Here is a 56,653-nt window from a genome sequence, read left to right on the forward strand (position 1 = left end):
TCCCCCACCCAAGCACATCCACCCACCCGGGCATTCTGGCGCCGGGCCGGCGGTATGGGGATCATCGGCGGCTGCGCCGGTGGGGTTTCTGGTGACCTGGGGGCGGGCTGGCGTTGCGAGCCGGCATTGCAGGGTGGCTGGCAAGTGGGGTGGCGGTGGCGAGTGCGCCGGTGGTGTTCAGCCTGGTCGGCTGGGGGTCTGCGGGGTTCGGGGCGGGTGGTTGCCGGGTCGGTGGGTTCGTGCTGGTCGGCGGGGCTCGTGGTTCAGGGGCTTGGCGCTGGTCAGGCGCGGAGGTCGCCGTGGGTGCGGTGCCAGGGGGTGACGGGGTCCAGGGATTGGGTGAGTTCTTCGGTGAAGATGGCCAGTTTGTGGGCGATGACCTCCTCGCCCAGCAGGGTGGGGGCGAGTTTGGAGGTGGCGAGGCGGTGTTGGGCCTCCCAGGGGGTTCGGGCGAGGTCGCCCTGGACGCGGCCCTCGGGTGGGGGGTCGAGGCGGTCGGTGATGCCGGAGAGGCCTGCGGCGAGGAGGGCGGCGACGACCTGGTGGGGTTGGGCGTCGGCGCCTGCGAAGCGGGCCTCCAGGCGGAGGTTGGGGCCCTGGCCGGCCAGGCGGACCGCCGTGGTGCGGTTGTCGGTGCCCCAGCCGACCTGGCGGGGGGAGAACGGTGCCGTGCGGAGCCTGACGTAGGAGTTCCAGGTGGGGGCCCAGAACGCCGTCAGGTCCGGGGCGGCTCGGAGGACACCCGCCAGGAAGTGGCCGAAGAGGGTGGACATTTCCGTGGGGCGGGCTCCCGCGCCCAGAGGGGCACCGCCGGGGTCGTTCAGGGAGACGTGCACGTGGCAGGAGCTGCCGGTGTTGGGGGCTTCGGCGGCGAGGTAGCCGGCTCGGACGCCCACTGCGGCTGCGGCGGCTCGGACGGCCAGTTGTTGGAGCATGGCGTCGTCGCAGGCGGCGAGGGGGTCTCGGTGGCGGAGGACGTACTCGTACTGGGCGGGGTGGACTTCGCCCCGGGCGGATTCCAGGCCGAGGTCCAGTTCGTCGAGTGCTGTGTCCACTGCGGACAGGACGGTGCGCAGCGGGGTCAGCGCGTGGACCGCGTAGTCGAGGCCGGTGGGGGTGAGCGGGGTTCCCTCGGGGGTGGTGAAGGTGACCTCGTGCTCGATGCCGACGGACGGGACGACACCGACCTGTTCCAGGGCGGCGAGTTGGTCGCGCAGGGTGGTGCGGGGGGCTTCCGGGACGGGGCGGCCGTCGGGCCACTCGACGTCGCAGACCACCAGCCAGGTGGCGGGGCGGCCGGGGGCGGGGGCGAGGGTGGCGAGGTCGGGGCGGAGGCGGAGGTCGCCGTAGCCGCCGAGGAACTGGTCGACGGCGGGGGCGTTGATGACCTCGCGCTCAGCGTTGGTGCCGAACAGGTAGGCGCACATGCCGTAGCCGCTGGGCAGGACGGAGTCGACGAAGAAGGGGGCGCCCAGTTCGACCGCGTCGAAGCGGGCGTGCGGGTCGGGGACGAGGCAGACGACGCGGCGGATGCTGCCGTCGGCGACCGCGTCGCGGAGTCGGCCCGCGAGGGCGGAGGCCTTGCGGGCGCGGTCGGCGAGTGGGCGGGGGCCGACCGGGCGGCGGTGGTCGAGCAGGGTCATCTGGCGGTCTCCGGGTGGGGCGGGCACGGGGGCCACGCGTCCACTGTGGTCGATGGGGGTCGGGTCACCAGGCGCCCTGGGGGTCCGGGGCGGCGAGGGGGTTGCGGGCGCGGCCGGAGCGGACGTCGAACTCGTCGTCCCGGTCGATCTTGTCGAAGCCCTGGCCCGCGAGGTGTTCGCGGTTGAGGCAGACGCGTTCGACGTCGGGGGCGAACAGGCCGCAGGCGTCGAACCGGGTGGTGGTGGCCGGGTGCGCGTCGCGGTAGGCGGCGACGATTTCGCGGACGTGGGACCACAGGCGGGGGCGGGGGTAGTCCAGGTCGTCGTAGAGGATTTCGGCGAGGAACCTGAGTTGGCCCGCGAAGACGGAGCTGAACAGCGATTGCACCAGGAGGTGGGCGGGCCAGCGGAGCATGTCCGCCGAGGCGGCGGTGCCGAGCAGTTCGTAGGCGGGGAGTTGTTCGTCGAGCAGGTCCACGCCCTGGGCGAAGTCCTTGATGGCCACGCGCAGGGGCACCCCATCCCCGTCCGTGATGAGGATGAGGTTCTGGCCGTGGGGGCAGAAGCCGACGCCGTGTTCCAGGAGCCAGTGCAGCAGTGGGGTCAGCGCGAGGTCGAGGGTGCGGCGCAGCCACTCGTCGGCGGTCAGGCCGGAGGAGGTGATCAGGTGCGCGATGACGGACTCGCCGTCGGGGCCCCGGTACGGCAGTGCGGCGAACGACAGGGCCCGCTCCCCCGGTGCCAGGCGGGTGCGGATCGGTTCCCGCCACAGCGCGCCCAGGGTCTCGTGGAACCGGTACGGCAGTTCCTCGACCGCGCCGAACAGCGGGTGCCGCACCGACACGCTGGCCACCTCGCCGAGCAGGTCGAAGCGGTACTCGTCGCGCAGCAGCGGGTCGGACTCGTGGACGGTGCGCAGCCAGGTGGTGACCTCCGGCGCGGCCAGGGTCGCCGCCGAGGCCAGGCCCCGGTAGACGAGGGTGTTGCGGACCGACACCGCCGTCTTGACGTCGCGGCGGGCGGGGTCGGTGGTGTTGGCCAGGGTCCGCACGGTCTGGTGCGGCCGGTACCGGTCGCGGCTCTCCCCCACCGGGACGACCACGCCGGTGGCCACCTCGGCTGCGTAGAGGGTGCCGATGATCTCGTCCGCCTGCCACGGGTGGACCGGGACCAGCACGTAGTCGTGCGGGGAGTCCAGCTTGGCGCGGAACTCGGCGAGCAGTTCGGCGCCGAGTTCGTCGGTGAGCAGGCTGTCGGCGGTGAGCCCGTCGACGCAGCGGAAGGCGGCGTGGTCGCGGTGCACGGCCAGCCACGGCAGGGCGAACGTGCGGCCCGACTCGGGGGCGTAGCGGTCGCGGTCGGTGGCGGAGAAGCCGACGCGGCCCTTGTTGAGCACGATGCGGGGGTGGCCGGTGAGGTGGCTGTCGGCGGTGTCGTAGTCGAGGGTGAGCAGTTCCGCGGCGGTGACCGCGCGGTCGAGGCGGGCGGCCTCGTTGGCGACGGTGGCGGTCAGCTCGGCCAGCACGTCGGCCAGCCGCAGCCCGGTGAGGCCCAGTTCGGCGCGGGCGTCGACGACGAGCGCGCGCGGGTCGTCGGCGGGGGCGCCGTCGCGGGTGGCGCTGCCCGCGCGGACCGACCAGGACTCGAAGGCGCCCGGTCGGGCGGCGAACCGGTAGACGGCGCCGCCCGCGAGGTCGAGCCGCCAGGGGCGGTGGCCGCGGTCGTCCGGTTCGCCGTCGGGCACCGGGCGCAGCAGGCCCTCGTAGCTGAGTTCGCCGAGCGCCTTGTGGGTCACCAGTGACCCGGCCTCGCGCCACGCCGTCACGTCGCACTCCCCTCGGTTGTCGAGTCCCCAGTGAACCCGAAAGTGGTGTAGGCCGTGCGCTCCGGGAGTCGGTGCACGACCCGCCCGCAGACCGAGTTCAGGATCGTCGCCGCCCGCCACGCGGCCAGTCCCAGGTCCGGTGCGCCCACCCCGTGCGTGTGGCGTTCGGCGTTCTGCGCGTAGAGGCGGCCAGCCACCCCCGGGCGCAGCGCGACCCGGTAGTCACCGTCCACGACGAGCTTGCCCTCGTCGTCGTGGGCGGGCAGGTCGCCGAGGAGCCCGCCCAGGTCGCGCTCCGCGTAACCCGTGGCGCACACGACCTCGGTGGTGCGCAGCGAGCTGGTCGTCCCCTGGTCGACGTGCCGCAGCCGCAGCCGCACCCCGTCCGGTGCCCCGGTCGCCGCCACGACCTCGACGCCGGGGGCGAGGGTGGCGTCGGGCCAGCCGCCGCCGACCGTGCGCCGGTACAGCTCGTCGTGGATCTCGGCGATGGTCTCGGCGCTGATCGCCTTGTGGAGCTGCCACTGCGCGGGCACCAGGGCGGCGCGGACCGGGCCTGCGAGACCGCGGAAGTAACGGGTGTAGTCGGGGGTGAACTGCTCCAGCCCCAGCTTGGAGTACTCCATCGGCGCGAAGGCCCTGGTCCTGGTCAGCCAGCGCACCGCGCCCCGGCGGCGGCGGAGCAGGTCGAGGAACACCTCGGCGCCCGACTGCCCGGAGCCGATGACGGTGACGTCGTCGGCCTCGACCAACCGGTCACGGGCGGCGAGGTACTGCGCGGAGTGGGTCACGCGGTCCAGTCCCCGTAGTAGTTCCGGTAGTACGGGACCGGTTCCCACACCCAGGACGACCGAGCGCGCGAGAACCCGCTCACCGCCCACATCGAGTACGAACGCCTCTTCGGTGTCGGACCACCGGACGGACTCCACCGGGCTGTCGAACCGGCAGGGCAACCGGCGCGCGGCCCACCGGCAGTAGTCGTCGTACTCCGCGCGCGGGATGTGGAACTTCTCGGCGAAGTAGAACGGGAACAGGCGGTCGTGCGCGCGCAGGTAGCTCAGGAACGACAACGGGTGCGCGGGCTCGACCAGGCTGACCAGGTCGGCCAGGAACGGCACCTGGAGCGTCGTCCCGTCGATCATCATCCCCGGGTGCCACCGGAACCCGGGTTCGCGCTCGAAGAAGGCGGTCGACAGCCCGTCGACGCCGTCGGCGAGCGCAGCCAGCGACAGGTTGAACGGGCCGACGCCGATGCCCGCGAGGTCGAGCGGGGTCATCCCGCCCGCCCGGCGACGAGGTCCAGCAGCGGCGCGTAGTCCTCGACCGCGGTGTGCGGGTGCAGCAGCGTCAGCTTGAGCCACAGCTCGCCGTCGACCTGGGCCCGGCCGAGCACGGCGGTGCCCGAGCTCAGCAGGTCGCGGCGGATCTCGGCGACCCGGGCGTCGGGGGCGTCGACCGGCCGGAACAGGACCGTCGACAGCGTCGGCTCCGCCCACAGCCGCAGCCGGGGGTGGGCGCGGACGGCACCGGCGACGGCGGTGGCGGTGTCGCAGCAGTGGTCGACCAGGGCGCCGACCCCGGAGCGGCCCAGCGCGCGCAGCGTGACGGCGATCTTGAACGCGTCCGGGCGGCGGGACGTGCGCAGCGAGCGGCCGAGCAGGTCGGGCAGGCCGGCCTCGGTGTCGTCGTCGGCGCTGAGGTAGTCGGCGCTGGTGCTCAGCGCGCGCAGGACCCCGGAGTCGGCGCAGACGAGCAGGCCCGCCGCGATCGGCTGCCAGCCGAACTTGTGCAGGTCGAGGGCGACGGAGTCGGCCTGGTCGAGCGCGGGCAGGGACCGGCGGTCGCTGAACAGCAGCGCGCCGGCGTAGGCGGCGTCGACGTGCAGCCACGCCCCGGCCGCGCGGGCGGTGGCGGCGATCTCGGGCAGCGGGTCGAGGGCGCCGGTGTTGGTGGTCCCCAGGGTGGCCACGACCACGGCCGGGCCCGCGACCCGCGCCAGTGCGGCGCCGAGCGCGGCCGGGTCCACCCGGTCGTCCACGCAGTCGACCGGCACCGGCTCGGCCAGCCCCAGCAGCCAGGCCGCGCGGGCGACGCTGTGGTGGGCGTTGCGCCCGCAGACGACCGTCACCCGCCCCAGGGTCTCCCTGGCGAGCAGCAGCGCGATCAGGTTCGACTCGGTGCCGCCGGTGGTGACCAGCGCGTCCGGCGCGGGGGCCGCCGGGTGGCAGAGCCGGGCCAGTCCCCTGGTCAGCTCGCCCTCCAGCTCGCTGGCCACCGGCGCCTGGTCCCAGGAGTCCATCGACGGGTTGAGCACGCTGGCCACCAGGTCTGCCGCGGCGGCCACGGCCAGCGGCGGGCAGTGCAGGTGCGCCGCGCACCACGGGTCCGCCGGGTCGGCCGACCCGGCGGCGAACCGCCTGGTCAGCGCGGCCAGCGCGGCGACCGCGCCGATCCCGGTGGCGGGCACCGGGTCGTCGGCGACGGCCAGCGCCGCGGGTCCGCCCGCGGGCACCGGCCCGCCGCGCTGGCGAGCCCCCTCGGCCAGGGCGTCCAGCGCCACCGACACCAGGGCGCGCACCGCGTCCGGCGCGGCCAGGGCCGCGGGCTCGTAGGTCATCTGACCCCTTCGACGTCGACAAGTGAGGCAACCCTTACCGACAATACGAGTGGATCAACCCCGGGGCGATGGTGACGTGCCCCGCACGCCGAAGACCACCCTCGGCGGGCTCAGAAGCCGCCCTCGGCCGCCGCCACCGCGTGCCGCAGCAGCAACGCCGTGGTCACCGGCCCGACGCCGCCCGGAACCGGGGACAGCACGCCCGCGACCCCGTCGACCGACGCCGCCTCGACGTCGCCGACGAGCGACCCGTCCGCCGCGGTGTTCGTGCCCACATCAATCACGACCGCGCCCGGCGCCACGTGCTCGGCGGTCACGAAGTCCGCCCGTCCGATGGCCACGACCAGCACCTCGGCCGTGCGCGCGACGGCGGGGAGGTCGACGGTCCGCGAGTGCGTCACGGTCACCGTGGCGTCGGCGCGCAGCAGCAGTTGCGCGACCGGCTTGCCGACCACGGCGCTGCGCCCGATGACGACCGCGCGCTTGCCGCTGAGCGGCACCCCGTGGTGGGCCAGCAGCTCCAGGCACGCCTCGGCGGTGGCCGGGGCGAACGCCGGGGTGCCGATGACCAGGTTGCCCGCGCTGACCGGGCTCGCCCCGTCGATGTCCTTGGCGGCCGGGATGAGGTGCGCCAGGTCGGTGAGGGACACGCCCTTGGGCAGCGGCGTCTGGAGGATGATGCCGTGCGTGCCGTCGTCGGCGGCCAGCTCGGTCAGCGTGGCCGCGATCGCCTCGACGGTGGGGTTCTCCACGGTGTGGATGACCGCGCGGACCCCGACCTTCTCGGCGGCCTTGACGATCGACCGCACGTACCAGAGCGTGCCGTCGTCGTCGGTGGCCACGACGATGGCCAGCGCCGGGGTGACCCCGGAGGCGGTGAGCTTCGCGGCGCGCTCGGCGACGTCCGCGCGGATGGCGGTGGCGAGTGCCTTGCCGCTCAGGTTCTCAGCCACGCAGACCCTCCCGGACGCGCTCGACGATCCCGCGGGCGCGCTCGATCGCCCCGGTCAGCTCGGTGACGGTGGCGCGCAGGCCGTCGGCGACCTCGGCGTCCTTGATCGAGGCCACGTTGATCTCGATGTTGACGATCGCGGACTCCAGCGCGGCGGCGGCGCTGGAGGCGGCCACGGCCACGTCGGAGACGACGTTCGGGTTGCCCCGCTCGACCAGGCCGTCGGCCAGCTCGACGATCCGGGTGGCGACCCGGCCGACCTCGGCGGGCGGCTGCGCCGCGCCGCGCAGCGCGGCCTGGATCGCGGTGCGGCGGGCGGCCTTGTCCTCGTCGGTGGCGCGGGGCAGGCCGTAGGCGGCGCCGACCGCGGCGAACGCCTCGGCGTCGGCGGCGGCCAGGGCGAGGGCCTGCTCGCGCAGCAGGTCGGACTCGGCCTTGACGGCCAGCATGTCGGCTTCGCGGTCGGCCCACTTGCCCCCGGTGGTGTACGAGCTCACCATGCCGACCAGCGAGGCGCCGGTCGCGGCCAGCAGCGCGGCCGCGCCGCCCCCGCCGGGCGTGGGGGTACGATCCCCGAGTTCGGCGAGCCACGAGCCGATAGTCGAATCCTTCATGGCCCGGATAGTAACCGGGCTCGCCGATCGGGAGACGCGTGCGGGAGCGGCGGGACTTCAGGTCCCTGGACGAGGCCGCGGCCGAGCTGTACCGGTTCGTCCCGGGCAGCGCCGCGCTGCGCGTCGGCTACTCCCTCGACCGGCTGCGGTCCTTCCTCGACGGCATCGGCGCACCGCAGGACCGCCTGCGGGTCGTGCACGTGGCGGGGACCTCCGGCAAGACCTCCACCGCCTACTTCGCCCGCGCCATGCTGCAGGAGGCCGGGCTGCGCACGGGGCTGACCGTGTCGCCGCACATCACCTCGGTCACCGAGCGGGTGCAGGTCGACGGGGAACCGTTGCCGGAACCGGTTTTCCTGGAGCTGCTGGGCCGGTTCCTGCCGAAGGTGACCGGGCCGCTGACCTACTTCGAGGTGCTGGTCGCCTTCGCCTACTGGGCGTTCGCCGAGCTGGGTGTGGACGTCGCGGTGGTCGAGACCGGACTGGGCGGCCTGCTCGACGGGACCAACACCGCCACCCGGGCCGACAAGGTGTGCGCGATCGGCGACATCGGCCTCGACCACACCGAGGTCCTGGGCGAGACCCTGCCAGAGATCGCCGCGCAGAAGGCCGGGATCATCCACCCCGGCAACACCGCGCTGCTGCTGGCGCAGGACCCGGTGGCCATGGCCGTCGTGCGCGAGCACGCCGACCGGGTGGGCGCGGCGCTGACCGTGGTGCACGACGAGGGCCCCGCCGACCTGCCGCTGTTCCAGCGCCGCAACTGGTCCCTGGCCAGGGCGGCGACGTCGGCGGTCCTGGGCCGGGCGGTGACGCCGTCGGCGCTGGTGTCCGCGCAGCCGCCGGGCAGGCTGGAACAGTACGGCGACCTGGTGCTCGACGGCGCGCACAACCCGCAGAAGCTCGACGCGCTGCGGGAGAGCCTGGCCGAGCGCGGGGTGACCTCGGCGGCGGTGCTGGCCAACCTGCTGGTGTCGCCCCCGGCGAAGCTGGACGCCGCCCTGCTGGCGCTGCTCCCGCTGGCGGCCCACCTGGTGGTCCCGGAGTTCACCGTGCTCGGCGACCTGCCGAAGCGCTCCGTGCCCGCCGTGGAACTGGCCGAGCGGGCCACCGCGCTGGGGTTCGCCTCGGTCGAGGTGTGCCCCGGGCTGGCGGAGGCGCTGGCCGCGCTGCGGGGCCGGCCGGAGCCGACGCACCTGGTCACCGGGTCGCTCTACCTGGTCAGCCAGGTGCGGGCGCTGCTGTCGGACCCAGGGCACAGGTGACCGACCGATTCGTGGGCGTGGCCCCGGGCGATGGTGGAGAACAGGTCCGCGCGGCGCGCTGAACGCCCCGGCCGGACATTCGTCCCATGTGGAGGGTAGAGCGCATCCGGTTCGTCCGAACGGGTTCGCTTGCCCACCCGGCCTACCATGGAAGCACAAGCCGTGGAAGGGGCGACTGATGCACACCGATCACAGCATTGGGCACCGGCTCAAGGAACTGCGCGAGTGGCGGGGCCTGACCCAGACCGTGCTGGCGGACCTCGCGGGCCTGTCCCGCTCACACGTGACCAACATCGAGAACGGCAGGCGCGCGGTCGACAAGCGGTCGGTGCTGGAAGCGCTGGCCGCCGCACTGCGCGTGGCGCCCTCGGAACTGGCGGGCCAACCGATCCCCCGATCGGACCAACTGTCCAGCGAGGCACATGCCGGAATCGTCGCGGTATCAGCCGCGCTGAGTGATTACGAACTCGGTCAGCCCTCTGACGTTGCCGTTCGACCATGGGATTCCGTACTGGCCGAAATCCGCAAGATGAACACGGAGATACTCCCCCGATGCGATTACATAGCCCTGGGGTTGATGGTTCCCAAGCTGATTGCGGACCTCCATGCGAGTTACAACGACGATCCGAAAAATCGCCGCCAAGCACTCGAAGGAATGATATACGCCTATCGCGCAGCGCGGAGCCTGACCTACTTCCAAGGGGTCCAGGGACTTCCCCAACTCGCGGCACACCACGCTCGCCGGGCAGCCGAGGAACTCGACGAGCCGCACTGGCTCGGCCTGGCCACGTGGATCAAGATCCTCAACACCGCAAACGGCAGCAGCAGGAAGCGCAACTACGATCTCACGCTCGCCACGCTCAACACCCTTGAGCCGCACATGGACTCACCCGAGGTCGCGCAAATCTACGGAATGCTGCACCTCCATGGCGCACTGACCAGGGCGACCCAAAAAAACCGACCCGAGACGGATGGCCACCTCGACGAGGCAGCCGCTGTCGCACATCGGCTCCCTGACGACGTGAACCCCTTCGCGGGTTTGCAGTTCGGTCGGACGAACGTCGGCATCTGGCGCATCGGCCTGGGGGTTGAAATGGGCGACGGGGCCAAGGTGGCCGAGACAGCCCGTCACGTGCACATCGAAAGCATGCCGTCACTGGAACGACAAGGGATGTTCTACGCCGACCTCGGCCGGGGGCTTGCCTGCGACAAGCGCACACGACCGCAGGCAGTCGCGGCATTGGCCAAGGCCGAGAAGATCGCTCCACAACGAATGCAGGGAAATCCTTTCTTCCGCGAGACTGTCATCGACCTGGTTCGCAAAGCGAAGCACGACAGCGTCGGCCGGGAGCTGCGGGGCATGGCCTACCGCATGGGGGTCACCGCCTGACCTTTCGGGTGAATTCGCCGGTGGATTCATCGCGAAACACCGCGGGCACGCCCACGGCATAGCGTGGTCTGCGACAGGCCGGGGGCGGCTGCCCCCGGCCACCGCCACTTCGAGCAGCACACGGACGCCACCCATGACAATCGGGACAGCCGACAACCCACTCCTGCCCGGAACGCCGACCATTCCGGTTTCCTTCGTCACCGCCCTCCAGACCCTCGTCACCACAGCCCACCAGATCTACTACTCCCTGGAAATGGGCCTGCTCAACCCGGCCGAGGTCGAACGGCTGGAAAGCCTGGAAACCAGCGTCCTGCACACCTGCCACCGCCTGCTCGCCGAGCAGATCACCCGGACCGGAGCAGCGTGAGCGCCACCACGCCACCCAGCCAGATCTGCTTCATCCACGGCAACCTCATCGACGTGCGCATCTACCCGGCCCAGATCCTGGCCGCCCTCAGCCGGGGCGAACTCACCCTCAACCAGCTGGCGGAATTCGGCACGGCCCTCAACGACTCGACGACCGCCCTGCGGTGGTTGCTCGACCACCCCGACGCGCAGGAGACCCGAGACCTCATGGAAGAACTGACCCTGCCGGATTTCCGGTAGGGCCTGCGCGGAGCCCCCCGCCCGTGCGCACGACCACCTCCGCCGATGCGCTACCACGCGGTAGGGTCGGCCGAACTCGGACGAGGAGGTCGCATGGCTCGGTGGGGTATCACGTTGCCGTTGACCGGGGTGCCGCTGGCGGCGCACCGCGAGCTGGTCAAGGAGCTGCCGGACCTCGGGTACACCGACGCCTGGACGGCCGAGACGGCGGGCACCGACGCGTTCACCCCGCTGGCGTTGGCCGCCGAGTGGGCGCCGGAGCTGCGGCTGGGCACCGCCATCGTCCCGGTCTACACCCGTGGTCCCGGGCTGCTGGCGATGAGCGCGGCCACCATCGCCGAGCTGGCCCCCGGCCGGTTCGCGCTGGGCATCGGCACCTCGTCGCCGACGATCGTGCGGGGGTGGAACGCCGCCGAGTTCACCGAGCCGTTCAAGCGGACCCGGGACACGCTGCGGTTCCTGCGCTCGGCCCTGGCCGGGGAGAAGGTCAGCGCCGAGTACGACACCTTCGCCGTGTCGAAGTTCCGGCTGGAGCGCCCGCCCGCCACCGCCCCGGAGATCCTGCTCGCCGCGCTGCGGCCGGGGATGCTGCGGTTGGCCGCGCGCGAGGCCGACGGGGCGATCACCAACTGGCTGGGCGCGGGCGACGTGCCGAAGGTGCGCGCCGAGCTGGGGTCGGACGCCGAGCTGGTGGCGCGGGTGTTCGTCTGCCCGACCGAGGACGCCGAGGCGGCGCGGGGGCTGGGCAGGCTGCTGATCAGCAGCTACCTGACCGTCCCGGCCTACGCCGCCTTCCACGACTGGCTCGGCCGCGGTGAGCTGCTGCGCCCGATGCACGAGGCGTGGGCGGCGGGCGACCGCAAGGCCGCCAACGCGGCCATCCCCGACGAGGTGGTCGACGACCTGGTCGTGCACGGGTCGCCGGAGAGCTGCCGGGAGCAGGTCCAGTCCTACGTGGACAACGGGCTGACCACCCCGGTCATCGCCGTGCTGCCCACCGCGGCCGACCCGGCCGAGATGGTGCGGGCGCTGGCGCCGAAGTAACCGGCTCTCGCGCTGGATTTCAAGTCCTGCAACCATTCCACCATCTGCGGCGGTTGCTTCGCGGCCCGGGAGTGCCCATTGTGGCCGCATGAGTGAACGACTGTCCGCGCGGATGCGGGCGCTCGCCACCGAGCTGACCACGCTGCGGGTCCGCTCCGGGCTGACCACCCGGGGCGCCGCCCGGCGGCTGGGCATCTCCTCGGCGAGCCTCAACCGCACCGAGAACGCCAAGCGCGAGGCCTCCACCGAGGAACTGGGCGGCATGCTGGCCGTCTACGGCGCCACCACCGACGACCGCAGGGCGGTGCTGGAACTGGCGGGCGAACTCCCCGTGCCCGGCTGGCTGGGGATGGCGCCGGACCCGGCCGCGCTGGCCCGGTTCGAGGCGCAGGCGACCACGATCGTCGACTTCGCCCCGACCTCGGTGCCCGGGCTGCTGCAGACCGCCCAGTACGCCCGGGCCGCGCAGGCGCAGAGCATGGCGTTCGGCACCGCGCTGGAGCAGCGGGTGAGCGCCAGGGTGGGGCGGCAGGCGGTGCTGTCGAAGCTGTCCGCGCCGGAGTACGTGGCGTTCCTGGACGAGGCGGTGCTGCGCAGGCCGGTGGGCGGCGGGGTGGCGATGGCCGCGCAGATCCGGTGGCTGATCAGCCGGGCGCGGCAGTCCAACGTGACCGTCCGGGTGGTGCCGTTCCGGCACGGCGGCTACCGCAACCCGGGGCGGTTCGCGGTGCTGCGCTTCCGCAAGTCGTCCCCGCTGGTCTACCTGGAACACGAGGGCTCCTCGGGCTTCTTGGACGCCCCCGAGCACGTCGAGCTGTTCACCGCGATCACCGCCACCATCGCCTCAGCGGCGCTTGATCATATCGATTCGGTGAACTTGATGACCCGGATCGCGGCCGATCACGACCGGAGCTGAAACGGCGGCGGCGGGGAACCCGTTCTGCCACCGGGGTTCCCCGCCGCCGCGGCGCTCAGACGCCGAGGGCGCCCTTGAGCCAGCGCAACTGCATCAGCATGAAGTTCTCCGCCACGTCGTCCTCCTGTGGGGCCATGTGCGTGACCCCGGGCAGCGGCAGCAGGGCGTGCGGGCGGCCCGCCGCCACCAGCGCGGTGGACAGCCGCAGCGAGTGCGCGACCACCACGTTGTCGTCGGCGAGGCCGTGGATCAGCAGCAGCGGCCGGTCCAGGTTGGGCGCGTCGTCGATGAGCGAGTTGCGGTCGTACACTTCGGGCCGCTCGTCGGGGTGGCCGAGGTAGCGCTCGGTGTAGTGGGTGTCGTACAGGCGCCAGTCGGTGACCGGGGCACCGGAGATGGCGGCGTGGAACACCTCGGGGGCGCGCAGCACGGCGAGCGCGGACAGGTAGCCGCCGTAGGACCAGCCGCGGATGCCGACCCGGTCCAGGTCGAGGTCGGGGTGCTCGGCGGCGACGGCGTGCAGCGCGTCGACCTGGTCGGCCAGGGTGACGCCCGCGAAGTCGCCTGCGATCGCCCGCTCCCACTCCGGGCCGCGCCCCGGCGTGCCGTGGCCGTCGGCGACGAGGACGGCGAAGCCCTGGTCGGCCAGCCACTGCGGGTTCACGAAGGCGTTGCGGGTGGAGAGCACCCGCTGCGCGTGCGGGCCGCCGTAGGGGTCCATCAGCACCGGGACCTTGGTGCCCGGGACGTGCCCGGTCGGGTACAGCAGGCCCACCCGCAGCCCGCGCTCGCCGACGGTGAGCAGCCGGACGTCGGGCACGATCGGCGGCTCGGTGGCCAGGCTCGTGACGGTGCCGATCTCCTCGCCGCCGCGCAGCACCCGCACCTTCGGCCCGGCCCACTCCAGCGACCAGGACACCAGCACGATGACGTCGCCCGCCCGGGTCGCGCTGTGCACTCCGTCCTCAGTGGACACCCGGTTCGGGCCGGACGTGTAGACGTGGACCTGGGTGGGGTCCTCGGCGGAGGCGGTGAACAGGACGTCGTCGCCGACGTGCAGCACCGAGCGCACCTGGAGGTCGCCGCTGACGCACTCCTCACCGACGAACAGCCGGTTCGCACCGTCGCGGGCGGCGATGCGGACCAGGTCACCGCCCGGGGTCCACGCGGGCACCCCGGGGGAGATCTCCACCCAGGTGTCGTCGGTCTCGGTGTGCAGCAGCTCGGTGGCGCCGGTGTCCGGGTCGACGGCGCGGACCTCGACCGTCTTCTGGTCGCGGGACTGCACGGCGATCAGCGGCTTGCCCGCGGCCGACCAGTGCACCGCCACCAGGTACGGGGTGGCCCGGTTGTCCCAGTCAACCGGGACGCGGGTGCCGTCGAGGCCGATGACCTCCAGGCGGACGGTCACGTTGTCGGTGCCCGCGGCCGGGTAGGACACCACGTGCGGGGTGGCGGCGGGATCGGCCGGGTCGGCGATGTGCCAGCGCCGCACCGCGCTCTTGTCGGCGTGCGCGACCAGCAGCCGGGTGCCGTCCGGGGACCACCAGAAGCCGCGCGAGCGCCCCATCTCCTCGGCGGCGATGAACTCGGCCAGCCCATAGGTCTCGTCCGGGCCGCCGGGCTCGGCCAGCGCCCGGTCGTCGGCGCCGTCGACGCCGACCACCCGCAGGGCACCCCCGGACACGTACGCGACGTGCGTGCCGCCGGGGTCGGGCCGCGGGTCGATGATCGGGGTGGCGGTGGCCACCTCGCCCGCCGCGCCGGTCAGCGCGTCGGCCACGAACAGCCGCCCGGACAGCGCGAACGCGCACACCCGGGCAGCGGCGTCGGTGGCGTTGCCCATCACGCCGCCGCCCTGCTCGCGGGAGCGCTCGCGCCGGGCCCGCTCCTCGGCCGACAGCTCCTCGGTGCCGCCCAGCAGCAGCTCGCCGGGGTCACCCAGCCGGGTCTCCTGCCCGGTGGACAGGTCCTGCACCCACAGGGCGTGCGTGCGGTCCTCCCCGGAGGACGACCGCAGGAACAGGACGTGGCTGCCGTCGGCGGCGATGCGGAACTCGCGGGGGGAACCGAGCGTGAAGCGCTGGGTGCGCGCCTGGAGCCGGAGGAAGGAGGTGTCACTGGTCACGGCCCCCAACCTAGTCGGGCGGACCGGTCGGGGGGACCCGACGATCCGCTGCCGCCGGGGGCGGGCCCGCTCTCTTGGGCAATCCCTCGCCTGCGCACAGGTTGTTCTCAAGATCCGGCGGGAGAGTCCATGCCATGACGAACCCCGGACCGCAGCAGCCGAACGAGACCCCCGAACCGCGCGCCGCGTGGCAGCCCCCCGCGAACCCCGGCGGTTCTTCCCAGCCGTGGCAGCAGCCCGCCGGTCGAGTCGAACCCGGCCACCCGCAGCAGCGCCCAGCCCCGCAGACGCCCCAGCAGGCAGCCCCCGGTCCGCAGTCCCCGCCCGCCCCCGGCGCCCAGCCGCAGGCCGGACAGCACGCCCCCACCTCGGCGCAGCACCCCGGCGTGCACCAGGCCGGGCAGCAGGCGCAGCACCCCGGCGCCCACATGCCGCAGGCACCGCATTCCGGTGGCCACCAGCCCCTGGTCGGGCAGCACAACCCGGCCGCCGCGCAAGCGGCCCACCCGCAGGCAGCGGCCGAGCAGGGGCGGGGCGAACAGGCCGGGTACGGGCACCGGCCCAACGGCCACCAGCCACCGCCATCGGCGCAGCACCCCGACGGCAGGCCCCTGGTCGGGCAGCACGACCCGGCCGCCGCGCAGGCGGGTCATGCGCGGGGCGGGCCTGCTCAGGCCGCTCACCCGCAGGCGGCGGGTTCCGAGCAGGGCCGGGGTGGGCAGGCCGGGTACGGGCAGCAGATCCCCGCCTTCTACCAGCGGCAGGTGCTGCCGCAGCCGAGGCAGGGCAGGCTCCGGCGGGGCGCGGTGGCGCTGGTGGCGGCGTCGGTGCTCGGCGCGGGTCTGCTCGGCGGGGCGGCGGGGGCGGTCATCGGCTCCGACGGCGCGTCCACCGCGACCTCGACCACCGCCACCTCGAACGCGGCGCCGCTGTCGGCGACCACGGCCACCGACGTGTCCGCCATCGCCGCGAAGGTAATGCCGAGCGTCGTGCAGATCACCGTGCGGCTGGGCAACGCCGAGGGCATCGGCTCCGGTGTGGTGCTCAGCGCCGACGGCCGCATCCTGACCAACAACCACGTGGTCGAGGGCGCCCGCGACATCACGGTCACCTTCTCCGACGGCAAGACCGCCCCGGCCACCGTCGTCGGCTCCGACGCTGGCGCGGACCTCGCGGTCATCCAGGTCCAGGGCGTCAGCGGGCTGACCGCCGCCACCCTGGGCGACTCGTCGGCGGTCAGGGTCGGTGACCAGGTGATCGCCATCGGCTCCCCCGCCGGTTTGCAGGGGACGGTGACCACGGGCATCGTCAGCGCCCTCGACCGCGACGTGAACATCGGCTCGGAGGGCCCCACCAGCCGCGTGTCCGGCGGTTCGACCGTGTCCTACAAGGCGATCCAGACCGACGCCTCGATCAACCAGGGCAACTCCGGCGGACCGCTGTTCGACACCGCGGGCCGGGTCATCGGCATCAACTCCGCCATCTACTCCCCCGTGTCCACCTCGGACGGCGCGGCGGGCAGCGTCGGCATCGGCTTCTCGATCCCGATCGACACCGCCGAGCAGGTGATCTCCAGGATCGGCTGAACCCACCCGTGCCCGAGCCCGCCTCCCCGGACGGACTCGGGCACCGGCTCGCCTAGGTGTTGCGGGGGAAGCCCAGGTTGACGCCGCCGTGGGAGGGGTCGGGCCAGCGGCTGGTGACGACCTTGGCCCGGGTGAAGAAGTGGATGCCGTCGGGGCCGTAGGCGTGGGTGTCGCCGAAGAGGGAGTCCTTCCAGCCGCCGAAGGAGTAGTACCCGACCGGGACCGGGATGGGGACGTTCACGCCGACCATGCCCACCTCGACCTCGTTCTGGAAGCGCCGGGCGGCGCCGCCGTCCTTGGTGAAGATCGCGGTCCCGTTGCCGTAGGGGTTGGCGTTGACCAGGTCCAGCGCCTCCGAGTACGACTGGGCACGGACCACGCAGAGCACGGGGCCGAAGATCTCGTCCCGGTAGAGGGCCGTGTCGGGGCGGACGTGGTCGAAGAGGGTGGGACCGAGCCAGAAGCCGCCCGCGTCCCCGTCGACCTCGTGGTCGCGGCCGTCGACGGCGAGGGTGGCGCCCTCGGGGTTCTCGACGTAGGAGACGACCCGGTCGCGGTGCGCGGCGGTCACCAGCGGCCCCATCTCGCAGCCGGAGCGCCTGCCGTCACCCACCTTGAGCCCACCGATGCGGTCGGTGATCCGGGCCACCAGGTCGTCGCCGACCGGGTCGACGGCGACGACCACCGACACCGCCATGCAGCGCTCGCCCGCGGAGCCGAACCCGGCCGAGACCGCCGCGTCCGCCGCCAGGTCCAGGTCGGCGTCGGGGAGCACGACCATGTGGTTCTTCGCGCCGCCGAGGGCCTGCACGCGCTTGCCGTTGCGGGTGCCGGTCTCGTAGACGTACCGGGCGATGGGGGTGGAGCCGACGAAGGAGATGGAGCGCACGTCGGGGTGCTCCAGCAGGCCGTCGACCGCGGCCTTGTCGCCGTGCAGGACGTTGAGCACACCGGCGGGCAGCCCGGCCTCGGCGAACAGCTCGGCGATGAACACCGCCGCCGACGGGTCCTTCTCCGATGGTTTGAGCACCACCGCGTTCCCGCACGCCACCGCGTTCGGCACGAACCACAGCGGCACCATCGCCGGGAAGTTGAACGGCGAGATCACCCCGACCACGCCGAGCGGCTGCCGGATCGAGTACACGTCCACGTTGCCCGACACGTTCTCGCTGTACCCGCCCTTGAGCAGCGTCGGCACCCCGCACGCGAACTCGACGGCCTCCAACGCCCGCTGCACCTCGCCCGCCGCGTCGTCGAGGACCTTGCCGTGCTCGGCGGTGACGATCTCGACCAGCTCGGCGCGGCGCGCGTTGAGCAGCTCGCGGAATCCGAAGAGGACGCTCGACCGGCGGGCCAGCGACGCGTCCCGCCACCCCGGGAAGGCGGCGCGGGCCGCGGCCACCGCCGCCTCGACCTCCGCAGGCCCGGCGAAGTCGACGTGCCCGGCCACCCGACCGGTCGCCGGGTCGAACACCTCGCCCGTCCGCTCGGCGGTGCCCGACCAGGCCCTGCCGTCGATCCAGTGCGTGATCAGCCTGCTCACTCGCCCTCCCCGACCGCCGCGACGGCGTGGCCGAGCGCGTCGAGCGCCTCGTCCACCTCGTCCTCGGTGAGCGTCATCGGCGGCGCCAGCCGGATGACGTTGTTGTGCAGACCGCCCTTGCCGACCAGCAGACCGTGGGCCCTGGTCTGCTCCAGCACGGTCACCGCCGCGGCCGGGTCGGGTTCGCGGGTGCCCGGCTCGACCAGCTCGACGGCGAGCATCAGGCCCTTGCCGCGCACGTCCCCCACCACCGGGTTGCCCGCGGCGATGTCGTGCAGGCCCGCGCTCAAGCGGGCTCCCATCTTGGCGGCGTTGCCCTGGAGGTCGTTGTCCAGCAGGTAGTCCAAGGCCGCTTTGGCGCCCGCGGTGGCGAGCGGGTTGCCGCCGAAGGTGGAGATGGAGTTGGCGGTGAAGCAGTCCATGACGTCGCCGCGCGCGACCACGCCGCCGATGGCCAGGCCGTTGCCCAGGCCCTTGGCGAAGGTCATCACGTCGGGGGTCACCCCGTGGGCGGAGATGCCCCAGAAGTGGTCACCGGTGCGGCCCCAGCCGGTCTGCACTTCGTCGGAGATCAGCAGGATGCCGGTCTCGTCGAGCACCTCCTTGAACGCCCCGAACAACCCGTCGGGCGGGGAGCTGAACCCGCCGACGCCCTGGATCGGCTCGACGATCATGCAGGCCACGTCGCCGGAGGTGGTGGTCAGCAGGACCTCGCGCAGGTCCTCGACGCAGGCGGCGACGTAGTCGGCGTCGGGCAGGTGGCCGAACGGGCTGCGGTAGCGGTAGCCGCCGTGCACGTGGCTGACCTTCACCGGGGAGAGTGAACTCGTGGACCACCCGCGGTTGCCGGTGATGCCGACCGTGCCGAAAGCGCGACCGTGGTAGGAGTTGCGCAGCGCCAGGACCTGGTTGCTGCGGCGGAACTGGGTGGCCAGCATCAGGGCGGTCTCGTTGGCCTCGGTTCCGGAGTTGGTGAAAAACACCTTCGCGTCCGGGATGCCGGACAGTTCCGCGATCTTCTCCGCCAGCTCCACCTGCTGCCGGATCAGGTACAGCGTCGAGGTGTGCAGCACCCCGGTGTCGAGCTGGCGGCGGATCGCGCCGCTGATCTCGGGCACGTCGTAGCCGATGGCGTTGGTCAGGATGCCCGCGAAGAAGTCGAGGTAGGTGGCGCCGGTCGAGTCGGTCACCCGCCTGCCCCCGGCGCGGGTGATCTCGATCGGGTCCCGGTAGTAGAGGGCCAGCCAGGACGGCAGCACGGCCCGGTGGCGGTCGATCAGCGGAGTCTGCTCGGTGTCGGCCATGGTCGCGAGTGTGACCGCCCGCCGACCCCGGCGCCATGGACACAGTGTGCCGGTCGAACCACCCCGACCGCACAACCTGTTCCCTACACTGTGCCGGTGTACCCCACGGTCTCGGAAGTCCTCGCCCTGCCCGTGTTCCGCCACGGCGCCCCGACCGTGGTGGCCGGGGCGGCGGGCCTGTCGTCGCGGGTGCGCTGGGTGCACGCGGCCGAGGTCGCCGACATCGCGGGCCTGCTGCGCGGCGGCGAACTCGTCCTCACCACCGGCATCGCCCTCCCCGACGACCCAACCGGCCTGACCCGCTACGTCGACGACCTGGCCGACGTCGGCGCCGCGGGCCTGGTGGTCGAACTGGTCCGCCACTGGAGCGACGCCCTGCCCCCCGCCCTCGCCTCGGCCGCCGAGCGGCGCGGGCTGCCCCTGGTCACGCTGGGCCGGGAAACCCGGTTCGTCGCGGTGACCGAGGCCGTCGCCGAGCTCATCGTGGACGCCCAGGTCGCGGAACTGCGGGCGGCCGGGCAGGTGCACGAGACGTTCACCGCCCTGACGGTCGCCGGGGCGGAACCCGCGGAGGTGCTGCGGGAGGTGACCCGGTCGGCGGGACTCCCGGTCGTCCTGGAAACCCTGGGCCACGACGTGCTGGCCTACGACACGGCGGGCGGCGCACCGGGGGAACTCCTGGCGGACTGGGCGCAGCGGTCCAGGAACGTGATGCTGTCGGAACGAACGGGCTACCACGCGCAGGCGGGCTGGCTGGTCACGGTGGTCGGCGCCCGCGGCAACGACTGGGGTCGACTGGTCCTGCTGTGCCCGTCGGAACCCGCGCACCGGCACGTGGTCATCGCCGAACGGGCGGCGTCAGCGCTGGCGGTGCACCGGTTGGCGGCCCGGGACCGGGAGGGGCTGGAACGGCACGCGCACCGGACGCTGCTGGCGGAACTGCTGGCCTCCCCGACACCGCCGGGGGACCTCGTGGCCCGCTCGGAGGCCCTGGGAATCCCGCTGCGGGGCAGGCGACTGATCGGCGTGTGCGTGCGCCCATCGACAACGGTGGGGACAGCGCACGCCATGGCCGTGGCGGAAACCCTGCGCGACCTCGCCGAGGCAACAGCGCTGGCAGCGCGCCGCGCCCGGGTCGCAGCCCTGGTCGGCATCGTGGACGACGTCAGCGTCCGCACCCTGCTGTCGCTGACCACGGCGGCCGATGTGGACGGTGTGCTCAACCGCCTGTCGCGCGAACTGCACCAGCCGGTGGTCCTGGCCGCGGGCACCACGGTCACCGAGGTGGGCCAAGCCCGCCGCAGCCTCACCGAAGCCGCCCACGTCGCCCAAGCCGCCCTGAGCACCCCCTCACCGAAACCCTTCCACCGCCTCCAGGACGTCCGCCTCCGAGGCCTCCTGCACCTCCTGGCCGACGACGACCGCCTGCTCGCCTTCGCCGACCGCGAACTTGGCGCCCTCGCCGCCAGGGACAAGGCGCACGGCAGCCGCCTGATGGACACCCTCCGCCACTACTGCGCCCACGGCGGCAACAAGTCCGCCGCTGCTGCGGCGGCGCACATGTCCAGGACGGCTTACTACCAGCAGTTGGCGCGGATCGAACAGGTCCTGGGTGTATCCCTGGAATCGCCGGAATCGGTGCTGTCCCTGCACGTCGCCCTGCTGGTCACCGAAATCCGCACGAACCGACGCCCGGCGACCGAGTGAGAGGGCCGCTTGGGATTGCCACCTGGCACGGCACTGCCGTATGGAACAGCCCCGCTCGCGCGGGGAAGACCTCGGGTGAATCCGGTCGTCCGCGTCGCGCCCGGGAACAGCCCCGCTCGCGCGGGGAAGACTACCGGGCAACCCGCACCGCGACCGGCCGCCTCGGAACAGCCCCGCTCGCGCGGGGAAGACACCGACCCGGGGGCGCCCCAGTTGTTGTTGCTGGGAACAGCCCCACTCGCGCGGGGAAGACAGCCTGAATCTCCTGGCGCAGTCGCTCCCGTTCGGAACAGCCCCGCTCGCGCGGGGAAGACGACCACCTGCTGGGGCGAGAGGCTATAACGCCGGGAACAGCCCCGCTCGCGCGGGGAAGACCGCTCGCTGTCCGCCGACGAAGCCAACTGGGGCGGAACAGCCCCGCTCGCGCGGGGAAGACCTGTGGGGGTGAGCGTGGAACCCATGGACGAACGGAACAGCCCCGCTCGCGCGGGGAAGACGAGATCGAGGTTGCCCGCCGGTACGTCGCCGCCGGAACAGCCCCGCTCGCGCGGGGAAGACCTTGGCGGTCGCCCGCTTCCGGGTCTCCTCCAGGGAACAGCCCCGCTCGCGCGGGGAAGACCAGGGCAAGCCGAGTCCCATCACCCCGGTGGAGGGAACAGCCCCGCTCGCGCGGGGAAGACTTCACCGCCCAGGATGTGGCTGTGGCCATGGTGGGAACAGCCCCGCTCGCGCGGGGAAGACCCACCCAAGACCGCCCAGCAGGTGGGGGCCCCGGGAACAGCCCCGCTCGCGCGGGGAAGACGACCGGCCGCGCCACAGGATGCCGACCACGTCGGGAACAGCCCCGCTCGCGCGGGGAAGACCCTCACCGCGATCATCGCCAGCCGCACGGCACGGGAACAGCCCCGCTCGCGCGGGGAAGACCTCGGGGAGCACCTGCTGGGGCTGTACGACCGGGGAACAGCCCCGCTCGCGCGGGGAAGACCTTCGGGGGCAGACGGGCCTCAGTCGGCAGGAGGGAACAGCCCCGCTCGCGCGGGGAAGACGGCGCGGTCCATCCGCCTGTGCGGGGGCATGTTGGAACAGCCCCGCTCGCGCGGGGAAGACGTGGGCTTGGTGGACCGGGGCGGTATGTGGGCGGGAACAGCCCCGCTCGCGCGGGGAAGACCCGCTGTCCGACGCCCACACGTGGCCCGCCGGGGGAACAGCCCCGCTCGCGCGGGGAAGACACTTGTTGACCTGGAGGTTTACGAACAGTAACAGCGTTTCTCATTCACTTTTGTCGGCTCAGCGCTGGCCGTAGCGGCGGCGTCTGCCTGCGGTGCTCCAGCCTTTCTTCTCACCGGTGCCTGCTCCCTCACCCACCGCTGACGGGCGCAACATCAGCGTCACGCCCTCGAAATCGACCGGCACCCATTCGCTGGCGTGGACGGTGAAGGCGAGGCCCTGTTCGTTGTCGGCTTGGTGGACCATGATGGCGCGGCCGGTCTTGACCATCTCGACCACCCGTTCCCACATCAGGCCCCGCACGCGCGCACTGATGCGGCCGACGAACACGCCCGGGGAGATTTCCAGGAGCCAGCGGGTGAGGTGGCCGCGCAGGCCGATGGGGCAGGCCGCCACGACGATGACCGTCATCCCTCCTCCTCGTCGTAGGCGACGCCTCCGGCGACGTTGCGACCGTTGTAGTCCCACAGCATCACGACGTCCGGGTCCTCGAATGATTCTGGCCCGTATTCGACCACCTCATCTTCGTCCGCCAGCAGGGTCTTGATGTCGCGGACGCAGGTTTCGAGGAACCTGCCGTCCTTCATCCGGTCGCGAATGGCGCGGCGGGTTTCCGCGCCGATGTCGCCGACCTCGCGGGCGGCGATGTCGAAGGCGGTCGGGATCGTGATCTCTGTCTTGTAGAGGTCTGCGATGTCGAAGACGAATGACCTGACGTGTCCCGTGTGGACGAAACCGAGGCCGGGCGCGCAGCCCAGGGCGACCGTGACGGCGTGCACGACCCCGTAGAGGCTGGTGTTGGCGGCGGACAGGGCCTGGTTGATCGGTGTGCCGCTGTCGAAATCCGAGGTGTCGTAATCCCGGCGTTCCCACTGCACCCCGGTCCGCTTGGCATGGTCGCGGTAGATGCGCCGGACACGCGATCCTTCCCGGCCCCTCAGTTGCTGCATGGTGAGGCCCGAGGTGTCCTCGTCGGGGAAGCGCATGGCGTACATCGCCCGGGCGACCCGCAGGCGCGAGGTGCGGTTGGAGACCAGTTCGGCCTGCCGCTCCAGCAGCCGTGACGACCGGGCCAGGGTGCGCCCGTGGGCGTAGTACCGCACCCCGTGCTCCCCCACCCACACCGCCGTGGAACCGCTTTCCGCGAGCAGCACCATGGCCTGCTGGCTGACGTTCGTCCCCGGGCCGAGGAGCAGTGCCCCCACGGTGGCGGCGGGGATGTGCACGATCCCGCGCGCGTCCCTGGCGGTGATGGCGTTGGCGTCGCGGTGGACCACGCAGTGTTCGAGGTAGACGAAGGTCAGCCGGTCCTGTGCTCGGCTGAGCTGAGAGATCGGGACCGGTCGGGCGCCCGGGATGTCCATCAGCGGACCGCGGCCAAGGTGAGCAGGCCGCAGCCGTAGCCCTTGGCCGGGCCGATCCCGTGCACCAGGGCGGTCCGCAGCGCTTGGGGGTCGGTCACTTCGAGCAGGCCCTCGAAGGTGGCGGTCGACAGGGTCACCGTGCGGGTTTCGCGGGCGAAGCGCCAGGTGTGCCGGGCGCGCACGGCGACGTCCGGTTCCTTCTCCACCCCGGCGGGAACGGTGAAGCCGTGGTTGTCCACCCGGTCGAGCAGCCACTGGGTCTGCTGGGCGACCGTCACGTGCGCGTACCGCTGCGACCGGATCGCGGTGGCCTTGCGGCGCTGGCTCCTGACCGGGTTCGCGGTGAGCCGGAAGGCATAGCGGTCGGCGATGGCGACCCGGTCCAGGAGCGGGGTGTAGTCACGGGTGACCCAGCCCTGGGTGGTGGGCCACCCCGCTTGCTCGACGAGGTGGGTCAGGTCCGGTTCGTGGGGGCTGAGGACGTAGAGCAGGGTGCTGTGCTCGTCCTGGTCCAGCCGCCACAGGACCCGGCCCTCATCGGTCGGGGTGCGGTGCGCGGCGGGGAAGGCGTTGAGGACGGCGGCGTGCAGGCGGTGCGGTGAGGAGAGCAGGTCCCGCGCGCCCCGCCGGGCCTTGTTGATCTCGAACCGGGTGAGGAAGGCGCTCATCGTCGGGGCTCCAACAGGTCCATCGGGTCGTGGGCGGCCTGCGCCGGGGGCGGGGTCCACGCCGGGTTCGGCACGGTCACCCGGCGGTGGGCCACTGACCGCCAGGCGTAGGAGCGGTTGGCCGGGTCGAAGCTGACGGGTTGGTCGCGGACCAAGTCCGCGCCGACGGTGTCGGGGGCGCAGTCGACGACGAGGTCGAGGGTGACCGACTGCGCGCGGTTGTCGGCGACCGTCCGCTTGGACGCCATCCACGGCGTCTCGGTGAGCACCCGTTCGGCGCCTCCGGGGTGGAGACCGTGTTCGAGCTTGCCGACCGGGGGGCAGGACCGCCTGCCCAGGGCCAATGGGAACGCGGGCCGCCGCAGGGCGTCGCGCAGGCCGGTGAGCAGGCTTTCCTCCCCCTCCACCGCCACCAGGAACACCGCGTCGGACAGGTAGAACCGGTAGGACAGCGGCATGGACTCGGAGCCGTCGCGCGTCCGGGCGGTCTGGAAGTCGCGCTCGATCCGGCCCGGCTGTTCCACCCGCACCCCGACCCGCAGGTCGACCAGGTCCGCGATCGAGTCGACCCGGCGGCGGCCGTCCGCGGCAGCGAGCAGGCCGATCACCCCGCTCTTGGTCGGCACGCGACCGGTCTCCCGGCGGGCGAACCGGCTGCCGGTGCCCCAGGACTGCAACGGGCCCGCGAGCCGCAGCAGTAGGGCGGTCACGGCTGCCCCACGCGCTGCTCGACCAGGTCGGCCACGGCGCGCACGGTGGTGTCGAAGGTCGACCGGGTGCCCAGCTCGTCGAGTGGTTCCATCCGCTCCCCCACGCCGAAGGACCAGCAGCCGACCGGGGTCTCGTCGAAGGCGCGGTGCAGTTCGGTGGCCTGGTCCGCCAGGCGGGCGATGGACGCGGCGACCCGACCGCCCTTCTCCCCATCGACCACGGCTTCCTCGAACGCGCCCGCCAGGTTGATCGGCTGGGTCTCGCGCACCACGACCAGCACGGCGTCGGGGAGGGTGCGGTTGGCGAAGGTGTTCTGCTTGCCGGTGGGCATGCTCGCCACGAACGCGCGCACGAACGCGGCCACCGCGCGCTTGGTGGCCTCGGGGTCGCCGAGGTTGCGGTGCAGCGCGTCGACGTCGACGTTGGCGTAGCGGTAGAGGGTGGAGGAGTTGAACTCCACCGTGCCGATCATCCCGGCGCCCGCGTCCTCGTCCTCGTCCTTCCTCTTGTGGTCGTCGACGGCGGTGAAGTAGTCGTACTCGTTCGCCACGGCGTGCACGCTGATGGCGTGCGCGACCTGGGCGGCTGCTTCGACGTTGAGGGCAGTGTCGTCGGCGACCATGCGACCGAACAGCGACACGTCGACCGAGTGGGTCCGGTCGGCGCGCGCCCTGGCCGCCGACTTCTCGATGGTGGCCTTCCCGCCGTCGGCGGCGTGGGCGGCCTCGACCGCCAGCGCCGCCAGGTTCTCGACCTGCCGGTTGCTGAGGAACAACAGGTAGCCGGACTCGTCGGGCTCGTCCTTCTTCTTCGCCGCCACGATCTTGATGCCCGCGGCGGTCAGCACGTCCTTGGCCAGCGCGGGCGCCGAGTCGGCGAGGGCCGCGTCCTGGCGGGTGATCTCGTCGGTGAGCAGTTCGACCACGCGCTTGGTGCGGACACCGAGGTCGGAGCGGTCGAGCAGGCCGTCGAAGGCGTCGCGGGTCGCGCGCTTCCACGCCTGGCTGGAGACCCTGGAGCGGCGGACACCGCCGTAGACGGCGCTCTTGGGGCTGCCGGTGTCGTCGCGGTTGAGGTTGCTCGGCGGGACGGTCTGGAGGACGTGGATGTCGACGATGGTGCGCGGCACGGTGCCGTTCCTCTCGGTGGTCAGGCTTGGTCGGTTGCGGTGACGAAGTGGAATTCCCGGCCCCAGGCCAGGACGACCCTGGTCCGCCGGTCGCCACCACGCTGCCAGTCGGACAGGTCCTGGGCGAGCTGCCCGTAGTCGAGGGGAATCCGCCTGGCGCGCAACAACTGCGCCACCCCTCGCAGGTGGTGGAACAGTTCCTGCGGGGAGTCCGCGGTGCTGAGCATGGCGAAGCGGCGCAGGACCGGGTTGTCCGGCGGGCTGTCGGGGCTGAAGAGTTGGCGCATCGCGGCGCCCAGGCGCACGCCGCGTTTGTGCATCCACTTGGCCTGGGACTGCTGGTGCAGCGCGAACAGCGTCAGGCAGTGGTGGGCGGCGATTTCGTCATGGGTCGGCTCGTCCGAGCGCGCACCGCGGGCGAAGACCGGGTGCAGCGTGTGGACGAGGATTTCCGGGACGCTGCCGGGTTCCTTGCCCACTGCCCGCCGCAACTGGGCCAGTGCCGCCACACTGGAGGACACCTTGCGCAGGTAGCCGCTCTGCAACGCGGTTGCCCGGGCGCCGACGATCCCGCTCAGGGTCGAGTTGTCCCGGGCGGGGAGTTCCTCGGTGCGCTCGGGAGTCCCCGGTGTGCCGGTCGTCTCGGTGGTCATGTTCTCTCCCAGGGTGTTCAGGCGGTCGGCTCGGGGACGCGCCGACCGGCCATCGGGAAGGCGTCGCGCAGGGCTTTGCCGAACCAGCGGTCGGCGTGGAAGGCGGTGAGGAGGCGTCCGCCGCGGGACCGGCCCGCCATCGCCACCGCGGGCGCCTGGGCCAGCAGGTCGACGCCGAGGGCGCGAACGGCGCGCTTGCCCGTTTCGTGCCATTCCTGCTGGCAGGTGGTGGGATCGGTGTCCGAATCCAATCCCGCCACCCAGGACCGGAACAGGGGGTCCAGCGCGTCGTAGGCGGATTCCAGTGCGCGACTGCGCGGTCCGGCGTGCTCACCACCGGAGGCTTCGGCCAGGTTGGCGGCGAGCGATCCCAGTGCCTTGGCCGCCGCCTCGGCCGCGGCCACGCACGCGAGGACCACCCCGGTGAGGGCGACGGCGTCCTCGGTGAGCAGCATCGCGGCGACCGACATGCGGTCCTCGACGATCTCGTCCACCACCGAGTTGTTGCTGCCGTAGACCACGCCCAGGGTGTGCAGGTGGACCTGGTGGTCGGCGGGCAACGCCTTCTGCACCCTGAGGTGCCCCACCCAGCGGATCACCTTCGGTGAGAGCCGGGGGGCGGGCTCGGCGCCGCCCGGGGAGACGGTCGCGGCGGGGAGCATGGCCTGGAGTCCACGCCAGATGGCCCGTGAGGGGTCGTGCTCCAGCGGCATGTAGACGGTCGCCAGTTTGAGCTTGGTCGCTTGGGCCTTGCTGAGCCGCCACGCGGTGTGCGACTCGAAGCGGTTCAGGTTCTGCGGGGTGAGCCGGTCGCCGTTGCAGATCAACACACCGGTGACCTCGTTCCCGGTGACGGCGAGGCGGATGCGCCTGCTCGGCCAGGTGAACAGCTCCAACGGACCCGCGGGAGCCCGACCGCCCGGCACCTCCTCGGCGGCACCGAGCACCGGCCGCTCCCACACCGGGAGGTCCTCCCGATCGGATTCGGCCCGCTCGAAGTCGGCGGTGATGAGGTTGAGCAGGAGCGTCTCGCGGAGGTTGCGGCCCTCGACCAGCACCCCGCCGAGGTGACCCGACCAAGCCTGGCCGATCGGGTACCCCTTGCCGCCCTTGACGCGCTCGTCGCCGACCGCGCCGGACTTGATGCCGGAGGGGTCGAACGCCTGGCAGTGCACGACCCACCTGGCCGCCTCGGCGAACGAGAGGCTGAGCCTGCCGCCGATGCGGGTGGTGAAGAAGGGGCGACCGTTGGGCACGTCGACGATCAGCTTGCTCAGTTCGGAGAACTCGCCCTTGGTGGTGTGCAGGTCCGCCACCTGGAGGAACGGGGTGGTCGGGTGCAGCAGGTCGAAGCGCTCCCGGTGCTCGTCGAGGTAGCTCCGCACGGCGTCGACCGAGAGCCCGCCGGACCACATCCGCTCCCACCCGTCGAGGTCTGCGGGTCCGCGCACCGCGCGGTGCAGGATCGCCAGGAGCAGGCGCGTCACGGCGAAGACCTGGGTGGGCACGTCCCCGAGCAGGCACACGATTTCCCCCGCGCGCCGCACGGTGTCCACCAGGGACAGCTCGACCACGTCGCCGCTGTCCAGCCTGGCCAGCACCCACGGCTGCCCGATGAGGTCGAAGGAGCATTCAGAGTCGCTCATGCAGCAGCCCCCGGCGCGGGTCGTAGGTGAGGCGGAAGCCGTGCAGGTCAGCCCGGCGGTCGTGGTCGAGCACGAGGACGAGTTGTCCGGAGAGCAGGGGGGCGAGGTCGAAAGCGGTGACGCGGGTCCGCTCCAGTTCGGCGATGACGGCGTCGATGACCCCACCGTGGCTCAACGCGACCGGCAGGCGCACCGAGCACGCCGACACCACCTTCGCCTGCGCCCGGGGCACCTGTTCGAACAGCGGCAGTTGCTCGCCGCCACCCTTGACCCAGTCGGGCACCAGCAGCCCACCGTCCGCGTCGCGTTGCACGACCAGGACCTCCAGCGATTCCGCGCCGTCGCGCACCTGGGCCGCGCCCCGCACCTCGTCCTTGGCCTCGCCCGCCCCAGCGACCAACCAGCCCTCCAGCGAACCGGGGTCGACCGCACGTCCGACGAGGAAGGCGTTCGCGGCCTCGGTCCGCTGCCGCTGCGCGACCAGGGCTGCCGACGCGGCGGCGGCCATCGCGGGCTGCCAGGCCCCGGGACCGAGCACGTCCTCGCCGTAGCCGCGCTGCACGAGCGCAGCGATGTCGTCGGGCAGGACGATCCTGTCGCGCTCGACCAGCAACGCGGCCGACCGCAGCAGTGTGTGATCGCCGTAGACGCGACGCGACCCCGACACCGGCACCACCGGACCGGCGGCCCAGTCCTCGACACCGACCAGCGCGCACCGCGGCGTCCGCAACCGCTCGGGGCGGACGCGGTCGTGCCGGTGCAACCTGCCCAGGCGCTGGAGCACCAGGTCGACGGGCGCCAGGTCGGTGACCATCAGGTCGAAGTCGACGTCGAGGGACTGCTCGACCACCTGCGAGGCCACCACGACGTGCAGGTCGGGCCGATCGGTGCCGCCGGGGCCGAACCGGCGCACCAGGGACCGGTCGATCTCGGCGCGGTCACAGGCCAGGAAGCGGGAATGGGCGATGGTCACAGCGTCGGCACCGAACTCGTCGGCGAGCCGTTCGGCGGTTTCCTGGACGCGGGTGACGGTGTTGCGCACGACCACCGCGCACCCGCCGCCGACGAGGTTCTCCCTGAGGTGGGCGACGAGCGTGTCGAGGTCGTCGGCCAGCCGGTCGAGGTGGACCTCGGTGGCCTCGGCGGTGTCGTCAACCGGCGTCGAGCCCGCGGTCGTGGTGATCACCGGGTAGCCCGGATGACCGTCGGCGATCGTCGGAACAGCGCCCTGCCCCTCGGCGTAGGCACGCACCAGCTCCGCGCGTCGACCATCGGGCAGGGTGGCCGACAGCAGGACGACCGGGACACCGTAGGCGCCGAGCCAGTGCAGCACCCGGTGCAGGTAACGGGACATGTAGACGTCGTAGGCGTGCACCTCGTCGACCACCACGACCTTGCCCGCGAGCGCGAGGTGGCGCAGCATCAGGTGCCTGCTCTTGAGCCCGGCGAAGAGGACCTGGTCGATGGTGCCGACCACGAAGGACGCAAGCCCGGCCTTCTTCCGCCCGCTGAGCCACTGGTGCGCGATCGCGCCGCAGTCGTCGGCCCGCTCGCCGATCCCGACGTACCGGCCACGGCGGACCAGCCCGGAGTACTCGTCGTTGAGGTGCGCCTTGCCGTGGGCGAGGGTGACCGACACCGCCGAGTCAGCGGGCAATCGGTCGATCCAGTGCCGAACCCGGCTGAACATCGCGTCCGTGGTCGCCTGCGTCGGCAGCGCGAGGAAGCACCCGTCGGCCCCGGTCCGGTGGGCGAGCACCTCGGCGGCCAACAGCGCCGCCTCGGTCTTGCCCGACCCCATCGGCGCCTCGATCACCACGATCCCCGGCTCGACCCCCTCGGACACGGCGACGGCCGCGCGCTGCACCGGCCTGGCCGAGGACTTGTCGAACCGCGCCCGGAAGACCCCATCGAGGTCCCCACCCAAGGCTGCTGCCCGCCACCCACGTGGCAGAGCCAAATCTGCCCAGCCGTCGGCCACCCGCCGAGCGGTGACCTCGTCGTCGGGAAGGGAGGGAGGCCGGTGTGCGGACCACAACGGAAACAGCTCCGAGTTGGACGCTATCCAGTCGGCGACGATGACGACCCCGGTCAAGATGACCTGTGTCGGCACCCCCAGGTCCGACGTCGAGAACTCGTCGAGCCCGGGAAACCGTTCAGCCGCTCGGGAGAGCAACGTGGCCCGCACCGCCTCCCACACCCCGGCGCCCGCCAGCTCCGCGCGGTCCCGAGCGGTGTCGAGTCGGCCGCTGTCCGGGGTCATGCCGTGGTGACTGCCCACCACCGATGCGAGCTGCCCCGCGATCCGCCGGTCGAACCCGCGACCCCGAAGCCAGTCCTGCACGGCCAAGTGACCGACGAGGGTGTGGTTCACCGCGCCCCGCAGGGGATCGTGCTGGAGCCGCAGGTCGACCGCGAGACCGGAACGTCGCATGTGGTCGAGAAGGACGTCCGCCCGCGCAGCGGTCGCCTGCACGGCAAACGCCGGGCTGGCCTTCCCCACGTCGTGCACGGCCGCGAGCCACTGTGCGAGGTGGACAACGCCCTCCCGACCACCGGGCAGGTCCCGCGCCATTCGCGCAACCACCAAGGGGGACAACCACTCCCGAACGAGCAGAGCAGCAACACCGGCGGTGTCATCGAGGTGCTGCCACAACGGCAACCACCCGAAGGTCACCTCGTCGGGATCGAATTCGGTCTTCGCCCAGACCGTCGCCCAAGCGTCCACAGGCGTTGTCACGATCCCTCCCACTGTCCAGCGTACTGCCGTCTCAAATCTCCACAGCTTCCGGTTCTGTTTCTGATCCAGCCCAGATTCACCCGAACGGACCTGGCGGGCCGGGCGAACAGCCCAGCATGGACAACCTGCGAACAACCGACAGTCCATGTCGAACGCAGAAGTACCCTTGCCCAGTCTGGCCAGGCGCAGAGTCTGAACGCGGTAGCCTCTTCATCTGGCCAGAGGAGGAGAAACGCCGTGTGTCAATTTGACATCGTGGAGCGCGTCGTCCAAGATCATCTTGTGCACGTAACCGGCTGGCCAGCCAGGTCCTGACTTCGTCTCGCTGACGGCGAGCTGATCCTGCGGTCGCCTCATCGTGCGGCCATAGGCCACACATCATCCCTGCTCGCGCGGGGTTGCCAGCAGATACCGAGTAACGGTTCAGCCGTGACCACGGTGACCCCCCGGCTGCAACGGGGGGTCACCGACTTGGTGTCATCCATTTCTCTCAGCATGGAGAACAAGTGCCAACCGTACACGACAGACCTTCACCAAACACGCCCAGCCCTGGAGACGGGCCGACCATTCGAGAGGCTGTCATCTGGACCATCGCCGTGATAGTTGCAGTGATCGCTGGAAGCATCGCGGGACTGGGGATATGGCTACACCCTCTCACAGACGGCAAATTGCGAGAAATCGCAGCTTTCACCTCTTGCGCCTTGGTGACGTTGGCGACCTACTGGCAGGTTGACCGGAAACTCACGTTCACCATCCGACCGTAGTCATATCTTTACGCAAGCCGGGCCAGCCCCAAAAAGAGGCACAAGGCTGACCATTTTTGCCGCTTCTCCGACAAGCGGGACTGGCCCGGCGCCACGGTCGACTAAATAACCAACCCGGCCTCCGAAATTCAATTGGGCACGATGGAGGAGATCCTAGACACAACTTCAAAGTCCCGGAATCGGCTCTACCCCTGCACGTCGTCCTCCTCACCACCGATCAGCAAGCAGTCTCAGGTAGGCGGCCGGGCCGCCGTTCGCGTGGTCTTGGGCGCCCGTGCGGGTCAAGGTCAGCTCGCCCTCCGGGGTGAGCTTGAGGGTCGTGGTGGCGCGACGGTCGTCCGAGGTGTCCTCAGCACTCAGGATGGGCACAGTGGCGGGGAACATCCGGGCGGCGGCTTCCGGAGTCGGCGCCGGGGCGTGGCCGGTGCGGTTGGCGCTGCTGACGTAAACCGGCCCCAGACCCTCGAACAGCTCCGCCATGGTGTGCGCGCCGAACAGGAGCGCGTAGCCGTCGCGGGTGGAGGGGGCCAGCGCCGGGCGCGGCCGGACGGGCACCAGGAGGGTGACCAGTTCACGGGTCAGGAGGTGGTGGGCGGTCTCGACCAGACGAGCGGGCAGGGCGAGGTCGGGCACGAGGTCGGCCCAGCGTTGCGGGGATGCCGTCCAGGTGGCGACCGGTTGGTCGGCGGGGCGGGTCTTGGCCAGGTTGACCGCGGCCGGGTCCGTGGCCGCGACGACGCAGGTGAGGGGGACCGGGTTGGGGAGGACGACCGCTGCACCAGATTCCAGGGCGGCGCGAACAGCAGGGCGGTCGGTGATCATCGGGTGGCCGCCGGGGTGTTCCGGGAGTTGAGGAAGCCGGCGAGGTCCGCATCGGGGATGTGGGCGTGGTTGCGGCGGTAGGCCTCGGACTTGACCCAGTCCAGCGCCGCCGCGGTCTCCTCCCCCGTCAGGTCGTGGCCGAGGCGGTGGGCGACCGCGCGGAGGACCCGGGCGCTGGCGAGGTGGGTGAGCAGGACGGTGGGTTCGATGCCCAGGACCTCGTGCGGGTCGTACGGCTCGAAGGTGCGGGGGTGGGCGAAGGGGGTGCCGGTGGAGATGGTTCCCACGCCGGTGCCGACGATCGGGGTGGTGACGGTGAGGGGGATGCCCGTCTCCTCGGCGACCATTCGGGCGATCGGGGGGACGCCGGTCAGGTCCGGGGGCGTGTGCCAGAGGGCGGTGCCCGGGCCGAGCAGGTCCTCCGCGCGCTGGGACAGGAGGAACAGCAGTTGCTCCGTTGCGACCATGCCGCTGCGTTCGGCGATGCCGAGCCAGGAGCAGGCTGCCACGCGGGTGCCCGCGGTGATGGCGGCGAGGGTGTTGGGCAGGCCCAGGCCGAGGTCGTTGTGCAGGTGGGAGGCCAGGACGACCTCGTCGGTGACTCGGGAGTGGAGGTCGGTGAACAGCGACGTCGCCTCGTGGGTGAGCAGTCGGCCCACCGTGTCGGCCAGGACCACCGTGCCCGCGCCCGCGGCGGTGAGGGAGGTGGCGTGGTCGGCCATCAGGCCCACGTCGGCGCGGGTGGCGTCGGCGAAGCAGATGTCGACGTGGGTGCCCTCGGCCCTGGCCGCGTCGACGAAGTCGGCCGCGGCCGTGAGGGCCTGTGCCGCGGGGCGGTGCACCATGACGTCGGCCATGACCTCCGACGCGGGGACGACGACCATCACCCGGGCGCCCGGGGCGCCCGCGACGGACGCGCAGGCCTGGCGGACGTCGGCGGTGGTCCCCCGGCAGACGGCGGCGGGGGTGACCGCGTCGCCCGCTTCGAGGGCGACCCGCCGGGTGGCGTCGAACTCCTCGCGGCACACGGCGGGGAAACCCGCGGCGAACACCACGTGCCGGGGGCCGTCCGCGCCGAACAGCGCGCCCTGCGCCCGGGCCAGCCGCACCCGGAAGTCGGCCGACATCAGGGTCTTGCCCTGCGCCCCGTCCCGCGCGGACTCCTCCCACAGCACCATCCGACCGGCCTGCGCCGACTCCCGGACCAGGTCCACGAACGCCTCCTCGTACCCGCTTCTCGTCCTGCCCATGAACACACACGACCACCGATCCGTCACCAGTGTTGTCGATCACCCGGCACCCGCGCTGAGGAGTCCTCACCCGGCTGTGGAACACTGCCACCGGACGGGTGAGTGACAGTCCAGTTGCCACGGTGTAACCCTTGTGCCCGCTGCACATCCGGTCATCGGCGCGCAATCGGCAGTGTGTTCGCCGAGTGGTCGAAGGCTGAACACAGTGACACTGCCGGGTGACCTCGACCTGCCCGAAGGATGCCGGGGTGGAACTCTGATCCCGAGCATCGGAGCGGATGATGGCCACTGCGGAAACCGGCGGCACCCAGCGCACCCTCCCGGACGGCCGGGTCGAACTCACCGACCGGTCCGGCATCGAGGGCAGCCGGTTCCACAACGCCGAGTTGGCGCCGGTCCCGGTGGCGCAGCGGACCTGGACGACCTACAACTACTTCGCGCTGTGGATGGGGATGGCGCACAACATCCCCAGCTACACCCTCGCCGCCTCGTTGATCGCGTTGGGGATGAGCTGGGTGCAGGCGTTGATGACGATCGTGGTCGGCAACCTGATCGTGTTGGTGCCGATGTTGCTCAACAGCCACGCGGGCACCAAGTACGGCATCCCGTTCCCGGTGTTCGCCCGGGCGTTCTTCGGGGTGCGCGGGGCGAACCTGGCGGCGCTGCTGCGGGGGTTCATCGCCTGCGGGTGGTTCGGCATCCAGACCTGGGTGGGCGGGCAGGCGGTGTACGTGATCGTGGGCAAGCTCGCCGGGGCCGGGTGGGTGGACGCGGCGCGGGTGGCCGACCAGCCGTGGACGCTGTGGGTGAGCTTCCTGCTGTTCTGGGTGGTGCAGATGGCGATCATCTGGCGGGGGATGGAGGCGATCCGGCGGTTCGAGAACTGGACCGCCCCGCTGGTGTCGGTGGGGTTCCTGATCCTGCTGGGGTACGTGCTGGTCAAGGCCGGTGGGCTGGGGCCGATCCTGGCGGCGCCGTCGAGGCTGGGGTGGGGGTCGGGGTTCTGGGCGGTGTTCGCGCCCTCGCTGATGGCGATGATCGCGTTCTGGGCGACGCTGTCGCTGAACATGCCGGACTTCACCCGGTTCGGCGGCGGGCAGAAGACCCAGGTGCGCGGGCAGGTCCTGGGGCTGCCGACGACCATGACGTTCATCGCGGTGGTGGCGATCCTGACGACCTCCGGTGGGCAGTTGCTCTACGGGGAGGACCCGGACCTGTGGGACCCGGCGCTGCTGGCGGCGAAGTTCGACAACCCGGTGCTGGTGGTGATCGCCCTGGTGGCGCTGGTGCTGGCGACCGTCTCGTGCAACCTCGCGGCGAACGTGGTCAGCCCGTCCTACGACTTCTCCAACGCGTTCCCGAAGCGGATCACCTTCGCCGCGGGTGGGCTGATCACCGGGGTGATCGGGGTCGTGATCATGCCGTGGCGGCTGATCTCCGACCCGGGCATCTACATCTTCGCCTGGCTGGGCTTCTACGGCGGGGTGCTCGCGGCGATCGCGGGGGTGCTGGTCGCGGGGTACTGGTTCGTCCTCAAGACCCGGCTCGACGTGGCCGACCTCTACGCCGAGGGGGGCCGCTACTGGTTCACCGGCGGGTGGAACCCCAAGGCCGTGCTGGCGACGGTGGTCGGTGCCGTGCTGGCCGTGGGCGGCGCGTACGGCGGGCCGTTCCCCGACGACGGGCTGATCCCGTTCCTCAAGCCGCTCTACGACTACAACTGGGCGGTCGGGTTCGTCTCCGCCCTCCTCGTCCACACCGTCGTGTCACTGCCCAACCGGGACAACTCCCGCCCACAGGAAGGGGAAGTCCGTGTCTGACGTCGTCAGGGCCGGTCTCATCCAGCAGAAGTGGACCGGCGACAAGGATTCGATGATCAGGGCCGCGGTGGACCACATCGCGACCGCGGCGTCGCAGGGCGCCCAGGTGGTGTGCCTGCAAGAGCTGTTCTACGGCCCGTACTTCTGCCAGGTGCAGGACGCGGACTACTACTCCTACACCGAGGGCATCCCCGACGGCCCGACGACCGAGCTGCTGTGCGAGGTCGCGGCCCGGCACGGGATCGTCATCGTCGCACCGATGTACGAGCAGGAGCAGGTGGGCGTCTACTACAACACCGCCGCGGTGATCGACGCCGACGGCACCTACCTGGGCAAGTACCGCAAGAACCACATCCCGCAGGTGAAGGGGTTCTGGGAGAAGTTCTACTTCCGCCCCGGCAACATGGACTACCCGATCTTCGACACCGCGGTGGGCCGCATCGGCGTCTACATCTGCTACGACCGGCACTTCCCGGAGGGTTGGCGGGCGCTGGGCCTGGCCGGGGCGAAGATCGTGTTCAACCCGTCGGCGACGAGCCGGGGGCTGTCGCAGTACCTGTGGCGGTTGGAGCAGCCCGCGGCGGCGGTGGCGAACGAGTACTTCGTCGGCGCGATCAACCGGGTGGGTGTGGAACCGCTGGGCGACAACGACTTCTACGGGCAGACCTACTTCGCCGACCCGCGCGGGCAGCTCGTCGGGGAGGCGGCGTCGGACACGGAGGAGGAGGTCGTGGTGCGCGACCTGGACATGGGGTTGCTCGCCGAGGTGCGGGACCTGTGGCAGTTCTACCGGGACCGCCGCCCCGACAGCTACGACTCGCTCACCAAGCCCTGAAAGGCCCACGGATGCGCACCATCATCACGGGAGGGACCGTCGTCAACGCCACCGGCCGCGCGCACGCGGACGTGGTCGTGGACGGCGAGGTCATCACCGCGGTCACCGCCCCGGGGTTGATCACCGAGGCGGACCGGACGATCGACGCCACCGGCAAGTACGTGATCCCCGGCGGCATCGACGCGCACACGCACATGGAGATGCCCTTCGGCGGGACGTTCTCGCACGACACCTTCGCCACCGGCACCGAGGCGGCGGCGTGGGGCGGGACCACCACGATCATCGACTTCGCGGTGCAGGCGCGCGGCACGTCGCTGCTGGCCACCCTGGACAAGTGGCACGCGAAGGCGGACGGCGACTGCGCCGTCGACTACGGCTTCCACATGATCATCTCCGAGGTGGACGACGGTTCGCTCAAGGAGATGCGGCCGTGCATCGACGCGGGCGTGAACAGCTTCAAGATGTTCATGGCCTACCCCGGCGTCTTCTACTCCACCGACGGCGACATCCTGCGCGCCATGCGGCGGGCCACCGAGACCGGCTCGATGATCATGATGCACGCGGAGAACGGCATCGCCATCGACCAGCTCGTGGCGCAGGCGCTGGCCGAGGGCCGGACCGCCCCGGTGGAGCACGGGCTGACCCGGCCGCCGGAGCTGGAGGGCGAGGCGACGTCGCGGGCGATCGCGCTGGCGGGGGTCACCGGGGCGCCGCTCTACATCGTGCACCTGTCGGCCCGGCACGCGCTGGAGGCGGTGGCGGCGGCCAGGAACACCGGGCAGAACGTGTTCGCCGAGACCTGCCCGCAGTACCTGTACCTGTCGATCGAGGACATGGCGAAACCCGGTTTCGAGGGCGCCAAGTACGTGGCCTCGCCGCCGCTGCGGACCAGGGACCACCAGGCGGACCTGTGGCGGGGGCTGCGGACCAACGACCTGTCGGTGGTCTCCACCGACCACTGCCCGTTCTGCTTCGAGGACCAGAAGGTGCTCGGCAGGGACGACTTCTCCAAGATCCCGAACGGGATGCCCGGCGTGGAGCACCGGATGGACCTGCTGCACCAGGGCGTGGTGGCCGGGGAGATCACCCTGGAGCGCTGGGTGGAGATCAGCTCCACCACCCCGGCTCGGATGTTCGGCCTGGCCGGCCGCAAGGGGACCATTTCCCCCGGCGCCGACGCCGACGTGGTGGTCTACGACCCGGCGGCGACGCAGACCATCTCCGCGCTGACCCACCACATGAACGTGGACTACTCCGCCTACGAGGGCATGGAGATCACCGGCAGGGTGGACGTGGTGCTCTCCCGGGGTTCGGTGGTCATCGCCGACGGCGCTTTCCACGGCAAGCCCGGACACGGACGATTTCTGAAGCGCGACCTCTCCCAGTACCTGCTTTAGGAGGATCGGCATGGACTTCGGTGTGGTGTTGCAGACCGACCCGCCCGCGAGCGACGTGGTGCGGCTGATGGTGGAGGCCGAGCAGCGCGGGTTCAGCCACGGCTGGACGTTCGACTCGTGCGTGCTGTGGCAGGAACCGTTCGTCGTCTACTCGCAGATCCTGGCCCAGACCCGGTCGCTGGTGGTCGGGCCGATGGTGACCAACCCGAGCACCCGCGACTGGTCGGTGACGGCGTCGCTGTTCGCCACCCTCAACGACATGTTCGGCAACCGCACCGTCTGCGGCATCGGCCGGGGCGACTCGGCCCGCCGGGTGATCGGGCAGCGGCCCGCGTCGCTGGCGGTGCTGCGCGAGTCGATGCACGTCATCCGGGAACTGGCCGAGGGCCGCGAGGTCGAGCACCACGGCGGACCGGTCCGCATCCCGTGGGTGCGCGACGGGCGGCTGGAGGTGTGGATGGCCGCGTACGGGCCGAAGGCGTTGAAGCTGGTCGGCGAGCACGCCGACGGGTTCATCCTGCAAACCGCCGACCCGGCGATCGCCGAGTGGACCATCGGCGCGGTGCGCGAGGCGGCGGGCGCGGCGGGACGCGACCCGGGCGGGATCACCGTGTGCGTCGCCGCCCCGGCCTACGTCGGCGACGACCTCGCCCACCAGCGCGACCAGCTCCGCTGGTTCGGCGGCATGGTCGGCAACCACGTGGCCGACCTGGTCGCCCGCTACGGCGAGTCCGGGCCGGTCCCGAAGGAGCTGACCGAGTACATCCGGGGCCGCGAGTCCTACGACTACGCCCACCACGGCAGGGCGGGCAACCCGTCGACGGACTTCGTGCCCGACGACATCGTGGACCGCTTCTGCCTGGTGGGTCCCGCCTCGGCGCACGTGCGGCGGCTCCAGCAGCTCAAGGAGCTGGGGGTGGACCAGTTCGCGGTCTACCTGATGCACGACGAGCGGGAGAAGACGCTGGCGGCCTACGGGGACGAGGTGATCCCGGCACTGCGCTGACCGGGCCGCCCCGCACCGGTGGCGGCCGGTGCGGGGCGGTTCCCGCCTACAGCTCGCGCAGGTCGTAGCCGTCCTTGACCTTCGTGGCCAGGCTGGCGATCGTGGCGCCCGCGCCCTTGCCGTTGCCGGTGTTGTCCTGCGGCTTGGCCCAGTGGTGCGTGCCGTCCTCCGCCGCGAAGAGCAGGTGGGAGCGCTCGGGGAAGGGCTTGTGCCACCGGCCCTTCACCAGCTTGCCCGCCTGCATGTAGCCGTCCGGCTTGATCTCGCGGTCGCTCCAGTCGGCGAACCCGGTCGGGTCGACGTCCATCGGCCAGAAGGCGTTCGGGGCCGCGGAGTCGATGAAGCCCCAGTAGCCCGCGACGCGCACCCGCAGCGGGCGCCCCTTGAAGTCCGCCCCCTCAGTGCCGGGCGCGCCCGGTGCGAAGTCGGTGTCGAGGTCGACCTCCGCGACCGGCCTGCCCTTGGCGTCGCTGCCGGGCAGCACGGCCATCAGCGCCTCGCTGACCACGTCCATCGGCCCCGGCACGAACTCCCCGTTGTCCGCGTACAGCGCGCCGGTCCGCCCACCGATCTTGACGTTGCGGTACTCGCGGTTCTGGTCGTCGGTCTTGACCCCGCTGAGGATCGACTGCACGGGGTTGCCCGCGTTGTCGGCCGTGGGCCTGCTCGCCGCCGCGGTGGCGGCGGGCGTGGGCGGTTGGACCACCGCGACCTTGGGCATCCCGGCGATCATCGCCTCGGCGAGGGAGTCGACGCCCGCCTGCATGGCCGAGCCGTTCACCGGCTGCGCCGGGTCGATCGGCAACCGTTCCACGATCATCTCGGCGATGCGGGTGCCGAGCTGGTCGAGCACCGCGCCCTTGAGCGCGTCCAGCGGGTTGAGGATGGTGAAGATGTTGCCCCGGAACTCCTCGAACAGGCTCGTGCCGAACGACACGATGACCGACTCGGTGTCCTGCGTCTTGCCCAGCAGTTCCTGGAGCAGGGCCAGGCGCTGGCCGAGGTAGCCCTGCATCGCGCTGGTGATGCCCTTGCGGGCGACGTCCCAGACCAGGCCCAGCGGTGAGAAGAAGCTGGTGCCCACGCCGATCAGCCCGTCGGCGCACACCAGGGTGATCTCCAGGTTCGCCATGTGCTTCTCGGTCAGCATCCGGTGCATCTTGGTGGGGTCGGCGTTGTGCTCGGCGAACTGCGCGCCCTTCTGGTGGTTCGCCTGGTAGTCCTTCACCGCCGCGGCGGCCTGCGCGGACAGCGCGGCCTTGCCCGCGAAGGCCATCAGCACCTTGATGCCGGTCGCGGCGTTGCTCAACCCCACCGCCACCGGTGTGGTGAACGGCGAGGGCACCACCCCGAACAGGCCACCGCTGAACTGCATCGCGTTGGCGCACTGGTCGATGATCCACAGCCCGGCCTGCAGGGCCTTGCGCTGCTTGCCGGGGTCCAGGACCACGAGCGCCTTGATGGACTCGAACTCGACGGCCCCGGCGAAGTCCGCCCCCGCCTTGGTCATGACCTGCTTCGTCTGCTCGATCAGCGGGACCAGTTCCTCGCGGACGAACACGTCGAACTTCGCGAAGTCCGCGTCGGTGCGCGCCAGGGGGATCGACTGGGCGTGCCTGCGCAGCGCGTTCTCCGCCGCCAGGCCGCGCACCACGCAGTCCTGCAACGCGGCCCGCGCGGCGAGGGCGGCCTTGCCGTGCCCGGTGGCGTGCATGAACTCGAAGTCGGCCAGCCTGTCACAGGCGGCCATGACGTCCCCGCACTGGGCGAGCATCCCGTTCGAGAAGGCCATGTGGTTGTCGAAGAGCAGCCGGTACTCGTCCACCCGCTGCCGCAGCGCCGGGTCGACGCCGCCCTGGAGCAGGGCGGCGACCGGGGCGTGCGTGGTCAGGGTCTGCACGACCGGGCCGAAGGTGAGCGCGGCGACGGCCGCGGGGGCGGGGGCGGTGACGTCGGCGTTCTGGCGACCGATCCGGGCAAGCGCCGGGCGGGCGTGCTGCTGGATGGCGGTCTTGGCCGCGGCCAGCACCGCGGCCGGGTCCGCGGCGGGGGTGGGGTCGGTCATCGCTTCGCGCTCCTCTGGTGACCGTGGGCGGGTCCTGGGTGGGTGGTGCGGGGGTTCAGCTCGCTTCGCCCGCCATCGCTTTCACGATGACCTCGGCCAGGGCGGTGGACAGGATCTCGCCGAGCTGCTCCGGCGGCAGCGCGGCGGCGCCGGGCACCTCCGCCAGCACCTGTTCGACGGCGGGGTTGAGGGCGCTCTCCTGCAACTCGGCGATCAGCAGCGCCAGGTCGGCCTCGGTGATCGCCGCGCCGTCCTCGCCCCGCGCGGTCTTGACGGCGCGGTACTTGGCGAGCAGCGGCTCTAGGAACGCCGTCAGGTCGACCGCTTCCTGGCTGGTCACGGCTGGTGGTCCTCTCGTTCGGCGTGGGTGCGGGTGTTCACAGCCGGTCGGCCGGGATGCTCGCCAGCAGTTGCGCCATCTGCTCCCGCGACAGCGCGGCCGCTTCCGGCATCTCGGCGACGAGCTGGGCGAAGGCCTCGTTCAGGTCGTCCACGGCCGCGTCCGGGATCGCGTCGGACTCCTGGGCGATCTCGCCGAACCGGTCCTGCGCCTCGGCGATCTCCTCGGGGCTGAACAGGTTCTCCAGCGCTTCGAGCACGTCGTCCTCATCGGACTGGGCCGCTGGCACCGGGGTGGCGATCACGATGCCGTAGTCGGCGAAGTACTCGACCCGCTCGGGTGTGGTGGCCGGGGCGTGCTCCAGGAACGCCTCGGCGAAGGACCGCACACCGCGTTCGTCGGCGTAGAAGAGGAAGTACGGGGTGAAGGTCTCCCACGCCTCCTCGGTGCCGTCCCAGGACGGTCCGAACTCGGCCAGGAACGCCGCCCACACCTCGGGGTCGGGTTCGGCCTCCGGTTCCGCGGCGGTCGCGATCGCGATGCCGTAGCCCGCGAAGAAGCCCACCCGGTCCCCGGAGTCCGCGGCGTACTCGACGAAGGACCTGGCGGGCGCGGCGACGCCGCGCTCCGCGGCGTAGAAAAGGAAGTAGTCCACGAACCCGGACCAGTTCTCCTCCTGCCCGTCCCAGGAGGGCCCGTACTCCTGCAGGAACGCGGCCCACTCCCCCTCGTCGTACGCCGTGTCGTCCACCTCGGGCTCCGCTTCGGTGGCGGCGGCCATGCCCCGCAATTCCGCCGCCAGCGTCGCGACCCCGGCGTCCTGGGCCGCGCGGAACAGCTCCACCCCGCCGTTGCCCTCCGCGTACCGCGCCAATTCCTCGCCCGCGGCGGGGAACCCCTCCACCGCGGCGCGGTCGAGGAGGGCGGCGCGCAGGGCGTCGAAGTCGGAGCTGCCCGCGGAGTCCAGGTCCTGGTAGACCTCGACCACCACGGTGAACAGCAGCTCGGGGTCGCGCACGTCGTGGTCAAGCAGGACACGCAGCGCGCCGTCGAGGGCCTGGTCCATCTGCGCCTCTTCCCTTCACCTGGTCGCGGCACCGGCCGGGAGCGGCAGGTCTCGGTGTTGCCCCGCCAACGGTAGGGGCGCGACCGCGGTCGCCGTTGCCCTCGGAGGCAGCCGCGCGGGCACTCCGGGCGCACCGACCGAACGGGACCGGCCTGCCCGCGACGGGCGTCGCGGGCAGGCCGGGGTGCGGGTGGGCGGGAACGGGGTCAGGCGATGACCTGCGCCAGGGTGTCGATGCCGTGGTCGATCTCGGCTTCGGTGACGACCAGGGGCGGGGCCATGCGCAGCGTGGTGCCGTGGGTCTCCTTGCACAGCACCCCGCGCGCCATCAGGGCCTCCGACGCGGCGCGGCCGGTCCGGTCGGTGAGTTCGACGCCCGCCCACAGGCCGCGGCCGTGGACCCGGGTCACGCCGTGGCCGACGAGGTCGCCGAGCCTGCCGTGCAGGTGGGCGCCGAGGGTGGTGGAGCGCTCCTGGAACTCGCCGGTGGCCAGCAGGCGCACCACGGCCCGGCCGACGGCGCAGGCCAGCGGGTTGCCGCCGAAGGTGGAGCCGTGTTCGCCGGGGCGCAGCACGCCGAGCACGTCGCGGCGGCCGACGACCGCGGAGACGGGGAGGATGCCGCCGCCGAGGGCCTTGCCCAGGGTGTAGAGGTCGGCGCGGACGCCCTCGTGGTCGAGGGCGAACAGGGTGCCGGTGCGGGCCAGGCCGGATTGGATCTCGTCGGCGATGAGCAGCACGTCGTTGGCGTCGCAGAGGCGGCGGACGGCGGGGAGGTAGTCCGGCGGCGGGACGACCACGCCCGCCTCGCCCTGGATGGGTTCGACCAGGACGGCGGCGGTGCGGTCGGTGATGGCCGCCTGCAACGCTGCGGTGTCGCCGTAGGGGACCACGCGGAAACCGGGGGTGAACGGGCCGAAGCCGTCGCGGGCGGTGGGGTCGGTGGAGAAGGAGACGATGGTGGTGGTGCGGCCGTGGAAGTTGCCGCCCACCACGATGACCTCGGCGGTGTCGGCCGGGACGCCCTTGACCTCGTACGCCCACTTCCGGGCGACCTTGATCGCGGACTCGACCGCCTCGGCGCCGGTGTTCATCGTCAGCACGAGGTCGGTGCCGGTCAGCTCCGCCAGCTCCCGGCAGAACAGCCCGAACTGGTCGTGGTGGAACGCGCGGCTGGTCAGGGTCAGCTTCCCGAGCTGGTCGACGGCGGCGGCGACCAGCGCCGGGTGGCGGTGCCCGAAGTTGAGCGCCGAGTAGCCTGCCAGGAAATCCAGGTACCGCCGACCGCGCACATCGGTCACCCAGGCCCCCTGCGCCTCGGCGACCACCACCGGCAGCGGGTGGTAGTTGTGCGTGCTCCACTGCTCGGCCAGCGCGATGTGGTCGGGCAGGGTGGTGGCGGGGGGCACGGTCGCGGTCATGCGACCAGGCTAGGCGCACGTGGACGTCGGTTTCAGCCGTCGGGTGTTGCTTGTGGCGTGCATTCGTTGCGCGCTGACCGACTCTGGCGCGGGTTCGTTGCATCCGCCCGGCTACGCTCTCGGGCATGGCGAAGAAGACGGTCCCGTCCGTTCGGGACGCGCTGCGGGTGCGCCCCGGTTCGGGCCTGCACCTGGGTCCGCGCGACACCCCGGTGGGCCCGGCGACCAAGGCCGAGGCGGCCGACCTCCTCGCCGCGACGGGCGAGCGGCTCGCCGTGCTGCAGGAGGCGCTGTACGCGGAGTCCCGCCGCTCGGTGCTGCTGGTGCTGCAGGGCATGGACACCTCGGGCAAGGGCGGCACGGTCTCCCACGTCTGCGGGCTGGTCAACCCGCAGGGCCTGCGGGTCACCTCGTTCAAGGCGCCGACCCGGCAGGAGCTGCGGCACGACTTCCTGTGGCGGGTCCGCAAGCAGGTGCCCCCACCGGGGTACATCGGCGTGTTCGACCGCTCGCACTACGAGGACGTGCTGATCGCGCGGGTGCAGGAGCTGGTGCCGCGCGAGGTGTGGGACGCGCGGTACTTCGCGATCAACGAGTTCGAGGCCGAGCTGGCCGAGGCGGGGACGACCGTGGTGAAGGTGTTCCTGCACATCTCCCCGGAGGAGCAGCGGGAGCGGCTGATCGCCCGGCTGGAGACCCCGGCCAAGCAGTGGAAGTACGACCCGGCCGACCTGGTGGCCCGGTCGCGGTGGACGGAGTACGAGGAGGCCTACCGGGCGGCGCTGGAGCGGTGCGGGACCGCGGCGGCCCCCTGGTACATCGTCCCCGCCGACCGCAAGTGGTACCGGAACTGGGCCGTGGCGAGCGTGCTGCTGGAGACGCTGGAGGAGCTGGCGCCGACGCCGCCCGAGCCGACCTACGACGTGGCGGCGGAGCTGGCCAGGATCACCTACGCCGACCCCTGGGGCTGATCCCGGGTACCGAGGCGCCGCTCGACTCAGGACGGCGACGGACCCCCGCGTCGTACTCGACGTGGGGTCCGTCGCCGCGCGCGTTCGGTGCCGTCGAGCATCGCGGAGGGCTCCGGGTGGACTCATCCGACGGTGCCCGTCCGTGCCGCGAGATCGGTCAGTGTCCGTCGGGTGTGTTCCGCGGTGGCCGCGGCCGTCGTGGCGGCGCGCAGCAGTGTCGTGTGCGCGGCGGTGGAGTCGGGGCTTTCCAGGATGACGTGGGTGCCGTGGTGGTCGATGTGGACCACGGGTGGGAAGTGGTCGATGTGCAGGACCCGGAAACCCGGGTGTGGCGGGAAGGTGGCGGGCAGCAGGCGGATGGTGTTCGGGGCGGTGTGGCACAGGTGCAGCAACTGCTCGCCCATGACGTCCGCGGGTATCGCGGGGTGGGTGAGGGCACGGGGGTGCAGGAGGAACCGGTCGGTCGGCGGGGCCGCCGGCTCGGGGGACTGGTGATCACCGATCGGGTGACCGAGGGCGTGGTGGTACGCGGCGGTCCGCAGCGGGCGGGGGATGAGCAGGGGGTCGAGCCAGGTGGCGGTGTCCGCGACCTCCTCGATCGCGCCGAGCGCGCTCGTCCCGGCGCCGGGGCGGATGATCCACTCGGTCAGGTCGGCGTCGGCGGTCAGCCGGTAGAGGTGGGGTCGGCGGGCCGGGTCGATGTCGAGCAGGCCGCACAGCCCGCCGATCTCCAGGGCGGTGGGAACGCGGCGGCCCGTCATGACCCGGTTGAGCATCGCGGGCGACATGGTCATCTGCCCGGCGAGTTCCCGGGTGGTGAGACTGCGGGCCAGCCGAGCGGTGTCGAGTTCGCGGGCCACCAGCAGTCCCCGCAGGGTCTTCGCGCGGACGCCGTTGCCGTCCGCGCGCGGGGTGTCAAAGGCGGTGCCGTGTTCTGGCATGGGTGCGGGTTCCTCGTGGTCGTTCGTCGGGTTGGGGTGCGGTGGTGGGGGTCAGGAGTGCGGCTTGTCGTCGCTGTGCGGCGGTGAGGAGTTCTTCGAGCCGGGCGGGGAGCCAGGGTTCGGCTGGTTCGTCTGGGAAGGTGTTCAACAGGTGGGTCGTCTCCCGCCAGCCGTCGGCCATCCGGACCCAGACGAGGTCCGATGCCGCGACCCAGCGGCCGAGGAAGACCTGCCCGGTCCCGGTCTCGTCCATCACCACGAATTCCCGGTGCCCGTCGCCGAGGCGGTAGCCCCCGATGACCGTGTCACCGGCCCGGCGGGCGAGCAGGTTCCACCCATCGGCCAGCAGTTCGCGGCGCAACTCCACCGGGGAGACGGCATCCGCGCCGGACACCACACGCGAGTACCGCGCGTTCATCGTTGCCATGGTGAAGGCCCTTCCAGTCAATGGCGTGGGTGGTCACGGGTACAGGCCTGCGGTGCGTTCGTGGTCGGCGGCGAAGCGGGTCAGCAGATCGACGCTGTCGTCCGGGGAGGCCGCGATCGAGAGCAGCCCGTGCAGCGTGTCCTCGACCACCCGCGTGTCGGCGGGGTCGTCGAGCAGTCCGGAGGCGGCGTCGGAGTGCAGGTGCACGACGGTGGGGGCGTCGGTGATCCGGTACACCGCGCAGTCGCCCGGGGACCGGTACCCGCCTTCCCGGAACGGGACCACCCGCACCGCCACCGGCCTGCCCCGCACCAAGGCCACCAGGTGCCGCAACTGCTGTGCCATCGCCGTCGGACCGCCGACGGGGCGACGCAGGACGGCTTCGTCGAGGATGAGGGTGCGGTCGGGTTGGGTGGGGTCCAGCAGGATCTCGCGCCTGCGCCCCGCGCGGGTCAGGGCCGCGTGTTCCTCGTGGCGGCGGTGCCAGCACAACGCCCGGGTGTAGTGCGGGGTCTGGGCGACCAGCGGAAGTGCGGTCGCGGAGAACTCGACCACCGACCGGGCACTCGCTTCGAGTACCGCCACCGCCTCGTCGTGCGGCCCGAAAGCCCCCGGAACCTGCCACCACCCGGTGGCGGGTTGCCCCTGGGCGAGGGCCAGCACCTGGGCACGCTCATCCGGCGGCGGCTGGTAGACGGCCAACGCGGCGCCCACCTCCACTGGACCGAAGGGGCGTTTGGCGTTCTCCGACCGGTTCACCGCCGCCGAGGACATCCCCAACCGGGGCGCGGCCTGCCGGGTCGTGAGTCCACGATCGCGACGGCACCGGGCCAGGGCCATGCCCAACACCCGATGACGGATGTGCACGTCCGTCATCGCACCCCGCCCCGCTCGCGCCCGGCCGCGGAGCGGCCTGCCCAAGAGGTGTTCGGCGTTCGGGGCGATGCTGTTCCGGCGAGCCACGCCCGGGCGATCGTGGTCAGCCCCCGGTCGTCGGCCCACTGCAACCCCAGGGGTTTCGGGATCGTGGCCACCACCGGCTGAGGGCCCTCGATCACCACACCGGGAAACCGGCGGTCCACGAGGATGAGGACACGCTTTTCCTCGATGCAGACCCCCCGGAACACTGCGATCACGGTGTCCCCGGCCGCGAGGCGGAACGTGTGCCCGCCCTCGAAGACCCGCGAGCACGCCGCCCGACCGATCCGGGCGGACGGGGTCAGGAACCGCGTCGTCACCGGCCACCCCCGCACCAGGCCGGTCCGCCCGGGAACAACAACCGCACCAACGCGCAGGCACACCACGAACACAGGAACAAGTTCGGCGGGCGATGTGGCCCCACCAGGTCCACCGGAACCCGGCACGTGCTCCACACCCAGTCATCGACACCATCCGGAGGGGGACACCGCACGACGTGCACCTCGTCCGGGAAGTGGGAGTTCGACCCCCACCAGACCACGGATCGCCCACCCGGATCACCGACCCCGCCGGGCATCACCGGTGTCCGCGACGCACTGCTCACCACGTCATCGCCTCCTTGCCGCCACCAGGTACACGGACAAGGCTTCGTTGACCTGGGCCAGGCCACCCAAGAGCACCTGGTCATCTCTCCAGGGGTTGTCCGACTCAGCGGCATTGGAGGGCATGTCGTTCGGGTCAGCCATGGGAACGCATCCGTTCTGTGGCAAGGAACAAATTGGAAGTAGTGGCGGTCAGAACGCGGCTGTTGCTCTACGACTGCTCGCCTAACCGCTCCGGTAATGCGGGATGAGCCTTGGCGGCTTGGCGCAGCTTGCGGATGGCGCTGTCGGCTCCGTTGATCTCGCGCGGCTCACCCAGGGACGTCACCGCCCAAGTCGCTCGCGCCACGGCCGCCAGCTCCGTGAGCGTCAGCGACACCGTCACGGATGCCTCAGGTTCACTCCGGGGCTTCCTGCGCGGCATGCCCCCACACCGGCGCTCCAGGCCCGCGACTGGCGACCGGACAGCGCTCGCTCGACGTCCGGGGGCAAGCCGCCGTCCATGCCCCACGGCTCGACGTCCCGCAGCACCAGCTCCCGCACCAACGAGGCCACCACCTCCACCCGGTGCGACAGGTGACCGCCGTCGAGCACCACCACGGCGGCGACTTGGCGCTCGTCGAGGCATTGAGCAGGCCCGTGAAGCCTGGCCGCTCATCGGCCTCCAGGACCCCCGAACAGACGTCGGTGAACACCGTCCACAGCTCCCAGCCCTCCCGGGCACACCAGCTCGCCAAGGTCTCCTTGCAGCCTTCCAGGTAGCCCGGCCGGTCACTGCCACTGCGGACGTAGCCGAAGACCACCTCCGCCGGGGCGCAGCCTCCCTGAAGGCAGGCGGACCGGTTGCCCTCTGCCGAACACGCGGGGTACGGCTCGTGCGCTGCTGACTGGCAACCTGACGTGAGGTCATCCGTCTCGGCTCCCTGGCTCGGGGGTGAGGGTGGCACCCGCCGCCCCGGGGCGGGGTTCAAGGCAGCGGGTGCCTGACCACGAGTTTTGTGTGCTTCACTGGGTGCAGTCGATCGGTCGCGGCCAGTTGTGAAGAACTGTCAAGGAGCGGCAGTGCCCGGGAATGCTGAGCTAGGAGCAGTGCTCCGCGAACTGCGGACAGCACGGGGGTTGACATTGGGTGCTGTCGCTAGCCAGGTCCGCTGTGCACCGTCGTTGCTCTCGTACGTCGAGAGTGGCCAACGTCAGCTCCACGAGTGGCTTGCGGCCAAGCTGGACGAGGTCTACGGCACAGGTGGTGTAGTGGTCTCGCTCCTGCACGGCACCGTCACCATGTCTGATTCGCCCCCATTTAGGGTACCTTCTGAGAGCGATGTGTTCGTTGTGTCGCTGCTTGGAGGTGAAGCGATGCCGCTCTCACGGCGAGAACTGCTGGCCTCTCTGAGCGTTGGTGTCGCAGGTACGGTGCTGAACCGCCGCTTCGAGAGAGTGGTTGAAGCGCTTGATATGACCACCGATCCGCTTGACCACTTCGCCGCAACCTATAACGGCTTCCAAGTTGCTACCCGGTCGCTTCATCCTCACCGGTTGATTGACGGCCTGACCGGCAGCGTGGCCGTCTTGGACGGACTTCGCCGCCGCGCAGGCAGCAAGGAACAGTCCCAGTACCACCAGATGCAGGCGCGCTTCGCTGAAAGTCTCAGTTGGCTCAGCGAGGAGGCAGGCGACCTACCGAGCGCGATGTACTGGATCGACCGAGCCTCCCAGTGGGGTCAAGCCGCTGACTGGCACGCCATGTCCGCGTACGGGTTCGTGCGACGCTCCATGATGGTCGTCAGCTTCTCAGGAAACGGCCGCCGGGCTATCGACAACGCCACAACGGTCATCTCCCAGTCCCAGTCGTCGCCACGGATGCGGGGCTTGGCTGCCAAACAGATAGCCTTCGGCCATGCGCTGCTCGGCGACCAGGAGGCAAGCACGCGCGCCCTCGACCAAGCCGTGACGCTGCTGTCCAAGCCGGTCCAGGGCGGTGATGCGCTGCTGGGACAACGCAGCGTCTTGACCGAAGACCTCTTCACGATCTTCCAGACCACCTGCGACATCTACCTAGGCCGCGGTGAGCAGGCCATTGCCAGCCTGGCACCGCGCCTGGACAGCTTGTCGTCTTCTTCGGCTCGTACTGCCACGATCACCAGAGCCAAGGTGGCTCGGGCCTACGCCAACATCGGGCAACCCGAAGAAGCCGCGCACCACGCCTTGGCTGCTCTCGATGACATTGAAGCAGTCGGCTCACAGTCGGCCCGAGCCGAACTGGGGCGAGCAGCCCGTACCTTCGCCCGCTGGCGAGGTCGTGAGGACATGCAGGCTGTGCTCCGCCGTTTGCAAGTCAGGACCGTTTGAGGCGAGTTACGTCCAGTGGCTCCTCGTGGACATCGCTGCCGTTCGCTGTCACCCGGTAAGCCCCGGCGTGCTTGCGGTCGCTGATCGCGCGCACCAACTCGTGGCCTTGGAAGTGCAGTCCGGCTCCAGTGTCCATGGCATAACCCTCTGACGGCAGTTCTCCTGCTCGCATCGCGCCCTCAAATACTTGGCGGCGGTCGCCGTAGTGCACAGCGTTGCTGTACGGCAGCAGGCCCAGGCCGTCCCGGTGTGCCTGTACCTCACCGAACGAGTCGGTGACACCGCCAGCAAACCAGCACAGCGAACCCGCGGACTCTCCACCGAGGATGACACCGTGCTCGTAGCAGTCACGAAGCACCTGATCAAGGCCATGCTCCCGCCAGACCTCCAGAGCCTTGGCCACGTTGCCACGATCGACCCAGACAAGGGTTTTCTCACCGAGAAAACGTGCCAAGTCGCGCGGCCGGTCGTCGGCCGACAGCGCGAGATGACTTGTCTCTACATCGGTGTCGGCGAAGGCCGCGTAAAAGCTCTCGATGCTGGCCGTGTCGTCATCGCTGGCGGTCGGGATGAAGCAGACCTTGGGCTTGGTCAGGTTGCCTGCCAACTCGAAGGCGTATCGGAAGACCGGAGACGGTTGCCAGGGGTCACGGGCACGGTTGAAGCCCATACAGGTGGCGAGGATGTGCGATGCAGCGGTCACAACACATATCTTACAACGTAATCCGATAGTGTTATCATGACAGTATGGGTTCAGATGACACTGGCCCAGTGGGATTAATTGGTCGAGTTAGACATGTAGACGAAGAGCGTAAATTCGCCGATATTGAGTTGCAAAATGGGAATATCATCAGTTGCGAGATTGACGAAGAAGACGAGACGACCACTTCGCCAGGGCAACCCCTGTCAACGACCCGGAGTGGATGGGCTACTACGACGACGCCCAGCACGCAGGAGACACCGGACACGCCCTGTTCGACCTTGCCATCAGCGACCATTCCCCCACCGAAGCCCGTGCCCGCCTCACCGCCGCGGTCGACGGCCACACCGCCGAGTTCACTCGCTCCAAGGCCATCTCCAGCATCAAGCTCGCCTCACTGACCATGGCCACCGGCGAGCCCGCCGAAGCCACTGCGATCGGTATCGCGGCCCTCGACACCGCGGGCACCATTCGGTCCTGCCGCGCCGCCGACGACCTGCGTCAGCTCTCCGGCTTCGCAGCACGCCATCACGCCACCTCAGGGACAAGCGAGTTGCGTCACCGCATCGCCGCTCTCACCACCGTCTCGTGAACACCCACAACATCGACCACCGCGCACTGATCGACGCCTGCGCCCAAGCAGGTCTCAACCCCGACGGAGCCCAGCCGCTACGGCTCGGCGAGAACGCCCTCTACCGGCTGCCCCACGGTGTGGTCGTCCGTCTCTCCCGCCCCGGTCGAGCTGTCACCGCACGCAAGGAAGTCGCGGTCGCCCGCTGGCTGGCCCGTCACGACGTGCCCGCCGTCCGCGCCCTCGACATCCCCAACCCCGTCGAGACGCACGGACGCGCCGCCACGTTCTGGACCGAGCTGCCCGAGCACCGCCACGGCACCCCCATCGAGATCGCCGCCGCCGTCCGCCGCCTGCACGAACTGCCGATCCCCGACGACGTGTTCCTCGAACCCCTCGACCCGTTCGTGCGCCTGACCGACCGCGTCGATGGCGCCACCGCCCTCAGCGAAGACGACCGCAAATGGTTGCGCCATCACATCACGACACTGCGCGACCGCCACGCCGACCTGCCCGCCGGGCTACCGGTCTGCGTCATACACGGCGACGCCTGGGACGGCAACGTCGTCACCACCACCGACGGGCACACCGTGCTGCTCGACCTCGAACGCACCGCGATCGGCCCACCCGAATGGGACCTTGTCAGCACCGCCGTCAAACACCTCAGCTTCGGCTGGATCACCGACAGGGACTACCAGGACTTCTGCCACGGCTACGGCCACGATGTCACCACTTGGACCGGATACGAGCTGCTCCGCGACATCCGCGAACTCCGCATGACCTGTTACCTCGCCCAACACGCCACCGAACATCCCTCCACCCGACGCGAAGCCCAACTGCGCGTCAACTGCCTCCGCGGCCGCACCACACCACGGCCCTGGGCCTGGACACCGGCGACATGACCACAGCACACCCGTGCACCGGGTGTGCTCACACCGTCTCCCATTTCCGCACCTGCAACGACACCGAAGTTCCCACCAGCCGCGAACTCGACCACGGCATCACCGTACGAACACCAACCACAGCAGGGAAGGCCGCCGACACATGCCGTTCCAGGTCGCCGTCTGCGGGCCACGCCACTGCACACCCCAGGACGAACAGCACGCCCGCGAGGTCGGGCGCCTGCTCGCCCAGGCGGGCGCGACGGTGATCTGCGGCGGCGGGGTCGGGGTCATGGCCGCCGTCGCCGCCGGAGCCCACGCCGAAGGCGGCCTCGTCATCGGCGTCCGCCCCGGCGACACCGCCGCCGACGCCGACCCCCACCTGTCCGCCGTCATCGTCACCAACCTCGGCGAAGCCCGCAACGCCGTCATCGTCTGGTCCGCCGACGCCGTCATCGCCATCGGCGGCTCCTGGGGCACCCTCTCCGAGATCGCCCTCGCCAAACGGCGCGGCACCATCCCCGTCATCACCCTGGGCGGCTGGACCATCACCGACCACCACGGCAACCCCCTCGCCGACGACGCGATCCCCGCGAGCACGCCCCAGGACGCCGTCACCCACGCGCTGAACCACCGATCCTGAGAGGCGGGCCGACCGGCGCATTCGCCGTCGGGACGCCCTGGGTCGGATCGGCTCGGCCGGGTCACCGCGGGCATAGTGGGACCCGTGGAACGTGACCGCCTGCTGCCCCGACCGCTGCGCGGTCCCGCCGCCGCGGTGGCCGCGGTGTGCTTCGCCGCCGTGCTCGCCCTGGGCCTGCCGGTGGCGGGCCAGGCCGACGCCGGGGCCGCGGACGCGGCGGTGACCGGGGCGGTGGACCGGGTGTTCGCCGGGGTGCCCGGTGTGCTGGAGCCGCTGTCGTACTCGACGGCCCCCGCGGCGATGGTCGGGCTCATGGTGGTGCTGGTGGTGATCGCGCTGCGGCTGCGCAGGCCGCGGGTGGCGCTGCTGGCGGTGGCCGGGCCGGTGTTCACCGCCGCCGTGAACACCTGGGTGCTCAAGCCGCTGTTCGACCGCACGCACGACGACTACCTCGCCTACCCGAGCGGGCACACCGGCACGCTGGTGTCGATCCTGGCGGTGATCACGCTGGTGGGCGCGGGCAGTGCCCCGGCGGGTGCCCGGCTGCGGACCGCGCTGCTGTCGGGGGTGGCGGGGCTGGTCCTGACCGCGGTCGCGGCGGCCGCGATCGTCGGGCTCGCCTACCACTACCCGAGTGACACCGTCGGCGCGCTGTTCTGGGCGGTCGGGGCCGTGATCGTGGTCGCGGCGGGGATCGACCGCCTGCCGGTGTCCGCGCGGTCGGCGGTCCGGCGCCCGGACGGCTCCACCGGTAGCGTGGCGGGTCGTCACCCGAAGTGGCGGGGGGACCACCGCGTGGCGCCCTGAAACCGGGGGCGTACGGTGCGTAACCTGGCAGAGCGGCCTTTCGCGACGGAGAGGATGGCGGTGACCGACACACCCATCTACGACCAGATCAACCAGGAACTCGGTTTCTCGGAGAGCAGGCACGACGCGACCGAGACCGCTCCACGCCCCCGCAGGCAGTCGGGGGCGCGTGCGGCGGGGTCGAAGACCGGCGTGTCCGTGTGGGCGCTGATCGACGAGCACAAGTCCACCCCGACCGGCCGCCACACCTAGCCCCACCAGCCGGTTCCCGGTCCCGGCCGGTACCGCGGTTTAGTCCTGGGCGCCCGGCAACGACGCCGCGTCCCGGGACAGGGCCACCAGCCTGCTGACCGCCCGCAGGTACTTCTTGCGGTAGCCGCCGCGCAGCATCTCCTCGGTGAACAGCGCCGACACCGGCGCGCCGGAGACCACGACCGGTACCGCGCGGTCGTAGAGCCGGTCGGCGAACGCGACCAGCCGCAGCGCCACGTCCTGCCCGGTCAGCGGCGCCACCCCGCGCAGGTGCACAGCGGTCACCCCGTCGACGAGCCTGCCGTAGCGCGAGGGGTGCACCCGGGCCAGGTGCGCGCACAGCGCGGTGAAGTCGTCCAGTGTGGACCCTTCGACCCGCTCGGCACTGGCGGCCAGGTCGGCGTCGGTCATCGGGTCGGGGGCGTCGGGCAGGCCGCGGTGGCGGTAGTCCGGGCCGTCGACCCGCACGACGTCGAAGCGGGCGGACAGGGCCTGGATCTCGCGCAGGAAGTCCTCGGCGGCGAACCGCCCCTCCCCCAGCTTGTCCGGCAGCGTGTTCGACGTGGCCGCCACGTGCACGCCCGCGTCGGTCAGCTCGGCGAGCAGGCGGGTGACCAGCATGGTGTCGCCGGGGTCGTCGAGTTCGAACTCGTCGAGGGCCAGCAGCCGGTGCCCGGAGAGCCGGGTGACCGCCTCGCGGAAGCCGAGCGCGCCGACCAGGTTGGTGACCTCGACGAACGTGCCGAACGCCTTGGGTCCGGGCACCGCGTGCCACAGCGAGGCCAGCAGGTGGGTCTTGCCGACGCCGAAGCCGCCGTCGAGGTAGAGGCCCGGCTTGCCCGGGTCGGCCTTGCCGCCGAACACCCGCTTGAGGAACGACCGCTCCCCGCCGCCCGCGCCGACCCGCGCGGCGAAGGCCGAGCCCGCCTCGACCGCGGCGGCCTGGCTGGGCTCGTCCGGGTTGGGCACGTAGGTGTCGAACCGGACCCCGCCGAAGCGCGGCGGCGGTGCCAGCGCGGCGACCAGCTCGTCGGCGCCGATCTCGGGCTGGCGGTCGGTGAGTTTCCCGGCGGACATGCCGGGAGCGTATCCGCGTGCTTGGCTGGGCGGGTGCACAGGCTGTGGCCCCCCTCCCCCGGCGGTTCGCCCACCGTGGTGGACGACACCGCGCTCGAACGGCTCTACGACTACCCCGACGACCTCGACCGGCCGTGGGTGCAGGTCAACTTCGTCACCAGCGCGGACGGCGCGGTGGCCGTCGACGGCCATTCGGCGGGCCTGTCCGGTCCGGCGGACAAGAAGGTGTTCGCGCTCGGCCGCGACCTCGCCGACGTCGTGCTGGTCGGCTGGGGCACCGCCCGCGACGAGGGCTACCGGGGCCTCAAGCGCACCGAGACGCGGACCGACCGGCGGCTGCGGCGCGGGCTGGCGGAGCTGCCGCCGATCGCGGTGGTGACCCCGCGCTGCTCGGTCCCCCCGGACTCGCCGCTGCTCACCGACACCGCCGTTCCCCCGATCGTGATCACCACCGGGGCCTCGGCGGCGGCCGACCGGGCCGCGCTCACCGCGGCCGGGGCGGACGTCGTCGTGGCGGGTGGGCGCGAACTCGACCCGGTTGCCGCGCTGGCCGCGCTGGACGAGCGCGGGCTGCGCCGGGTGTGCTGCGAGGGCGGGCCGCGGCTGTTCGGGGACCTGGTCGCCGCCGACCTGGTCGACCAGCTTTGCCTGACGGTGGCGCCGCTGCTCGCGGGCGGCGGGATCGGCCGGATCACCGGCGGCGGTCCGGTGCCGGTGCCGCGGCGGCTGGCCCTGGCCTCGGTGCTGTCCGACGACGGCTTCCTGATGCTGCGCTACCGGCGGGGGGACTGACGCCGTGGCACTGGACCCGGAGGCGTTCGACGACCTGGTGCGCGCGCACACCGACCGGATGTACCGGGTGGCGCTGCGGCTGTGCGGCGACCCGGCCGAGGCCGAGGACGTGGTGCAGGACGCCTGGATCGCCGCCTGGCGCGGCCGGGCGTCCTTCCGGGGCGACGCGGCCGTGTCGACCTGGCTGTACCGGGTGGTCACCAACACCGCCATGGCCCACCTGCGCCGCCGCAGGCCCACGGTGGCGCTCGACGAGGTGCCCGCGGGCAGGCTGACCGACGCCCAGCCGTCGCCGGAGGCGTGGGCGCTGCTCGGCGAGCGGGCGAGCGCGGTGCACCGGGCGATCGCCACCCTGGAGCCCTCCCAGCGCGTGCCCCTGGTGCTGCGCGAGCTGGAGGGCCTGAGCTACAAGGAGGTGGCGGGCGTGCTCCAGGTCAGCGTGTCGGTGCTGCACAAGCGGCTGTACCGGGCCCGGGTCGCCCTGCTCGCCAAGCTGGAGGAACTGCGATGACCGATCCCCGAACCGATCCGGGCGCACTGCCCTGCGGGCGCGACCGGGCCGACCTGGTGGCGCTCGCCGCCGACGGCCACGCCGCCGACCCGGCCCTGGCCGAGCACGCCGCGGCCTGCCCGCACTGCGCGCCGGTGCTGGCCGCGG

At 71.6% G+C, this 56,653-nt stretch carries 52 protein-coding genes, 1 pseudogene and 1 CRISPR repeat array (1 of these 54 cut by a window edge); of the genes and pseudogenes, 23 read left to right on the forward strand and 30 right to left on the reverse strand.

Annotated features, from left to right (window positions below):
• Positions 1-281 precede the first annotated feature (281 nt).
• The 6 genes from UO65_RS14500 to UO65_RS14525 all read right to left on the reverse strand — a co-directional run bounded on the left by UO65_RS14500 (position 282) and on the right by UO65_RS14525 (position 7,651).
• Complete coding sequence (locus UO65_RS14500) at positions 282-1,679, reverse strand: glutamine synthetase (protein WP_233427577.1); 1,398 nt, start codon at positions 1,677-1,679, stop codon at positions 282-284.
• A 28-nt stretch (positions 1,680-1,707) separates the two neighbouring features.
• The gene (locus tag UO65_RS14505; protein ID WP_035282878.1) at positions 1,708-3,468 is read right to left on the reverse strand and encodes an IucA/IucC family protein; all 1,761 of its coding nucleotides are present in this window, start codon (positions 3,466-3,468) and stop codon (positions 1,708-1,710) included.
• Positions 3,465-4,745, reverse strand: a complete 1,281-nt coding sequence (locus UO65_RS14510) for a lysine N(6)-hydroxylase/L-ornithine N(5)-oxygenase family protein (RefSeq protein WP_052021178.1) — start codon at positions 4,743-4,745, stop codon at positions 3,465-3,467. Before UO65_RS14510 ends, UO65_RS14505 begins: the two co-directional genes overlap by 4 nt.
• A complete protein-coding gene (locus tag UO65_RS14515; RefSeq protein WP_035282879.1) occupies positions 4,742-6,085 on the reverse strand; it encodes a pyridoxal phosphate-dependent decarboxylase family protein in 1,344 nt (447 codons plus the stop codon). Before UO65_RS14515 ends, UO65_RS14510 begins: the two co-directional genes overlap by 4 nt.
• A gap of 110 nt (positions 6,086-6,195) precedes the next feature.
• A complete protein-coding gene (locus tag UO65_RS14520) occupies positions 6,196-7,038 on the reverse strand; it encodes a bifunctional 5,10-methylenetetrahydrofolate dehydrogenase/5,10-methenyltetrahydrofolate cyclohydrolase (RefSeq protein ID WP_035282880.1) in 843 nt (280 codons plus the stop codon).
• Positions 7,031-7,651, reverse strand: coding sequence for a cyclodeaminase/cyclohydrolase family protein (locus UO65_RS14525; protein WP_035282881.1), 621 nt, complete (start codon positions 7,649-7,651; stop codon positions 7,031-7,033). Before UO65_RS14525 ends, UO65_RS14520 begins: the two co-directional genes overlap by 8 nt.
• 38 nt (positions 7,652-7,689) lie before the next feature.
• On the opposite strand from UO65_RS14525, the gene UO65_RS14530 reads away from it, so the two are divergent.
• The 6 genes from UO65_RS14530 (at position 7,690) to UO65_RS14555 (ending at position 12,872) form a co-directional block, all read left to right on the forward strand.
• Positions 7,690-8,916, forward strand: coding sequence for a bifunctional folylpolyglutamate synthase/dihydrofolate synthase (locus UO65_RS14530; protein ID WP_052021179.1), 1,227 nt, complete (start codon positions 7,690-7,692; stop codon positions 8,914-8,916).
• Positions 8,917-9,094: 178 nt separating this feature from the next.
• Complete coding sequence (locus tag UO65_RS14535) at positions 9,095-10,306, forward strand: helix-turn-helix domain-containing protein (RefSeq protein WP_035282882.1); 1,212 nt, start codon at positions 9,095-9,097, stop codon at positions 10,304-10,306.
• Positions 10,307-10,439: 133 nt separating this feature from the next.
• Positions 10,440-10,673 (forward strand): hypothetical protein, encoded by a 234-nt coding sequence (locus UO65_RS14540; RefSeq protein WP_035282883.1) that lies wholly within the window; start codon positions 10,440-10,442, stop codon positions 10,671-10,673.
• Positions 10,670-10,912 (forward strand): hypothetical protein, encoded by a 243-nt coding sequence (locus tag UO65_RS14545; RefSeq protein WP_035282885.1) that lies wholly within the window; start codon positions 10,670-10,672, stop codon positions 10,910-10,912. Before UO65_RS14540 ends, UO65_RS14545 begins: the two co-directional genes overlap by 4 nt.
• 93 nt (positions 10,913-11,005) lie before the next feature.
• On the forward strand, positions 11,006-11,956 hold the full coding sequence (locus tag UO65_RS14550; protein ID WP_035282887.1) for an LLM class F420-dependent oxidoreductase: 951 nt from the start codon (positions 11,006-11,008) through the stop codon (positions 11,954-11,956).
• An 88-nt stretch (positions 11,957-12,044) separates the two neighbouring features.
• Positions 12,045-12,872 (forward strand): helix-turn-helix domain-containing protein, encoded by an 828-nt coding sequence (locus UO65_RS14555; RefSeq protein WP_063935942.1) that lies wholly within the window; start codon positions 12,045-12,047, stop codon positions 12,870-12,872.
• A gap of 55 nt (positions 12,873-12,927) precedes the next feature.
• On the opposite strand, the gene UO65_RS14560 is transcribed toward UO65_RS14555, so the two are convergent.
• Positions 12,928-15,000 (reverse strand): S9 family peptidase, encoded by a 2,073-nt coding sequence (locus UO65_RS14560; RefSeq protein WP_035282889.1) that lies wholly within the window; start codon positions 14,998-15,000, stop codon positions 12,928-12,930.
• 134 nt (positions 15,001-15,134) lie between these two features.
• On the opposite strand from UO65_RS14560, the gene UO65_RS14565 reads away from it, so the two are divergent.
• The gene (locus UO65_RS14565; protein ID WP_233427578.1) at positions 15,135-16,586 is read left to right on the forward strand and encodes a S1C family serine protease; all 1,452 of its coding nucleotides are present in this window, start codon (positions 15,135-15,137) and stop codon (positions 16,584-16,586) included.
• Positions 16,587-16,638: 52 nt separating this feature from the next.
• Here UO65_RS14565 and UO65_RS14570 read toward each other — a convergent pair whose 3' ends face one another.
• On the reverse strand, positions 16,639-18,129 hold the full coding sequence (locus UO65_RS14570) for a CoA-acylating methylmalonate-semialdehyde dehydrogenase (RefSeq protein ID WP_035282891.1): 1,491 nt from the start codon (positions 18,127-18,129) through the stop codon (positions 16,639-16,641).
• On the reverse strand, positions 18,126-19,433 hold the full coding sequence (locus tag UO65_RS14575) for an aspartate aminotransferase family protein (protein WP_035282893.1): 1,308 nt from the start codon (positions 19,431-19,433) through the stop codon (positions 18,126-18,128). Before UO65_RS14575 ends, UO65_RS14570 begins: the two co-directional genes overlap by 4 nt.
• Positions 19,434-19,529: 96 nt before the next feature.
• Here UO65_RS14575 and UO65_RS14580 point away from each other — a divergent pair, with 96 nt between their 5' ends.
• The gene (locus UO65_RS14580) at positions 19,530-21,140 is read left to right on the forward strand and encodes a PucR family transcriptional regulator (protein WP_035283028.1); all 1,611 of its coding nucleotides are present in this window, start codon (positions 19,530-19,532) and stop codon (positions 21,138-21,140) included.
• Positions 21,141-21,182: 42 nt separating this feature from the next.
• A CRISPR array of direct repeats spans positions 21,183-22,369; the repeat unit is 28 nt; unit sequence GGAACAGCCCCGCTCGCGCGGGGAAGAC.
• A gap of 58 nt (positions 22,370-22,427) precedes the next feature.
• Here the strand turns inward: UO65_RS14580 and cas2e are convergent.
• The 10 genes from cas2e to UO65_RS14630 all read right to left on the reverse strand — a co-directional run bounded on the left by cas2e (position 22,428) and on the right by UO65_RS14630 (position 34,114).
• Positions 22,428-22,778 carry a type I-E CRISPR-associated endoribonuclease Cas2e gene (cas2e, locus tag UO65_RS14585; RefSeq protein WP_035282894.1) on the reverse strand — a complete coding sequence of 117 codons (351 nt, stop codon included), beginning with the start codon at positions 22,776-22,778 and terminating at the stop codon, positions 22,428-22,430.
• Positions 22,775-23,731: a type I-E CRISPR-associated endonuclease Cas1e gene (gene cas1e, locus UO65_RS14590; RefSeq protein ID WP_233427579.1), complete on the reverse strand. Its 957-nt coding sequence runs from the start codon at positions 23,729-23,731 to the stop codon at positions 22,775-22,777. Before cas1e ends, cas2e begins: the two co-directional genes overlap by 4 nt.
• A complete protein-coding gene (gene cas6e, locus UO65_RS14595) occupies positions 23,731-24,399 on the reverse strand; it encodes a type I-E CRISPR-associated protein Cas6/Cse3/CasE (protein ID WP_035282895.1) in 669 nt (222 codons plus the stop codon). Before cas6e ends, cas1e begins: the two co-directional genes overlap by 1 nt.
• On the reverse strand, positions 24,396-25,109 hold the full coding sequence (gene cas5e, locus UO65_RS14600) for a type I-E CRISPR-associated protein Cas5/CasD (RefSeq protein WP_035282896.1): 714 nt from the start codon (positions 25,107-25,109) through the stop codon (positions 24,396-24,398). The genes cas6e and cas5e overlap by 4 nt, the downstream gene beginning before the upstream one ends.
• A complete protein-coding gene (gene cas7e, locus UO65_RS14605) occupies positions 25,106-26,239 on the reverse strand; it encodes a type I-E CRISPR-associated protein Cas7/Cse4/CasC (protein WP_035282897.1) in 1,134 nt (377 codons plus the stop codon). Before cas7e ends, cas5e begins: the two co-directional genes overlap by 4 nt.
• A 20-nt stretch (positions 26,240-26,259) precedes the next feature.
• Positions 26,260-26,892, reverse strand: coding sequence for a type I-E CRISPR-associated protein Cse2/CasB (gene casB, locus UO65_RS14610; RefSeq protein ID WP_084175579.1), 633 nt, complete (start codon positions 26,890-26,892; stop codon positions 26,260-26,262).
• A gap of 17 nt (positions 26,893-26,909) precedes the next feature.
• Entirely contained in the window at positions 26,910-28,538 is a 1,629-nt protein-coding gene (gene casA, locus UO65_RS14615; protein ID WP_035282898.1) for a type I-E CRISPR-associated protein Cse1/CasA, read from the reverse strand.
• Positions 28,525-31,290, reverse strand: coding sequence for a CRISPR-associated helicase Cas3' (gene cas3, locus UO65_RS14620; protein WP_324608969.1), 2,766 nt, complete (start codon positions 31,288-31,290; stop codon positions 28,525-28,527). The genes casA and cas3 overlap by 14 nt, the downstream gene beginning before the upstream one ends.
• 959 nt (positions 31,291-32,249) lie before the next feature.
• On the reverse strand, positions 32,250-32,864 hold the full coding sequence (locus tag UO65_RS14625; protein WP_035282901.1) for a Sua5/YciO/YrdC/YwlC family protein: 615 nt from the start codon (positions 32,862-32,864) through the stop codon (positions 32,250-32,252).
• Positions 32,861-34,114, reverse strand: a complete 1,254-nt coding sequence (locus UO65_RS14630; protein ID WP_052021192.1) for a 2-isopropylmalate synthase — start codon at positions 34,112-34,114, stop codon at positions 32,861-32,863. The genes UO65_RS14625 and UO65_RS14630 overlap by 4 nt, the downstream gene beginning before the upstream one ends.
• A gap of 281 nt (positions 34,115-34,395) precedes the next feature.
• Between UO65_RS14630 and UO65_RS14635 the strand changes: the two genes are divergently transcribed.
• The 4 genes from UO65_RS14635 to UO65_RS14650 are packed head-to-tail and all read left to right on the forward strand — an operon-like array spanning position 34,396 to position 39,172.
• The gene (locus tag UO65_RS14635; protein ID WP_411431359.1) at positions 34,396-35,934 is read left to right on the forward strand and encodes an NCS1 family nucleobase:cation symporter-1; all 1,539 of its coding nucleotides are present in this window, start codon (positions 34,396-34,398) and stop codon (positions 35,932-35,934) included.
• Entirely contained in the window at positions 35,927-36,769 is an 843-nt protein-coding gene (locus UO65_RS14640) for a nitrilase-related carbon-nitrogen hydrolase (RefSeq protein WP_035282905.1), read from the forward strand. Before UO65_RS14635 ends, UO65_RS14640 begins: the two co-directional genes overlap by 8 nt.
• An 11-nt stretch (positions 36,770-36,780) precedes the next feature.
• On the forward strand, positions 36,781-38,166 hold the full coding sequence (gene hydA / locus UO65_RS14645; protein WP_035282907.1) for a dihydropyrimidinase: 1,386 nt from the start codon (positions 36,781-36,783) through the stop codon (positions 38,164-38,166).
• A 10-nt stretch (positions 38,167-38,176) separates the two neighbouring features.
• On the forward strand, positions 38,177-39,172 hold the full coding sequence (locus tag UO65_RS14650) for a TIGR03842 family LLM class F420-dependent oxidoreductase (RefSeq protein ID WP_035282908.1): 996 nt from the start codon (positions 38,177-38,179) through the stop codon (positions 39,170-39,172).
• A 46-nt stretch (positions 39,173-39,218) separates the two neighbouring features.
• Here UO65_RS14650 and UO65_RS14655 read toward each other — a convergent pair whose 3' ends face one another.
• From UO65_RS14655 to rocD, 4 genes are all read right to left on the reverse strand, one after another.
• Entirely contained in the window at positions 39,219-41,237 is a 2,019-nt protein-coding gene (locus UO65_RS14655) for a hypothetical protein (RefSeq protein WP_035282910.1), read from the reverse strand.
• A gap of 55 nt (positions 41,238-41,292) precedes the next feature.
• Entirely contained in the window at positions 41,293-41,577 is a 285-nt protein-coding gene (locus UO65_RS14660; RefSeq protein WP_035282912.1) for a hypothetical protein, read from the reverse strand.
• Between the two features lie 37 nt (positions 41,578-41,614).
• Entirely contained in the window at positions 41,615-42,643 is a 1,029-nt protein-coding gene (locus tag UO65_RS14665; protein ID WP_035282914.1) for a hypothetical protein, read from the reverse strand.
• Between the two features lie 206 nt (positions 42,644-42,849).
• Positions 42,850-44,064 (reverse strand): ornithine--oxo-acid transaminase, encoded by a 1,215-nt coding sequence (rocD, locus tag UO65_RS14670; protein WP_035282916.1) that lies wholly within the window; start codon positions 44,062-44,064, stop codon positions 42,850-42,852.
• A 125-nt stretch (positions 44,065-44,189) separates the two neighbouring features.
• Here rocD and UO65_RS14675 point away from each other — a divergent pair, with 125 nt between their 5' ends.
• On the forward strand, positions 44,190-45,035 hold the full coding sequence (locus UO65_RS14675) for a polyphosphate kinase 2 family protein (RefSeq protein WP_035282917.1): 846 nt from the start codon (positions 44,190-44,192) through the stop codon (positions 45,033-45,035).
• A gap of 122 nt (positions 45,036-45,157) precedes the next feature.
• Here the strand turns inward: UO65_RS14675 and UO65_RS14680 are convergent, their stop codons facing one another.
• From UO65_RS14680 to UO65_RS14700, 5 genes are all read right to left on the reverse strand, one after another.
• Positions 45,158-45,976: a helix-turn-helix domain-containing protein gene (locus UO65_RS14680; RefSeq protein ID WP_035282918.1), complete on the reverse strand. Its 819-nt coding sequence runs from the start codon at positions 45,974-45,976 to the stop codon at positions 45,158-45,160.
• Positions 45,951-46,394 carry a hypothetical protein gene (locus tag UO65_RS14685; RefSeq protein ID WP_035282920.1) on the reverse strand — a complete coding sequence of 148 codons (444 nt, stop codon included), beginning with the start codon at positions 46,392-46,394 and terminating at the stop codon, positions 45,951-45,953. Before UO65_RS14685 ends, UO65_RS14680 begins: the two co-directional genes overlap by 26 nt.
• Before the next feature lie 42 nt (positions 46,395-46,436).
• Complete coding sequence (locus UO65_RS36745) at positions 46,437-47,279, reverse strand: helix-turn-helix domain-containing protein (protein WP_161784467.1); 843 nt, start codon at positions 47,277-47,279, stop codon at positions 46,437-46,439.
• Entirely contained in the window at positions 47,276-47,641 is a 366-nt protein-coding gene (locus UO65_RS36750; RefSeq protein ID WP_161784468.1) for a hypothetical protein, read from the reverse strand. Before UO65_RS36750 ends, UO65_RS36745 begins: the two co-directional genes overlap by 4 nt.
• A gap of 663 nt (positions 47,642-48,304) precedes the next feature.
• Positions 48,305-48,523: a hypothetical protein gene (locus UO65_RS14700; RefSeq protein WP_152552101.1), complete on the reverse strand. Its 219-nt coding sequence runs from the start codon at positions 48,521-48,523 to the stop codon at positions 48,305-48,307.
• Between the two features lie 489 nt (positions 48,524-49,012).
• Between UO65_RS14700 and UO65_RS38985 the strand changes: the two are divergent.
• Positions 49,013-49,168, forward strand: a pseudogene (locus UO65_RS38985) (helix-turn-helix domain-containing protein); the annotation flags it as partial.
• 6 nt (positions 49,169-49,174) lie between these two features.
• Entirely contained in the window at positions 49,175-50,272 is a 1,098-nt protein-coding gene (locus tag UO65_RS14710; RefSeq protein ID WP_233427580.1) for a hypothetical protein, read from the forward strand.
• Here the strand turns inward: UO65_RS14710 and UO65_RS14715 are convergent.
• Positions 50,259-50,975, reverse strand: coding sequence for a Type 1 glutamine amidotransferase-like domain-containing protein (locus tag UO65_RS14715; protein WP_233427581.1), 717 nt, complete (start codon positions 50,973-50,975; stop codon positions 50,259-50,261). The genes UO65_RS14710 and UO65_RS14715 overlap by 14 nt on opposite strands.
• A 220-nt stretch (positions 50,976-51,195) precedes the next feature.
• Here UO65_RS14715 and UO65_RS14720 point away from each other — a divergent pair, with 220 nt between their 5' ends.
• The 5 genes from UO65_RS14720 (at position 51,196) to UO65_RS14740 (ending at position 54,126) form a co-directional block, all read left to right on the forward strand.
• Positions 51,196-51,564, forward strand: coding sequence for a hypothetical protein (locus UO65_RS14720; RefSeq protein WP_052021181.1), 369 nt, complete (start codon positions 51,196-51,198; stop codon positions 51,562-51,564).
• Complete coding sequence (locus UO65_RS14725) at positions 51,561-52,445, forward strand: phosphotransferase enzyme family protein (protein ID WP_084175584.1); 885 nt, start codon at positions 51,561-51,563, stop codon at positions 52,443-52,445. The genes UO65_RS14720 and UO65_RS14725 overlap by 4 nt, the downstream gene beginning before the upstream one ends.
• A 142-nt stretch (positions 52,446-52,587) precedes the next feature.
• Positions 52,588-53,067, forward strand: a complete 480-nt coding sequence (locus UO65_RS14730) for an SLOG cluster 4 domain-containing protein (RefSeq protein WP_035282933.1) — start codon at positions 52,588-52,590, stop codon at positions 53,065-53,067.
• A gap of 84 nt (positions 53,068-53,151) precedes the next feature.
• Complete coding sequence (locus UO65_RS14735; protein ID WP_052021182.1) at positions 53,152-53,874, forward strand: phosphatase PAP2 family protein; 723 nt, start codon at positions 53,152-53,154, stop codon at positions 53,872-53,874.
• 60 nt (positions 53,875-53,934) lie between these two features.
• A complete protein-coding gene (locus UO65_RS14740) occupies positions 53,935-54,126 on the forward strand; it encodes a hypothetical protein (protein ID WP_146241235.1) in 192 nt (63 codons plus the stop codon).
• A 39-nt stretch (positions 54,127-54,165) separates the two neighbouring features.
• Here UO65_RS14740 and zapE read toward each other — a convergent pair whose 3' ends face one another.
• Complete coding sequence (gene zapE, locus UO65_RS14745) at positions 54,166-55,203, reverse strand: cell division protein ZapE (protein ID WP_035282937.1); 1,038 nt, start codon at positions 55,201-55,203, stop codon at positions 54,166-54,168.
• A 33-nt stretch (positions 55,204-55,236) separates the two neighbouring features.
• On the opposite strand from zapE, the gene UO65_RS14750 reads away from it, so the two are divergent.
• The 3 genes in view from UO65_RS14750 to UO65_RS14760 are tightly spaced (at most 4 nt apart) and all read left to right on the forward strand, a layout consistent with a single transcriptional unit that may run on beyond the window.
• Positions 55,237-55,995 carry a pyrimidine reductase family protein gene (locus UO65_RS14750; protein ID WP_035282940.1) on the forward strand — a complete coding sequence of 253 codons (759 nt, stop codon included), beginning with the start codon at positions 55,237-55,239 and terminating at the stop codon, positions 55,993-55,995.
• A gap of 4 nt (positions 55,996-55,999) precedes the next feature.
• The gene (locus UO65_RS14755; RefSeq protein ID WP_035282941.1) at positions 56,000-56,506 is read left to right on the forward strand and encodes an RNA polymerase sigma factor; all 507 of its coding nucleotides are present in this window, start codon (positions 56,000-56,002) and stop codon (positions 56,504-56,506) included.
• On the forward strand, positions 56,503-56,653 hold the beginning of the coding sequence (locus UO65_RS14760) for a hypothetical protein (protein WP_035282942.1). 413 nt of this gene lie beyond the right edge of the window; 151 of the gene's 564 nt are visible here — the first part of the coding sequence; its start codon is at positions 56,503-56,505; its stop codon lies beyond the right edge, outside the window. Before UO65_RS14755 ends, UO65_RS14760 begins: the two co-directional genes overlap by 4 nt.

The sequence above is a fragment of the Actinokineospora spheciospongiae genome (assembly GCF_000564855.1).
GTDB lineage: Bacteria > Actinomycetota > Actinomycetes > Mycobacteriales > Pseudonocardiaceae > Actinokineospora > Actinokineospora spheciospongiae.

Bases quoted from the DNA above. Each gene is read 5' to 3' on its own strand.
- UO65_RS14515 (WP_035282879.1), bottom strand. From the start codon at position 6,085: ATGACCTACGAGCCCGCGGCCCTGGCCGCGCCGGACGCGGTGCGCGCC.
- UO65_RS14675 (WP_035282917.1), top strand. From the start codon at position 44,190: ATGGCGAAGAAGACGGTCCCGTCCGTTCGGGACGCGCTGCGGGTGCGC.
- UO65_RS14565 (WP_233427578.1), top strand. From the start codon at position 15,135: ATGACGAACCCCGGACCGCAGCAGCCGAACGAGACCCCCGAACCGCGC.
- UO65_RS14550 (WP_035282887.1), top strand. From the start codon at position 11,006: ATGGCTCGGTGGGGTATCACGTTGCCGTTGACCGGGGTGCCGCTGGCG.
- cas2e (WP_035282894.1), bottom strand. From the start codon at position 22,778: ATGACGGTCATCGTCGTGGCGGCCTGCCCCATCGGCCTGCGCGGCCAC.
- UO65_RS14575 (WP_035282893.1), bottom strand. From the start codon at position 19,433: ATGGCCGACACCGAGCAGACTCCGCTGATCGACCGCCACCGGGCCGTG.
- zapE (WP_035282937.1), bottom strand. From the start codon at position 55,203: ATGTCCGCCGGGAAACTCACCGACCGCCAGCCCGAGATCGGCGCCGAC.
- UO65_RS14630 (WP_052021192.1), bottom strand. From the start codon at position 34,114: ATGGGCAGGACGAGAAGCGGGTACGAGGAGGCGTTCGTGGACCTGGTC.
- casA (WP_035282898.1), bottom strand. From the start codon at position 28,538: ATGAGCGACTCTGAATGCTCCTTCGACCTCATCGGGCAGCCGTGGGTG.
- UO65_RS14720 (WP_052021181.1), top strand. From the start codon at position 51,196: ATGGGCTACTACGACGACGCCCAGCACGCAGGAGACACCGGACACGCC.
- UO65_RS14540 (WP_035282883.1), top strand. From the start codon at position 10,440: ATGACAATCGGGACAGCCGACAACCCACTCCTGCCCGGAACGCCGACC.
- UO65_RS14625 (WP_035282901.1), bottom strand. From the start codon at position 32,864: ATGATCACCGACCGCCCTGCTGTTCGCGCCGCCCTGGAATCTGGTGCA.
- UO65_RS14525 (WP_035282881.1), bottom strand. From the start codon at position 7,651: ATGAAGGATTCGACTATCGGCTCGTGGCTCGCCGAACTCGGGGATCGT.
- UO65_RS14650 (WP_035282908.1), top strand. From the start codon at position 38,177: ATGGACTTCGGTGTGGTGTTGCAGACCGACCCGCCCGCGAGCGACGTG.
- UO65_RS14665 (WP_035282914.1), bottom strand. From the start codon at position 42,643: ATGGACCAGGCCCTCGACGGCGCGCTGCGTGTCCTGCTTGACCACGAC.
- cas1e (WP_233427579.1), bottom strand. From the start codon at position 23,731: ATGGACATCCCGGGCGCCCGACCGGTCCCGATCTCTCAGCTCAGCCGA.
- UO65_RS14730 (WP_035282933.1), top strand. From the start codon at position 52,588: ATGCCGTTCCAGGTCGCCGTCTGCGGGCCACGCCACTGCACACCCCAG.
- UO65_RS14510 (WP_052021178.1), bottom strand. From the start codon at position 4,745: ATGACCCCGCTCGACCTCGCGGGCATCGGCGTCGGCCCGTTCAACCTG.
- rocD (WP_035282916.1), bottom strand. From the start codon at position 44,064: ATGACCGCGACCGTGCCCCCCGCCACCACCCTGCCCGACCACATCGCG.
- UO65_RS14680 (WP_035282918.1), bottom strand. From the start codon at position 45,976: ATGCCAGAACACGGCACCGCCTTTGACACCCCGCGCGCGGACGGCAAC.
- UO65_RS36745 (WP_161784467.1), bottom strand. From the start codon at position 47,279: ATGACGGACGTGCACATCCGTCATCGGGTGTTGGGCATGGCCCTGGCC.
- hydA (WP_035282907.1), top strand. From the start codon at position 36,781: ATGCGCACCATCATCACGGGAGGGACCGTCGTCAACGCCACCGGCCGC.
- UO65_RS14635 (WP_411431359.1), top strand. From the start codon at position 34,396: ATGGCCACTGCGGAAACCGGCGGCACCCAGCGCACCCTCCCGGACGGC.
- UO65_RS14555 (WP_063935942.1), top strand. From the start codon at position 12,045: ATGAGTGAACGACTGTCCGCGCGGATGCGGGCGCTCGCCACCGAGCTG.
- UO65_RS14655 (WP_035282910.1), bottom strand. From the start codon at position 41,237: ATGACCGACCCCACCCCCGCCGCGGACCCGGCCGCGGTGCTGGCCGCG.
- UO65_RS14685 (WP_035282920.1), bottom strand. From the start codon at position 46,394: ATGAACGCGCGGTACTCGCGTGTGGTGTCCGGCGCGGATGCCGTCTCC.
- UO65_RS14535 (WP_035282882.1), top strand. From the start codon at position 9,095: ATGCACACCGATCACAGCATTGGGCACCGGCTCAAGGAACTGCGCGAG.
- casB (WP_084175579.1), bottom strand. From the start codon at position 26,892: ATGACCACCGAGACGACCGGCACACCGGGGACTCCCGAGCGCACCGAG.
- cas6e (WP_035282895.1), bottom strand. From the start codon at position 24,399: ATGAGCGCCTTCCTCACCCGGTTCGAGATCAACAAGGCCCGGCGGGGC.